Below are 57,671 nucleotides of genomic sequence, written 5' to 3'. Positions count from 1 at the left end.
TGGAGCTTCCCCGGAGAAGGACTCCACCTGGCGGTGGACGTCCCCTAGGGGGATCTCCGCACGAAGGCTCGGGGAGGGTTCGTACCCCTGGAGGAGGAACCGGCCCCCGGGTCGTCCTTAACCTGGCTTTACGCCGCCGGGGGGCGGTTGTCCGAACCGGCGGGGGTGGGGTTTTCCCCCGGGGAAGACGGGGCTTCGCACCAGCGCGCGGCACCCACACCACCCGCGAGACTCATCGCGTACCACTTCGACCGACCGGTGCGGCACCGAGCGCCGCTCATCTGTCAACCGACATAGGAGACTTACCGTGACATCGGCTGTGACCATTCCCAGGCACGGGGGCACTGGAGGGCCTACGGCCGTTGCCGCGCGGGCCCGGCAGGTCGTCAAGGCGTACGGGTCGGGGGAGACCCGTGTCGTCGCCCTCGACCACGTCGACGTGGACATCGCCCGCGGCCAGTTCACCGCGATCATGGGCCCCTCGGGGTCCGGCAAGTCCACCCTGATGCACTGCCTCGCCGGACTCGACACCGTGACGAGCGGCCAGATCTATCTGGACGAGACCGAGATCACCGGTCTGAAGGACAAGAAGCTCACACAGCTGCGCCGGGACCGGATCGGGTTCATCTTCCAGGCGTTCAACCTGCTGCCGACGCTGAACGCGCTGGAGAACATCACCCTGCCCATGGACATAGCCGGCCGCAAGCCGGACAAGGCCTGGCTGGACCGGGTCGTGGAGACGGTGGGCCTGGCCGAGCGGCTCAAGCACCGGCCGTCCCAGCTCTCCGGAGGCCAGCAGCAGCGCGTCGCCGTGGCCCGTGCCCTGGCCGCCCGCCCGGAGATCATCTTCGGTGACGAGCCGACCGGAAACCTCGACTCGCGCGCGGGCGCCGAGGTGCTGGGCTTCCTGCGCCGCTCGGTGGACGAGCTGGGCCAGACCATCGTGATGGTCACCCACGACCCGGTGGCCGCCTCCTACGCGGACCGGGTGCTGTACCTCGCCGACGGCCGGATCGTCGACGAGATGTTCCAGCCGACGGCCGACCAGGTCCTGGACCGCATGAAGGACTTCGACGCCCGGGGACGTACGTCATGACCGTCCTGAAGACCTCGATGCGCAACTTCTTCGCGCACAAGGGACGCATGGCGCTGTCGGCGATCGCGGTGCTGCTGTCGGTGGCGTTCGTGTGCGGCACGCTGGTGTTCACCGACACCATGAACACGACGTTCGACAAACTGTTCTCGGTGACCGCCTCCGACGTCACGGTCTCGCCCAAGGGCGCGTCGAACGACGAAACCCCGCAGAACGGCGTGCCGCTGTCGCTGCCCGCGTCCGCCGTGGCGAAGGCCAGGACGGCCGACGGCGTCAAGTCGGCCGAGGGCGCGGTCAGCTCCATGAACGTCACCGTCGTCAACAGCGACAACGACAACATGGGCTCCAGCACCGGCGCGCCCACCATCGCCGGCAACTGGACCAGGAACGACCTTCGGTCCATGGAGATCACCTCCGGGCACGCCCCGAGCGGGCCGACCGAGGTGATGGTCGACGCCGACACAGCCGACAAGCACCACCTCAAGATGGGCGACGAACTGCGCACCATCGCGCAGACCGGCGACTTCACGGCCCGGATCGTCGGCATCGCCACCTTCAAGGTGACCAACCCCGGTGCCGCCGTCGTCTACTTCGACACCGCCACCGCCCAGCGCGAACTGCTCGGCGCCACCGACCGGTTCACCCAGATCAACGTCACCGCCGCGGCCGGCGTCTCCGACGCGCGGCTCAAGCACAACGTCGCGCGGACGGTCGGCGCGGCGACGTACAAGTACCAGACCGCCAAGGAGAACGCCGACGAGAACCGCAAGGGCGTCGGCGAGTTCATGAACGTCATCAAGTACGCCATGCTCGGCTTCGCCGGCATCGCGTTCCTGGTGGGCATCTTCCTGATCATCAACACCTTCTCGATGCTGGTCGCCCAGCGCACCCGCGAGATCGGCCTGATGCGGGCGATCGGCTCCTCCCGCAAGCAGGTCAACCGGTCGGTGCTGGTCGAGGCGCTGCTGCTCGGCTTCGTCGGCTCGATCCTCGGTGTCGGCGCCGGTGTCGGCATCGCCGTCGGCCTGATGAAGCTCATGGGCTCGATGGGCATGGACCTGTCGACCCGGGACCTGACGATCAAGACGACCACCCCCGTGGTGGGCCTGATCCTCGGCGTGATCGTCACCGTCCTCGCCGCCTATCTGCCCGCCCGCCGCGCCGGCAAGGTCTCCCCGATGGCCGCGCTGCGCGACGCCGGCACGCCGGCGGACGCCAGGGCGGGATGGATCCGGGGCCTGATCGGCCTGGTCCTCACCGGCGCCGGCGCGGCCGCGCTGTTCGCCGCCGCCTCGGCGAAGAAGGCCGGCGACGGCTCGCTCGTCCTCGGCGCGGGCATCGTCCTGTCCCTGATCGGCTTCGTCGTCATCGGCCCGCTCCTCGCGGGCGGGGTGGTCCGGGTGATCAGCGCGGTGCTGCTGCGGGCCTTCGGCCCGGTCGGCCGGATGGCCGAGCGCAACGCCCTGCGCAACCCGCGCCGTACGGGGGCCACCGGCGCCGCCCTGATGATCGGCCTCGCACTGGTCGCCTGCCTGTCGGTGGTCGGCTCCTCCATGGTCGCCTCCGCCACCAGCGAGCTCGACAAGTCGGTCGGCGCGGACTTCATCGTCACCGGCCACCAGCGGATCGTCCCGCAGGCCCAGCGGGCGATGGAGCGGACGCCGGGCCTGGCCCATGTCACCAGCTACAAGGAGATCGAGGCCACGCTGACCTCGCCCGACGGCAAGACCGACGACAAGGGTGTGACGGCCGCGGACCCCTCGTACTCCGGTGACCTGCGCCGCACCACCACCGAGGGCACCCTGACGAACGCCTACGGCAAGGACGCCATGGCGGTCGGCTCCGACTACGCCAAGAAGCACGGCGTGCACGTCGGCGACACCATCACGGTCGCCTTCAAGCACGGTCGTACGGCCAGGCTCAAGGTCGCCGCCATCACGGACGACGACACCGCGCTCGACAAGGGCGCGCGCTACATGAGCATCGCGACCATGGCGAAGTACGTCCCGAAGAGCCAGATCCCGCCGAACGTGATGATGTTCGCCAAGGCCGGGGAAGGCCAGGAGAAGCAGGCGTACGCGGCCCTGAAGACGTCCCTGAAGAAGTGGCCGCAGTACGACGTCAGGGACCAGACCGACTACAAGAAGGAACTGAAGGACCAGGTCGGCCAGCTCCTGAACATGGTCTACGGCCTGCTCGCCCTGGCGATCATCGTCGCCGTCCTCGGTGTGGTGAACACCCTGGCGCTGTCGGTGGTCGAGCGGACGAGGGAGATCGGCCTGATGCGGGCCATCGGCCTCTCCCGCCGCCAGCTGCGCCGCATGATCCGCCTGGAGTCGGTGGTCATCGCCCTCTTCGGCGCCCTGCTCGGCCTCGGCCTGGGCATGGGCTGGGGAGCGACCGCCCAGAAGCTCCTCGCCCTGGAGGGTCTGAACGTCCTGGAGATCCCCTGGCCGACGATCATCGGAGTCTTCATCGGCTCGGCCTTCGTGGGCCTGTTCGCGGCACTGGTCCCGGCGTTCAGGGCGGGGCGGATGAACGTGCTGAACGCGATCGCGACGGACTAGCCGCGCAGGCGAAGCCGTCGCCACGACCACCGCACACGGGGGTTGCGGGGGAAGACCCGGTGCCGGGGAGTCTTGGGGGACTTCCCGGCACCGGGATTTTGTCGGTCCACTTCTCGGCCGACCGAGTCGGGTGGTGGGTAGGCGCAGGCCGGCCATGAGGCCGGGGTTGTCCACAGGCCCCCGCACCGGCGAGCGCGGCGTCGTACGCTGGAGACCCCCCGGCCGTCGGACGAGTCGGGTCCTTCGTGTTGCCCACCCTCGGACGGAAGCCCCTCCATGAGCCTGCACGGTCTGCTCGACGCCGTCGTCAAGGACGCCGCCCTCGCGGAAGCGATCAAGGCGGCCGAGGACGGCAACCGGATGCACATCGACCTGGTCGGCCCCTCGGCGGCCCGCCCCTTCGCCATCGCAGCCCTGGCCCGCGAGGCCGCCCGCCCGGTGCTGGCGGTGACCGCGACGGGACGCGAGGCCGAGGACCTGGCCGCCGCCCTGCGCTCCCTGCTGCCCCCCGAGGGCGTCGTCGAGTACCCCTCCTGGGAGACCCTCCCGCACGAGCGGCTCAGCCCCCGCAGCGACACCGTCGGCCGCCGCCTCGCCGTACTGCGCCGCCTCGCCCACCCGAGGCCCGACGACCCCGAGACCGGCCCGGTCTCCGTCGTCGTGGCGCCCGTACGCTCCGTGCTCCAGCCGCAGGTCAAGGGCCTGGGCGACCTGGAGCCGGTGGCCCTGAGGACCGGGCAGACCGCCGACCTGAACGAGATCGTCGAAGCCCTCGCCGCCGCCGCGTACTCCCGTGTCGAGCTGGTCGAGAAGCGCGGCGAGTTCGCCGTACGCGGCGGCATCCTCGACGTGTTCCCGCCCACCGAGGAACACCCCCTGCGCATCGAGTTCTGGGGCGACGACGTCGAGGAGATCCGCTACTTCAAGGTCGCCGACCAGCGCTCCCTGGAGGTCGCCGAGCACGGTCTGTGGGCGCCGCCCTGCCGTGAGCTCCTGCTGACGGAAGACGTCCGTACACGCGCGCGTGCCCTCGCCGAACAGCACCCGGAGCTGGGCGAACTGCTCGGCAGGATCGCCGAGGGCATCGCGGTCGAGGGCATGGAGTCGCTGGCCCCGGTCCTGGTCGACGACATGGAGCTGCTCCTGGACGTGCTGCCCAGGGGAGCGATGGCCGTGGTGTGCGACCCGGAGCGGGTACGCACGCGTGCCGCGGACCTGGTCGCGACGAGCCAGGAGTTCCTGCAGGCCTCCTGGGCGGCCACCGCCGGCGGCGGCGAGGCGCCCATCGACGTCGGCGCGGCCTCCCTGTGGTCCATCGCCGACGTCCGCGACCGCGCGCGCGAGCTGGACATGATGTGGTGGTCGGTGTCGCCGTTCGCCGCAGACGAGGAACTGACGGACACATATGCCGCTGACGCGGCGGGGGACACCCTCAAGCTCGGCATGCACGCGCCCGAGACCTACCGCGGCGACACCGCGCGTGCCCTCGCCGACACCAAGGGCTGGCTCGCCGACGGCTGGCGCACCGTCTTCGTGACCGAGGGCCACGGACCCGCGGCCCGTACGGTCGAGGTGCTCGGCGGCGAGGGCATCGCCGCCCGCCTCGACACGGACCTCGCCGAGCTCACCCCCTCGGTCGTCCACGTCTCCTGCGGCTCGATCGACTACGGCTTCGTCGACCCGGCGCTCGGACTCGCCGTTCTGACGGAGACCGACCTGACGGGCCAGAAGGCGGCCGGCCGGGACGGCGCCCGTATGCCCGCGCGCCGCCGCAAGACCATCGACCCGCTGACCCTGGAGCCGGGCGACTACATCGTCCACGAGCAGCACGGCGTCGGCCGCTACGTCGAGATGGTGCAGCGCACCGTCCAGGGCGCCACCCGCGAGTACCTCGTCGTCGAGTACGCCCCCGCCAAGCGCGGACAGCCCGGCGACCGCCTGTACATCCCCACCGACCAGCTGGAGCAGATCACCAAGTACGTCGGCGGCGAGGCACCCACCCTGCACCGCCTCGGCGGCGCGGACTGGACGAAGACCAAGGCGCGCGCGAAGAAGGCCGTCAAGGAGATCGCCGCCGACCTGATCAAGCTGTACAGCGCGCGGATGGCGGCCCCGGGACACGCCTTCGGCACGGACACCCCCTGGCAGCGGGAGCTGGAGGACGCCTTCCCGTACGCCGAGACCCCCGACCAGCTGACGACGATCGCCGAGGTCAAGGAGGACATGGAGAAGTCGGTCCCGATGGACCGGCTGATCTGCGGCGACGTCGGCTACGGCAAGACGGAGATCGCGGTGCGGGCCGCCTTCAAGGCGGTGCAGGACGGCAAGCAGGTCGCGGTCCTCGTCCCGACCACCCTGCTGGTGCAGCAGCACTTCGGGACGTTCAGCGAGCGGTACTCGCAGTTCCCGGTGAACGTGCGCGCGCTGTCCCGCTTCCAGACCGACACCGAGGCCAAGGCGGTCCTGGAGGGCCTACAGGACGGCGCCGTCGACATCGTCATCGGCACCCACCGCCTGTTCTCCTCGGAGACCAAGTTCAAGGACCTCGGCCTGGTCATCGTCGACGAGGAGCAGCGCTTCGGCGTCGAGCACAAGGAGCAGCTGAAGAAGCTCCGCGCGAACGTCGACGTCCTGACCATGTCCGCGACCCCGATCCCCAGGACCCTGGAGATGGCGGTCACCGGCATCCGCGAGATGTCGACGATCACCACCCCTCCGGAGGAGCGCCACCCGGTGCTCACCTTCGTCGGGCCGTACGAGGAGAAGCAGATCGGCGCGGCCCTGCGCCGCGAACTGCTGCGCGAGGGCCAGGTCTTCTACATCCACAACCGGGTCGAGTCGATCGACCGCGCGGCCGCCCGGCTGCGTGAGATCGTCCCCGAGGCGCGCATCGCCACCGCCCACGGCCAGATGTCGGAGTCCGCGCTGGAACAGGTCGTCGTCGACTTCTGGGAGAAGAAGTTCGACGTCCTGGTGTCGACCACGATCGTCGAGTCCGGCATCGACATCTCCAACGCCAACACCCTGATCGTCGAGCGCGGCGACACCTTCGGCCTCTCGCAGCTGCACCAGCTGCGCGGCCGCGTCGGCCGGGGCCGCGAGCGCGGCTACGCCTACTTCCTGTACCCGCCGGAGAAGCCCCTGACCGAGACCGCCCACGAGCGGCTCGCGACCATCGCCCAGCACACGGAGATGGGCGCGGGCATGTACGTGGCGATGAAGGACCTGGAGATCCGCGGAGCGGGCAACCTGCTCGGCGGCGAACAGTCCGGACACATCGCGGGCGTCGGCTTCGACCTGTACGTGCGCATGGTCGGCGAGGCGGTCGCGGACTACCGGCGGCAGCTGGAGACCGGCGAGATCGAGGAGGAGCCGCCGCTCGAAGTCAAGATCGAGCTGCCCGTCGACGCGCACGTCCCGCACGACTACGCCCCCGGCGAGCGGCTCCGCCTCCAGGCGTACCGGGCCATCGCCTCGGCCAACACCGAGGGGGACATCAAGGCCGTACGGGAGGAACTCGTCGACCGCTACGGCAAGTTGCCCGAGCCGGTGGAGAACCTGCTCCTGGTGGCGGGCCTGCGCATGCTCGCGCGCGCGTGCGGCGTCGGCGAGATCGTGCTGCAGGGCACCAACATCCGCTTCGCGCCCGTGGAGCTGCGGGAGTCGCAGGAACTGCGGGTCAAGCGCCTGTACCCGGGCACCGTCATCAAGCCGGCGGTGCACCAGGTGCTGGTACCGCGCCCGAAGACCGCGAAGGTCGGCGGAAAGCCGTTGGTCGGACGGGAGTTGCTGGGCTGGGTGGGGGAGTTCCTGGCATCGATCCTGGGTTCGTGACCGCGCCCCTCCCGCTCACCGCCGCACCGGGCCGCGTTTGCTGAGACCGGCCGTACGCCGACGTGCACCCAGCCCCCCTCGGGCTCCCGTCCACCCGCGACCTCCCGACGGCTACCGTGGGGAGGACCAGTCCGCCCGCGTGGAGGCGGTACAGGGGAGGCAAGGGGAGGGCGCGCAGTGATGCGTCTGAGGGGCGGGGCAGTCACCGCTGTCGTCATGATGTTCGCCGTGGCCGGCTGCACGGCAGAGCGGACCGAGGGGTCCTCCGGACCCGAACGGTCGGGAGGCGGGGGCGCTGCCCTGGCCGCCGCGGACTCGCTGACCGTCAAGGGACGCGCGCCGAAGACCGGTTACTCCCGCGCCAGGTTCGGCACGGCCTGGGCGGACACCGACTCCAACTCCTGCGACACCCGGGACGACATCCTCAAACGCGACCTGAAGGAGGTGAAGTTCACCGGCGGATCCTGCAAGGTCTCCTCCGGCCTGCTGGACCCCGACCCCTACTCCGGCAAGGGCGTCACCTACCGGCGCGGCCGCAGCCAGGTGGACATCGACCATGTCGTCGCCCTCTCGGACGCCTGGCAGAAGGGCGCCAAGTACTGGGACCCCAGCAAGCGCATAGCCCTGGCCAACGATCCGCTCAACCTCCTGGCCGTGGACGCGAGCACCAACCGCAGCAAGGGGGACGGCGACACGGCCACCTGGCTGCCGCCCAACCGGTCCTACCGCTGTGCCTATGTCGCCGCCCAGGTGGCAGTGAAGAAGAAGTACGACCTGTGGGTGACCGCCGCGGAGAAGACCGCGATGAAGAAGGTCCTCACGACCTGCCCGAACCAGAACCTCCCTTCGGGAGGCAACCCGACGAAGGCACCGGATCGCTTCCGGGCGCATTGATCTCCCGGTGCCGAGGACCGCGGCACCCATGCCGAGGACCGCGGCACCCATGTGGATGCGGCACCCGCTGTGAGGGGGCGCCGCATCGCGGTTCATCCCGGTTCAGCCGCCCAGCGCGTCCAGGTCGAGGATCTTGCCGGCGGGCTTCTTCGCCGGTACCGGCTGGTTGTAGTCGCCGAGGGTGAGGTGCACCGGGTCCTTGGCGGACGTGCTGTCGATCTTCAGCAGATACGGCTTGCCCTCGGTGGCGACGTACAGCGTGTACCGGTCCTTGCCGTCCTTCTCGTGCAGGACGATCGCCGGCGTGCCGTCAACGGTGGTCGTCTTGCCCCGGGTGGCGTCCGAGTTGACGTCCGCGGCGCCGCCGAGCACCGAGTCCAGGTCGCAGAAGCTCGCGATGTCCTTGGCGTCCTGGCCCTTCACGGCCATCTTGGTCCACTTCCCGGCCAGCATCGCCACGGCCGCGTCGGTGTCGGCCTTGGACTCGCCCTTGCTCTGGGCGCGTAGGAACGCCTCGTCGTACTTCATGTAGATGGTGTCGCCGGTCTTGATCAGGTCGGCCTTGCCCTGACCGCCCATGCTCATGGTGCCGGCGCATTCGCCCTTCTTGTCCAGGGCCATGTCGAGCTGGATGGTGCCGTTGCTCTCGTCGTCGGCGACATCGCCCTTGAGCCGTAGCGACGAGGCCCCGGTGGTGGCCTTCATCGCCCGGTCGGCGATCTCACCGCCGGTGAGCCCGGCGAACGGACCTTTCGGCTTGCTGTCCGCCTTGTCCTGCCCCGGCAGACAGCCGGTGAGCCCCGCGGCGGCCGCGGCGGCGAGACAGAGGGCGGCAAGTGCGGTGCGACGCATGGGAGTTCCTTGGTGAGTGTGGTGAGCGGTGTTGGGTGAGCGGTGTTGGGTGAGCGGTGTTGGGTGAGTGGGTGGTGTGCGTGGGTGGTGTGACTGGCCGGCCGGGTCAGGCCGTCTTCTTCCAGTCCCCGCATCCGGCGGTCTTGAAGTAGGCGTCGGAGGAGCTGATGGTGACGACGGCCGTACCGGTGACGTTGTTGTTCGCGATGATCGAGTCGAGGCCGTGCTCGGCGTCCTTGGTGCGCTCCCAGTAGCAGGAGTCGTCGGCGTTGCCGGTGGACTTGTAGGTGCCGGGGGCGATGTCGGCGCCGATCTTGAACATGCCGCCGTCGCCGTCCATCGTCGATGCGCGTGAACCCTTCGCCTTCGGGTCGACGGCCTCCCAGTCCTCGCAGCCGCTGGACTTGAACAGCTTGTCGGTGGGCTTGATGGTGACGTAACTGGTCCCGCTGACGTTGTCGTTGGCCAGCAGTGAGTCCATCTCGCCCGAGGCGTCCTTGGCACGCGCCCAGTAGCACATGTCGTCGGTGTTGCCGCTGGTGCGGTAGGTGCCGGGCTTGACGTCCGAACCGACCTGGAAGTCGCCGTCCCCGTCGAACGCGGCCTTCTTCTTCGTGGCCGCCTGGGATCTGCCCGAGTCCTTCTTGCCGCCGCTCTTGTGCTCGGCGGACGTCGAAGAGCCCTTGTCGCTGCTGTCGGATCCGCCGTCGCTTCCGCCGCCGGCGTTCGCCGACACGGCACCGATGACGACGATCCCCACGACGGCGCCCAGCGCGATCTTGCCCTTCATGCCCATGGCTGTCCCCTCCCCGAGACGGTGACTCACCCCCTCCGGCGGCCACTCGTTCGCTGGGTCAATAAGACCAGAGCCTGTGAACCGAGTCAACACGATTCACGCGACGAGTCCAGTACACGCGCGTGAAGGGGTGGATCACATGTTCGCCGGTATGCTCGTGTCACACATGGACGAGGGGAGCGGGGCGGGTGCAGGACAACGCAACAGAAGTGACCGCCGCGGAAATCGCACGGCTCGCCGGCGTCGGCCGCGCCGCCGTCAGCAACTGGCGCCGCCGGCACGCCGACTTCCCGAAACCGGTCGGCGGCACCGAGACCAGCCCGTCCTTCGCCCTCGCCGAGGTCGAGGCGTGGCTGCGCAAACAGGGCAAGCTCGCCGAGGTGCCCCTGCGTGAACGCGTCTGGCAGCAACTCGCCGGCCACCCGGAGGGTCCGGTCACCGCCCTGGTGCACGCGGGCTGCGCGCTGCTGCTCATCCATGAACGTCCGACCGACTGGCTGGAGATCAGTGCCGGCTCCGACGAGCGGCTGGCCGCGATGCTGCCCGCGGCGCTGGAGGCGGTGATCGCGCCACGGTTCGGGCTGGCGCGTGGTCGCCGTGTTCACAGCTGGCAGGCCGTCGGCGGGGCGGCGGCCGTGAACACTCCGACCGGTGTGAACAGGTCTGGGGCAGCTCACCACCCGGGGGCCGCTCACGGCCCGGGAGCTGTGAACACCCCTGCTGCAGCGGACACCCCACGCGCTGCGAACGCCGTGAACACCCCGGCCCGGGTTCACACTCCACCGCGCGGCAGCACGTCAGCCGCGTCAGCCGCGTCAGCCGCGGTTCACACCCCACCGGCCGTCACCGCTCCAGCCGATGTGAACACCGCCCCGGCCGTGAACGGCACCCCCGCTGTTCACACCCCCACCGCCCCACAACTCCTCCCCTCCGTCCCCCTCCTGCGCGGCGCCGCCGAGCTGGCGGCCGACACGGGAGCGCGGCAGACCTTCGAGTTCCTGCTGGGGCGGCACCTGGACGCCAACCCCCGCCAGTACACGCTCACCCCCGCCGAGCTCGCCCGGCTCATGGCCGACCTCGCCGGCCCCGCCCGCACCGTGCTCGACCCCGCCTGCGGCACCGGCGCCCTGCTGCGTGCCGTCGAGACCCGCCCCGGCCAGGAGCTCTACGCCCAGGACAGCGCGCCCGACCTCGCCGCGCTCACCGCGCTCCGGCTCGCGCTGCACGCGCGGGCCACCGTGCGCGGCGCCGCCGGCGACACCCTGCGCGGTGACGCGTACCCGGAGCTGCACGCCGACGCCGTGCTGTGCCACCCGCCGTTCAACGAGCGCAACTGGGGGCACGACGAACTCGCCTACGACCCCCGCTGGGAGTACGGCTTCCCGGCGCGCACCGAGTCCGAGCTCGCCTGGGTCCAGCACGCGCTCGCCCGGCTGAGGGACGGCGGCACCGCCGTGCTGCTCATGCCGCCCGCCGCCGCCTCCCGCCGCTCCGGCCGGCGTATCCGTGCCGACCTGCTGCGGCGCGGTGCGCTGCGGGCCGTCGTCGCGCTGCCGGTGGGCGCGGCGCCGCCGTACAACATCCCCCTGCACGTCTGGGTGCTGCGCCGCCCGGAGAAGGCGCCCGCGCAGCCCGAGGTGCTGCTCGCCGACACCGGGCAGTTCGCCGGCGAGGGGCGCGGCGGGCCGGACTGGCAGGCGGTGCGGGACGCCGTCCTCGACGCCTGGCGCGCCTTCGAACGTGCCGGGCGGCTGGACGAGCGCCCGGGGCTGGCCCGTTCGGTGCCCGTGATCGAGCTCCTCGACGACGACGTGGACCTCGCCCCCGCCCGTCATCTCCCGCCGCCCGCCGCGGCCGACGGCGCGGAGCAGCTCACGGCCGTGCGCGAGCGGCTCGGCGAGACCCTGCGCCTGACCAACGCCCTCACCCCGCCGCCCGCCGACTCCGCGCGGTCCGTGCGCTGGCCGCTCACCACCATCGGTGAACTCGCGCGCGGGGGCGCCCTGGTGATGCGTACCGGCGGCAACGGCGGCCACGCGCGCGTGCCCGTCCTCACCGACCACGACGTCCTCGCCGGAACCGTGCCCTCCGGGACGCTCCCCGAGAGCGACGAGGAGGCCGTGCTGACCGAGCCGGGCGATGTCGTCGTGCCGGTGCTCGGCGGCGGCTCGGTGGCGCGTGTGATCGACGAGGCGACGGGGGGCGCCGCCCTGGGGCGCAACCTCGTGCTCCTGCGCCCCGATCCCACGGCGCTCGACCCGTGGTTCCTCGCCGGCTTCCTGCGCGGTACCGCCAACAACCGTCAGGCCAGCAGCTACGCGTCCACCGCCACACGCCTCGATGTGCGCCGCCTCCAGCTGCCGCGGCTCCCGCTCGACGAACAGCGGCGCTACGGCGCGCGCTTCCGTGCCCTGGACGAGTTCGAGCGGGCGCTCCGGCACGCGGGCCGGCTCGGGGACCAGCTCGTGCGCGGGATGTACGACGGCCTGACCGACGGCACGGTGGCGCCTGAGTGACCCGCCGGGGGCGCCGCGTCCCGCGCTCCCGCCCGGAACGTCCGGCTCCGCGTGTCCCTGTCCGTACCTGCGGTGTCGTGGGAAGTGCTCGGCACGACAACGGTTCGGTACAACCCGGACCGCTTGTCCGTGTCGGGCCATATGCTCGAAGCGACAAGGGCATGACCGGTGTTGTCCGCGCAGCGGGCGGCGCCGGACCGACACGTGCGCATAATTCGGGCAACAGGAGCAACCATGCAGGGCCACGGCTACGCACAGCCGCTGAAGCGGCCGCCGGACACCGCGGTGCTGATCTTCCTGCGTGTGCTGTTCGTGGCGATCGGGTTCACCTGCATCGGCTTCGCGACCTGGGCGATGATGTTGCGCCTGGCCATCGTGACCCGCAAGTCGCTGGACTGGGGCCTGTTCGTGGCGGTCCTCGCGGCCGACGTCCTCAGCATCGTGCTGCTGGGCAGCGAGCCCGGCGACGAGATCCACACCACCGGCGGCTACGTGGGCATCACCCTGCTCCTGGGCACCCTCGTCGCGGCGACGGCGTACTACCTCGCGGCCGACATACGGCACTTCCAGCAGGTGCGGGACGCCTATCGCACGCAGCAGCCGATGGCCTCGCCGTACGGGTACGCGCAACCGGCGTCTCCGTACACGGCGACGACCGTGCCCAGCTCGCCGACCGCGCCGCAGTCCCCGCTCGGCCCGCACACCCCGCCCCCGATGGCCCACACGCCCCCGTCCCAGCCGCCGATACCGGCCCCGCCGCAGCGTCCGGCGCCCGCACGCATCGACCAGGTGCGCGCCGAGCTGGACGAGCTCAGTGATTACCTGCGCAAGCACGACGGGCATCACGAGGGCGACTACGAGGGCGGACGGTGAGCGTGGCGACAGGACGTGTCGTCGCCGGCCGCTACGAACTGTCCACGCTCATCGGGCAGGGCGGCATGGGCCAGGTCTGGACGGCGTACGACAAGCGGCTCGACCGGCGCGTGGCGGTGAAGCTGCTGCGCCCCGACAAGGTGGCGGGGCAGGAGGCCGACGAACTGCGCCGCCGGTTCGTGCGTGAGTGCAGGGTGACCGCACAGGTCGACCACCCCGGTCTGGTCACGGTGCACGACGCGGGCAGCGAGGGCGAGGAGCTGTTCCTCGTCATGCAGTACGTCGACGGCGCCGACCTCTCCGACCACCTCGCCGAGCACGATCCGTACCCCTGGCAGTGGGCGGTCGCGGTCGCCGCGCAGCTGTGCGCCGTGCTGAGTGCCGTGCACGCCGTGCCGATCGTCCACCGTGACCTCAAGCCGCGCAACGTGATGGTGAAGCAGGACGGCACGGTCACCGTCCTCGACCTCGGTGTCGCCTCCGTCATGGACACCGACACCACCCGTCTGACCCACACCGGCTCGCCCATCGGCTCGCCCGCCTACATGGCCCCCGAGCAGGCGATGGGCGGCGCGGTCGGCCCGTACACCGACCTGTATGCGCTGGGCGTGCTGATGCACGAACTGCTCAGTGGGGACGTGCCGTTCGCCGGCTCCACGGCGCTCGGGGTGCTGCACCGGCACCTGTACGAGCCGCCGCTGCCCGTGCGCCGGATCCGCCCCGAGGTGCCGGAGACGCTGGAGGCGCTCGTACTGCGTCTGCTCGCCAAGGACCCGCAGCACCGTCCCGCCTCCGCGCAGGAGGTGTACGAGAACCTGGCACCGCTCCTGCCCGCGCGCGGGATACCCACCGGGGCACCCCTGGACCCCACCCGCCCCTTCCTGCGCCCGCACGCCCCCTGGCCGGACCGCGCCCGCACCCCCGCGCCGCAGCCCGCCCCGGTGGCGCCCGTGCCCGACAAGCCCGATGTCGCCGCCGCCGTCGACGAGGTCAAGCGCCTCCTCGGGGAGGGCCGCATCACCCAGGCCGTCGACATCCTCGGCGCGATCCTGCCCACCGCGGCCCAGCAGCACGGCGAGCACTCCCCGGTCGTCCGCACCCTGCGCAAGCAGTACGCGGCCACGCTCATGGACGACGGCCAGTACCGGCGCGCGCTGCCCGAACTGCGCCGCCTCGCCGACGAACGCGCCTCCGAGGCGGGTCAGGCCGACCCGCAGTCCCTGCGGTTCCGCTACGAGGCCGCCCAGTGCCTGGAGCAGCTCGGCGAACCGGCGGCGGCGCTCGCGGAGTACCGCGCGCTGCTGCCGTACTACGAGAACCAGTACGTCTCCGGCGACCCGCAGCTCGCCCATGACGTCCGCCGCCGTATCGGCCTTCTGCTGCTGGCCCTCGGCGACCGGGCCTCCGCCCACGACACGCTCGCGCGACTGGTGCTGGACGTGGAGCGCCTGCACGGTCCCGGACACCCGCTGGCCGCGGAGGTCCGGCGGACGCTGCAGTGGCTGGGGCAGGTGCGCGGCTAGATTTTGCCGTTCCCTGGGGGAAGCTTGTGATCTTGCGGGGGCGCTGTTTCCCGAAGAATCACGCCGCACCCGATAGGTTGCCGTCCGTTTTAGCTGCACAGTGCACACACAGGGGTGGGGTTCCAGACATGTCCAGCCATCGGCAGTCGAAGAAGCGCAGGTACCTGACATGGGCGGTCGCCGGTTCCGCCGTCGTCGCCGGGGCCGGCATCGCCGCGCAGACGTCGATGGCCGCCACGACCTGGCCCGCGCAGCGGACGTACACCGGCCGTGCCTTCGACACCTGCGCCGCGCCCTCCCTGGCCGCCATGAAGGCCTGGCACACGAACGGCTTCTACGGCGCCGCCGCCGTCTACGTGGGCGGCAAGAACCGCGGCTGCGCCCAGCCCAACCTCACCGCCTCCTGGGTCAAGTCCGTCAGCGCGGTCGGCTGGAAGCTCATCCCGCTCTACGTCGGCGCCCAGCCGCCCTGCCAGAGCGGCGCCAACCCCGAGAAGCTCACCGCCACCAACGCGGCCTCCCTCGGCAGGACCGACGCGGACGACGCAGTGGCCAAGGCCTCCGCCCTGGGTATGAAGGCCGGCAGCCCGATCTACCTCGACATGGAGGCGTACGACACGACGAACACGTCGTGCAACAACGCCGTGCTCACCTATGTGCGTGCCTTCGACAAGGAACTGCGCGCGAAGACGTACCGCGCGGGCTACTACGGCTTCACCAGCTCCAGCGCCAAGGCCGTCGCCAACGCCACGGACAGGACCGATCTGCCGGGCAACCTCTGGTACGCGCTGTGGGACAAGCAGAACACCACGACCGCGGACTGGCCGTTCGGCGCGAGCCAGTACACCGGCCACAGCCGCGCCCACCAGTACATGGTCAACAGCAAGGAGACCCGCGGCGGCTACACGATCACCGTGGACCGGGACGCGTGGGACGCCCCGGTGGCCATCACCGGCTGACCTCCGCTCCCGGCGGAGACGCTGCGGTGCCCGAAGCGTGCGTGAATCGTTGGTCGAATGGGTTGGCCAGAGCTTGCCCACTGCCTACCATCGATCACCGCAAGACTTTGTGCACCGTCGCACAATCTCCTCAGGAGGTCTCCTTGCTCCGCCGCCGTCGCACCGCGCTCGTCCTGTCCGCCGCGATCGCCGCCGCGGCTCCTCTCCTCGCCGCCTGCGGAAACGATGCGCATCCAGGCGCGGCGGCCGTCGTCGGGGGCCAGCGGATCACCGTCGCCCAGCTGGAGAACCGGGTGGACGAGGTGCGCCGGGCGCAGCGGGCCGCGGTGCCGGACGATGCGCAGTACCAGCAGGTCCTCGCCTCCACCAGCAGCCTCACCCGCGACACCCTGCACAACATGGTCCTCGACCGGGTGCTGCACCGTGCCGCGCAGGACCAGGGCATCACGGTCACCCGCAAGGAGATCCAGCGGCTGCGCACCGGTCTGGAGCAGCAGTTCGGCGGCGCCGCGGCGCTGGAGACGGACTGGCTGCAGAAGTACGGCATCGCCCCCAAGCGGCTCGACGACAACCTGCGCCTCCAGGTCGAGGCCCAGAAACTCGCCCAGAAGCTCGGCACCAGCACCTCCGAGCCCGCGTTCTGGAAGGCGCTGTCCACCGCGTCCGGCGAACTGAACATCGACCTCAACCCGCGCTACGGCTCCTGGGACGTGCAGAACAGCAGCCGCGTCGACGCGAAGACGCCGTGGGTGCGAGAGGTCACGAAGACCGGGACGCAGCAGCAGTCGGCGTAGGCGCTGGGGCGCCGGGGCCTCGGGGGCCTCGGGTTTCCGGAGCTCCAGGCCCCGGGTCGTCGGGCCCCGGGTCTTCGGCCCCCGGGCTTCCGGGCCCTGGCTCCGGGCCCCCAGGCCTTCGGGCTTCCCAGCCCCGGGCTTCCGGGCCCCTGGACCCTGGCCCGGGCCCCACATGCCTTCGGGCTTCCGGGCCCCCGGGCTTCCGGGCCCCTGGACCCTGGCCCGGGCCCCACATGCCTTCGAGCTTCCCGGCCCCCGGACTTCCGGCCCGGGCCCCCAGGCCCTCAGGCTTCCCGGCTCCCGGCCCCGGCCCTGGCTCTCGGCCCCCGGGCCCCCGGGCCCCCAGGCCCTCAGGCTTCCCGGCTCCCGGCCCCGGCCCCGGCTCCCGGCCCCCCCGGCCCCCGGGCCCCCGGGCCCCCGGGCCCCCGGGCTCCCGGGCCTTCGGGCTCCCGGATTCCGGGTTCTCAGTTCCCTGGGTCGGGTCCCCAGGCCTCAGTCCCAGCCCCGGTCACCGCGTTGCGGTCATACGATCGCATCGCACCCCTCTGCCTGTGGACAACTCGCGAGGCCGTCGGCGGACGTGCGTTACGTTCGATGCGTGAACACCACCAGCCTCGAAGCCGCCCAGGAACCGGGCCCGGCCGCGGCCCCCGGCCGTGTCGTCCTGCTCACCACCAGTCACCGCGTCGCCCCCGGGCTGCTGTCCTGGCCCGCCTGGCAGGCGCTGCGCTCCGCCGACCGTGTGCTGTGCGCGGACGGTGCCCACCCACAGCTGCCCTATCTGCGCGAGGCCGGGATACGGGTGGAGGAGACGTCGCCCACCGCCCAGGAACTGGTCGACGCCTGCGTCGGCGGACACACCGTGGTGGTCGTGGCGACCGGCGAGGGCGAACCGGCGCTCACCGACGGCCTGGCCCGTCTCGCGGGCTCCGGCCGCGTGCGGATGCCCGAGCTGGAGCTGCTCCCCGCCTCCTACGACCTGCCGGGCGCCCGTCTCCTCGACCTCGTCCAGGTCATGGACCGCATCCGCGTCGAGTGCCCCTGGTCGTCCCGGCAGACCCACAAGGGCCTGGCGAAGTACGGCATCGAGGAGGCCTACGAACTCGTCGAGGCGATCGAGGCGGGCGACCGCGACGAGCTCAGGGAGGAACTGGGCGACGTGCTGCTCCAGGTCGTCTTCCACTCCCGCATCGCCGAGGAGGACCCCGAGGCGCCGTTCTCCGTCGACGACGTGGCCGGCGGCATAGTCGCCAAGCTGATCCACCGCCACCCGCATGTCTTCGGCGACGAGACGGCCCGGACCCCCGAGGAGGTCAAGGAGCACTGGCTGCGCACCAAGGCCGAGGAGAAGCGGCGCACCTCCGTGACCGAGGGCGTCCCGCTCGGCCAGCCCGGCCTCGCCCTCGCGGCGAAGCTCGCCTCCCGCGCACGCACGGCGGGACTGGAGGTGCCGCTGCCGCACGGCGAGGGCATCGGGTACGAGCTGCTCGCGCTCGCGATACGGGCCGAGGCGGACGGGGTGGACCCGGAGGCGGCACTGCGGGCGGCGGCAAGGGCGTACCGGGACGCGGTGCGGGCCGCCGAGGGAGTGGACGCAGGCAAGGCATAGAGGGCACGGGGCTTGCCCACGGGCGCGAGGCCGCGAGGGCGTGCGGGGAAAGAGAGTTGAAAGGGAGTTGGCGGAGTCACCGCTTCGGCGGCCGCTGCCCGCACCGCCCTCCGCGCGGCATCCGCCGGAAAGCCGGATACCGTCGAGGAGTGACCAACCAGCCCCACCCCCCGAACCCCACCCCCGCCGCCCCCGACCTGTTCAGCTGGGAGTTCGCCAGTAACCCCTACCCGGCCTACGCCTGGCTCCGGGAGCACGCCCCCGTGCACCGGACGAAACTCCCGAGCGGTGTCGAGGCCTGGCTGGTCACCCGGTACACCGATGCCAAGCAGGCGCTGGCCGACCAGCGGCTGTCGAAGAACCCCGCGCATCACGACGAGCCCGTGCACGCCAAGGGCAAGACCGGTATCCCCGGTGAGCGCAAGGCGGAGCTGATGACGCATCTGCTCAACATCGACCCGCCGGACCACACCCGGCTGCGCCGGCTGGTCAGCAAGGCGTTCACGCCCCGCCGGGTCGCCGAATTCGGCTCGCGCGTACAGGAACTGACGGACCGGCTCATCGACGGGTTCGCGGCCGAGGGGTCCGCCGACCTCATCCACGAGTTCGCCTTTCCGCTCCCCATCTACGCCATCTGCGACCTGCTCGGCGTTCCGCGCGAGGACCAGGACGACTTCCGGGACTGGGCGGGGATGATGATCCGGCACGGGGGAGGGCCGCGGGGCGGGGTCGCGCGGTCGGTCAAGAAGATGCGGGGCTATCTCGCCGAGCTCATCCACAAGAAGCGCGAGGCACTGCCCGACAGCCCCGCTCCCGGCGAGGACCTCATCTCCGGGCTCATCCGCGCCTCGGACCACGGCGAGCACCTCACCGAGAACGAGGCCGCCGCGATGGCCTTCATCCTGCTGTTCGCCGGGTTCGAGACGACCGTCAACCTCATCGGCAACGGCACCTACGCCCTGCTCACCCATCCCGAGCAGCGGCACCGTCTGCAGTCGTCCCTCGCCCGCCGGGAACGGGACCTCCTGGAGACCGGTGTCGAGGAACTCCTGCGCTACGACGGCCCGGTCGAACTGGCCACCTGGCGGTTCGCCACCGAGCCGCTCACCGTCGGCGGGCAGGACATCGCACCCGGCGACCCCGTCCTGGTGGTGCTCGCCGCCGCCGACCGGGACCCGGAGCGGTTCGCCGACCCGGACGTCCTCGATCTCGGCCGACGTGACAACCAACACCTTGGATACGGCCACGGCATCCACTACTGCCTGGGTGCCCCGCTCGCCCGGCTGGAGGGCCAGACCGCGCTCGCCACCCTCCTCACCCGCCTCCCGGACCTCCGACTCGCGGTGGATCCGGTCGATTTGCGGTGGCGTGGCGGGCTCATCATGCGTGGACTGCGTACTTTGCCCGTGGAGTTCACGCCTGTCCGGTAAGTGTGGGAAGCGCGGCCTGTCGCGCCCCAAACCTGATGAATGCTCAACTCTGTGATCTTCACGTGATCTACGCGGCATTAACTTGTGACAAGTGATCGTCAGTGGATACGTTCACCAGGCAGCGCGGTACGTGGGCTTTCTGTGCCGCGCCGGTCATCGCTGTCGCACGAAAGGCTTCCGCATGCTCTCCGGGAACGGTCGTCACCGTCGCCCCCGTCAGGCTCCGGCCCTCCTCGTCGCGGCCGGAGTGACCGGCTCCGCCATCGCCATCCCGCTCCTCGGGGCCGCGAGCGCCAACGCTGCCGACGGCACCACATGGGACAAGGTGGCCGAGTGCGAGAGCGGAGGCTCCTGGAGCGCCGACTCCGGCAACGGGTACTACGGCGGTCTGCAGATGTCGCAGGACGACTGGGACAAGTACGGCGGCCTCGCGTACGCATCCAGCCCGGACGAGGCCAGCCGTTCGCAGCAGATAGCCGTCGCGGAGAAGGTTCTCGCCGACCAGGGCACCAAGCCCTGGGCCACCTGTGCCCTGCTCTCCGGGCTCACGGCCAGCTCCGGGTCGGTCGATGTCGACACCGGCGTCTCGGCATCCGATTCGCCCGGCTCCTCCGATTCTTCTGACTCATCCGATTCGTCCAGCTCCTCCGGCCTGTCTGATTCGCAGTCCAAGTCGGACTCCTCGGGGAAGGCTTCCCCCTCGGCGAACACCGACGAGGAGAGCGGGGCGGAGGGTAAGGACAAGGGCAAGAGCGAGAGCAAGGGCGAAGATTCCGCAAACTCGGACAAGTCGGAATCTGGAGACTCGGGCAACCCGCAGGGGAGCGGTGGCACGCCCACGGAAGTCCCCAAAACCGACAACCCCGACAACTCGTGGCAAAGCGGGGGGTCTTGGAGTCTGGTCGACACCGGCGCCATCGGGGGTGGCCGTCATCGCGGGGGCAATGCGGACGAAAGCGCAGTAAACGGTCAGGAATCGGCCTCGTCGGGTCGTCACGCCTCGCGCACCTACACGGTTCGTGACGGCGACACCCTCGCGTCCATCGCCGACTCCCTTGACGTCGACGGCGGATGGCGTGCGCTCTATGCCGCCAACAAGGCCGCCATCGGTGCCGACCCGAACGACATCACTCCCGGTCAGACCCTGGACGTCGCTACCGAAACCGGCGGAAAGTAGCGGGAGTTGACGTCCCGCTTTCACGCCTAATGTCCGGTTTGGTGAAAGTGTGGGATGAGTCTCAGAAGCCCTGATCGTCTTTGGAATTCCCCGGATCGCGTGCTTACGGTCGAGTCCGCTCGTCACCACGAGCCCCGGCTGTCGCAACGCCGAGTCCTGCCAGCGGCCGCACGGGAACAGTCGTCGCGTCACGCGCCGTAGGCAGGAGCGGGGGACCCAAGGTAAGTGCCGCGCCGGACAGTTGAGCCGGAGCGGCTAGGGGTGGAGCCACGCCTCCCAGCGGAGGTGTGGCCGGGCAACTCAACCGGCCCGAACCCGACAGCTCACCTCGCAGGCGTCGGTGAGGGGATCCATCCATGCTGTTTTCCGCTCAGGGCAAGCACCGTCGTTCCTCGAAGGCCAAGGCCGCCCGTGTCATCGCGCTCGCCGGTGTCGCCGGTGCCGCCGTCGTCGCCCCGCTGATGGCCTCCGGCACCGCCTCGGCCGCCACCGCCTCCGAGTGGGACGCCGTCGCCAAGTGCGAGTCCGGCGGCAACTGGTCCATCAACACCGGCAACGGCTACTACGGCGGTCTGCAGTTCTCCGCCTCGACGTGGTCCGCCTACGGCGGCTCGAAGTACGCCGGCACCGCCGACAAGGCCACCAAGGCGCAGCAGATAGAGATCGCCGAGAAGGTCCTCGCCGCCCAGGGCAAGGGCGCCTGGCCGGTCTGCGGCACGGGCCTGTCCAGCACCCCCTACAGCGGCGCCGCGGCGAGCACCGCCCCCCGGACGACCGAGAAGCCGGCCGCCTCCCGCTCCGCCGAGCGCCCGGCCGCGGCCAAGACCGTCACCACCCCGACCGGCAAGAAGGTCAAGAAGGGCGACGGTGAGTACAAGGTCGTCAAGGGTGACACCCTCGGCTCGATCGCCCAGAAGCACAAGGTCAAGGGCGGCTGGCAGGAGCTGTTCAAGCTGAACAAGGACATCGTCCAGGACGCGGACCTCATCTACCCGGGCCAGCAGCTCCACCTGAAGTGACGCGCGGCCGGTAGCCCGGCTGCAGGAACCGCAGCCGCCCCGTCCCCACGGTCTCCCCGCCCCGGTGCGTATTCCCCCGTACGCGCCGGGGCGGGGCTTGTTCATGGGGCGCTGCGTTCGAGCCGTTCTCCACCCCGCCTTTGTTTCGAGCCGGAACAATGGGTACGGTCGGACCCTGTCCACGGGACGGTCGGTCGGTGGCCGATGCCCCGGGGACGGTTAGGCTCTAGTCGCAAGGCACCCAGCCCCGCACTTCCAGCGTCACATCCATGAAGGAGATGCTCGTGCCGTCCATCGACGTCGTCGTAGCCCGGGAAATCCTGGACTCCCGAGGCAACCCCACGGTCGAGGTCGAGGTCGGCCTCGACGACGGCAGCACGGGTCGTGCCGCCGTTCCGTCCGGCGCCTCCACCGGCGCCTTCGAGGCCATCGAGCTCCGCGACGGCGACCCGAACCGCTACCTGGGCAAGGGCGTCGAGAAGGCCGTCCTCGCCGTGATCGAGCAGATCGGCCCGGAGCTGGTCGGCTACGACGCCACCGAGCAGCGCCTGATCGACCAGGCGATGTTCGACCTGGACGCCACCGACAACAAGGGCTCGCTCGGCGCCAACGCCATCCTCGGTGTCTCCCTCGCCGTCGCCCACGCCGCCTCCGAGGCCAGCGACCTCCCCCTCTTCCGCTACCTGGGCGGCCCGAACGCGCACCTGCTGCCGGTGCCGATGATGAACATCCTGAACGGCGGCTCGCACGCCGACTCCAACGTGGACATCCAGGAGTTCATGATCGCCCCGATCGGCGCGGAGTCCTTCTCCGAGGCGCTGCGCTGGGGCGCCGAGGTCTACCACACCCTGAAGAAGGTCCTGAAGGGCAAGGGCCTGGCCACCGGCCTGGGCGACGAGGGCGGCTTCGCCCCGAACCTCGGCTCCAACCGCGAGGCCCTCGACCTCATCCTGGAGGCCATCAAGCAGGCCGGGTACGTCCCCGGCGAGCAGATCGCGCTCGCGCTCGACGTCGCCGCGTCCGAGTTCTACAAGGACGGCAAGTACGAGTTCGAGGGCAAGTCCCGCTCGGCCGCCGAGATGACGGAGTACTACGAGGAGCTCGTGGGGGCCTACCCGCTCGTCTCCATCGAGGACCCGCTGTTCGAGGACGACTGGGCCGGCTGGAAGGTCCTGACCGACAAGCTCGGCGACAAGGTCCAGATCGTCGGCGACGACCTGTTCGTCACCAACCCGGAGCGCCTGGCCCGCGGCATCGAGGAGGGCACCGCCAACGCCCTGCTCGTGAAGGTGAACCAGATCGGTTCGCTGACCGAGACCCTGGACGCTGTGGAGATGGCCCAGCGCAACGGCTTCAAGTGCATGATGTCCCACCGCTCCGGCGAGACCGAGGACGTCACCATCGCCGACCTGGCCGTCGCCACCAACTGCGGCCAGATCAAGACCGGCGCCCCGGCCCGCTCCGAGCGCGTCGCCAAGTACAACCAGCTGCTGCGCATCGAGGAGATCCTCGACGACGCGGCGGTGTACGCCGGCCGCAGCGCCTTCCCGCGCTTCAGGGGCGAGATCTCCAAGGGCTGAGCCCGGTAAGGGCAAGGCTTAGCCAGTCGTACGTACGTCCCCGTACCCGGTCCCGTACCGTGTCCGGGGACGTACGCACGTATGAGGGAGGCGGGGACATGGCCGCGAAGGACCGGGACCGGTTCTCCACCGCGACCAGACTGCGACTGCTCGGCGAGCAGACGGCGGCCCGGGTCTACCGCTCCCAGACCAAGCGGCAGGCCCGCCGCTCCCGGCTCACCGGCCGGGCCGCGCTGCTCGCCCTGGTGCTGTGCACGATGGTGGTGGCCCTGGCCTATCCGATGCGGCAGTACGTCTCCCAGCGCGCCGAGATCGCCAATCTGGAGCGGCAGCGGCAGCGGGCCCAGGAACGGGTCGAGCAACTGCGCGACCTCAAGGCGCGCTGGCAGGACGACTCCTTCGCCGAGCAGCAGATCCGCCGGCGGCTGCACTATGTGATGCCGGGGGAGACCGGTTACGTCGTGGTCGACCCCGGTGCGGCCAAGCAGGCGCACGCTTATCCGGGGGCGGCCGACCGCCCCTGGTACGCCAACGTCTGGGACGGGGTCGACAAGTCCGACGCCTCCGACCAGTGAGCCGGCGCCGCCCCGACGACGCCGGACAGTGAACCGACAGCCAGAGAAAGACAGCCTGAAGACAGTCATGGAAACGCCCCCGCCGCCCACTCCGCGCACCGAGCCCACCGACGCGGACGTCGAGGCCTTCAAGCAGCAGCTCGGGCGTCCGCCGCGCGGGCTGCGGGCGATCGCGCACCGGTGCCCCTGCGGTCAGCCGGACGTCGTGGAGACGGCTCCGCGCCTGCCCGACGGCACGCCCTTCCCCACGCTGTACTACCTGACGTGCCCGAAGGCCTCCTCGGCCATCGGCACCCTGGAGGCGAACGGCGTCATGAAGGAGATGACGGAGCGGCTGCAGACGGACCCGGAGCTGGCCGCGGCCTACCGTGCCGCGCACGAGGACTACATCCGGCGCCGGGACGAGATCGAGGTGCTGACGGGCTTCCCGAGCGCCGGCGGCATGCCGGACCGGGTGAAGTGCCTGCACGTGCTGGTCGCCCACTCGCTGGCCGCCGGGCCGGGGGTGAACCCCCTCGGCGACGAGGCGCTCGCGATGCTGCCCGAGTGGTGGATGAAGGGGGCCTGTGTGACGGTCCCGAAGGAGGAGGACCAGTGACCCGGGTCGCCGCGATCGACTGCGGTACGAACTCCATCCGTCTGCTGGTCGCCGACGCGGACCCAAAGACGGGTGAACTCCTCGACCTGGACCGCCGGATGACCATCGTGCGGCTCGGCCAGGGCGTCGACCGCACCGGACGGCTCGCTCCGGAGGCGCTGGAGCGGACCTTCGCCGCCTGCCGCGAGTACGCGGCGGTCATCAAGGAGCACGGCGCCGAGCGGCTGCGGTTCGTGGCCACCTCCGCCTCCCGGGACGCCGAGAACCGGGACGAGTTCGTCCGGGGCGTCCTCGACATCCTCGGAGTGGAGCCGGAGGTCATTACGGGTGACCAGGAGGCCGAGTTCTCCTTCACGGGCGCCACGAAGGAGCTCACCGGCCGCGACGACCTCACCAGGCCCTACCTGGTGGTGGACATCGGCGGCGGCTCCACCGAACTGGTCGTCGGCGACGACCACGTGAGGGCCGCGCGGTCCGTGGACGTGGGCTGTGTGCGGATGACCGAGCGTCACCTGCTGCACGAGGGCGTCGTCAGCGACCCGCCCACCGCGGAGCAGATCGCCGCCATGAGGGCCGACATCGAGGCCGCCCTCGACCTCGCCGAGGAGACGGTCCCGCTGCGCGAGGCGCACACGCTCGTCGGCCTCGCCGGCTCGGTCACGACGGTGTCGGCGATCGCGCAGGAGCTGCCGGAGTACGACTCCGCCCGCATCCACCACTCCCGCGTCTCCCACGACCGGGTCCGGGAGATCACCGAGTGGCTGCTGCGCTCCACCCATGCCGAGCGGGCCAGGATCCCGTCCATGCACCCGGGCCGGGTCGACGTGATCGGCGCCGGGGCCCTCGTGCTGCTGGCGATCATGGAGCGGATCGGCGCCGAGGAGGTCGTGGTGAGCGAGCACGACATCCTCGACGGCATCGCGTGGTCGGTGGCGTAGGCCCGTCCTCGCGGGGTGGTCCGGGCCTCTTTTGTACTGGTCAGTAGCTCTCTGCTGAGCAATTCGCACGGCGTATGAGCGCGTCCCGGAGGCGGTGACGCACCCCTTCCGGGCGCGCTCCCGAGAAAGTTCGTGAAGTTCTTCACAAGGAATTCGTCCCTGTCGAGGGGTCGAAGGTCCTTCATTGAGCCGCATGAGGGTCCAGCGGCCCTCGGAGCGCACTTGAAAGGGCGTCACGGAGGCGCTCGGCGACGGTGTCGCCGGAGGGTCGCGCAGGGGGCTCACAGACCCTCCGAACGGACGGAGAGGCAGCTCACGCGGCATTGACAACAGGTCGTCAGGCACAGTGATCCCGGCTTGTCGACATGACCTGTGTCACGCGGGCCGCGGAGTGTAGCACGCACCCTCAAGAAGCTTGTGAAGGGGCGCACGAGCGGCCCCCTAGGGGCAGGTGGATACTCGATGGCATGAGCACCACGGAGCGTCCCAGGATCCTCGTAGTAGGCGGTGGGTACGTAGGCCTGTACGCAGCTCGGCGCATTCTCAAGAAGATGCGCTACGGCGAGGCGACCGTCACGGTCGTCGACCCCCGGTCGTACATGACCTACCAGCCCTTCCTGCCCGAAGCCGCCGCCGGCAACATCTCCCCTCGCCACGTCGTCGTCCCGCTGCGACGCGTGCTGCCGAAGGCGGAGGTTCTCACCGGCCGGGTCACCACCATCGACCAGGACCGCAAGGTCGCGACGGTCGCACCCTTGGTCGGCGAGGCGTACGAACTGCCCTTCGACTACCTGGTGATCGCGCTCGGCGCGGTCTCCCGCACCTTCCCGATCCCCGGCCTTGCCGAGCAGGGCATCGGCATGAAGGGCATCGAGGAGTCCATCGGCCTGCGCAACCACGTCCTCGAGCAGCTCGACAAGGCCGACTCCACGACCGACGAGGAGATCCGCCGCAAGGCGCTCACCTTCGTCTTCATCGGCGGTGGCTTCGCCGGTGCGGAGACCATCGGTGAGGTCGAGGACATGGCCCGGGACGCGGCCAAGTACTACAAGAACGTGTCCCGTGAGGACATGCGCTTCATCCTCGTCGACGCCGCCGACAAGATCCTTCCCGAGGTCGGGCCGAAGCTCGGCCAGTACGGCAAGGAGCACCTGGAGAGCCGCGGTGTGGAGATCTACCTCTCCACCTCCATGGACTCCTGCGTCGACGGTCACGTGGTCCTGAAGAACGGCCTCGAGGTCGACTCCAACACGATCGTCTGGACGGCCGGCGTCAAGCCGAACCCGGCGCTCGCCCGCTTCGGTCTGCCGCTCGGTCCGCGCGGTCACGTCGACTGCGCGCCGACGCTCCAGGTCCAGGGCACGGACTACATCTGGGCCGCGGGCGACAACGCCCAGGTGCCCGACGTCGCCGCCCGCAAGGCCGGTGTCGAGAACGCCTGGTGCCCGCCCAACGCCCAGCACGCGCTGCGTCAGGCCAAGGTGCTCGGCGACAACGTGATCTCCGGTATGCGGGGCTTCCCGCAGAAGGACTACTCGCACGCCAACAAGGGCGCGGTGGCCGGTCTCGGTCTCCACAAGGGCGTTGCGATGATCGTCATGGGCAAGACGAAGATCAAGCTCAAGGGCCGGCTGGCCTGGTACATGCACCGTGGCTACCACGGTCTGGCCATGCCGACCTGGAACCGCAAGATCCGCATCTTCGCCGACTGGACCCTCGGCATGTTCCTCAAGCGCGAGGTCGTGTCGCTGGGCGCCATGCAGAACCCGCGCGAGGAGTTCTTCGAGGCCGCCAAGCCGGCGCCTCTCGCCGCCGCGAAGACCGGGGAGAAGGCCAAGGCCTCCTGACCCCAGGAGCCTCCTGACCCCAGGGCTCTCCTGCCCCAGGTCACCGAAGTGCCCGAAGGGGCCGCCCGCCATCCGTGGTGCGGGCGGCCCCTTCGGCATGCACGGCGGCGGACGACCCGTGCCGCGGCCCGCCGTGCCGCTCCGTGGCGTGGCGTCGGTGTGATGGTTCGGGGAGCATGTCGGCACAAGCCGGGTGAGGGGGAATGACGTCGGCGTGGGCGGTCGTTCACCGGGACACCGGATGGAGACCGGAACCGATGGGCCGATACCTTTCACGGAGGTGCGCCATGGCCGACGCCGCGTCGCGGCTGACGAGTCTCGCCGAGCAGCTGCTGGGAGAACCGTTCCCCCTACGGATCCGCGCCTGGGACGGCTCGCAGTCCGGCCCGCCGGGCGCCCCGACCCTGGTCGTCCGCAATCGCCGCGCCCTGCGCCGCCTGCTGTTCAAGCCGGGCGAACTGGGCCTGGCCCGGGCCTGGGTGGCAGGCGACCTGGAGATCGAGGGCGATCTCTACACCGCCCTCGACGCGATGTCCGCACTGGTGTGGGAGCGCGCGGAGGGCTCCAGGACCCTCCTGCAGGCGCTGCGCGACCCGGACGTCCGGGCGGCCGCCGTCCGGCTGCTGAGGCTCGCCGGCCCCCCGCTGCCGCCCGCCCCGCCCCGGGAGGAGGTCCGCCGCACCACCCGCCGTCTGCACACCCGGCGCAGCGACCGACGCGCCATCAGCCACCACTACGACGTCGGCAACGACTTCTACGAGCTCGTCCTCGGCCCCTCCATGGTGTACTCCTGCGCCTACTGGGAGGACGCCGGCACCCTTGAGTCCGCCCAGCGCGACAAGCTCGGACTCGTCTCCCGAAAGCTCGGCCTGGCGCCGGGCCAGCGGCTCCTCGACGTCGGCTGCGGCTGGGGCTCGATGGCCATGCACGCGGCCCGCGAGCACGGCGTGAGCGTCGTCGGCGTCACCCTGTCCCAGGAGCAGGCCGCGTACGCCCGCAAACGCGTCGCCGACCAGGGCCTCACCGACCGGGTCGAGATCCGGGTGCAGGACTACCGGGACGTCGCCGACGGCCCGTACGACGCGATCTCCTCCATCGGCATGGCCGAACACGTCGGCGCGGAGCGCTACTTCGAGTACGCCACCCATCTGTACGGCCTGCTGAAACCGGGCGGCCGGCTGCTCAACCACCAGATCGCCCGCCGCCCGCAGCGCGACGAGTCGTCGTACCACCCGGACGCCTTCATCGACGCCTATGTCTTCCCAGACGGCGAGCTCGCCCCGCTCGGCTCCACCGTCACCCAGTTGGAGCGCGCCGGGTTCGAGGTGCGCGACGTGGAGTCGATCCGCGAGCACTACGCCCTCACCCTCCGCCGCTGGGTCGCCGCTCTGGACGCCGGCTGGGACCGCGCGGTACGGCTCACCGGTCCTGGTCGTGCCCGTGTCTGGCGCCTGTACATGGCGGCCTGTGCCCTCGCCTTCGAAAACAATCGCATCGGCGTCAACCAGGTCCTGGCGGTGCGCACACCCGAGTCGGGGACGTCCGGGATGCCGCTGCGTGCCCGCACCTGGAACTGAACGCGCGAGGCCCCGTTCCCTTCGGGCGTGACCGGAAGGGAACGGGGCCTCGACGCCGTACCGCTACTCCGACTTGATGGCGGCCAGCATGTTCAGCCGGGCCGCCCGCCGGGCCGGCCACAGCGCGGCCAGGACGCCGACCGTCCCGGCCAGCAGGAGGAAGAAGCCCATCCGGGCCCACGGCAGGACCAGCTCGTACGTCGGCATCTTCGTGCCGAGCAGCTCACCGGCCGCCCAGCCGAAGAACACCCCGAGCCCGATGCCCAGCACCCCGCCGAACAGGGAGATGACCAGGGACTCCAGGCGCACCATCCGCTTGACGGCCTTGCGGTCCAGGCCGATCGCGCGGAGCATGCCGATCTCCTGGGAGCGTTCGAAGACCGACATGGCCAGGGTGTTGATGACGCCGAGGACCGCGACGATCACCGCCATGCCGAGCAGGCCGTAGACCATGTTCAGCATCAGCGTGAACATCTTCGCGATGTCGTTGGAGATGTCCTGCTTGTCCTGGACCTTGATCGCCGGGTTGGAGCCGAGCGCCTTCTCCAGCTCGTCCTTGGCCGTGCCGGTCGCGCCGTCCGCCGTCTTGACCCAGACCTGCATGTCGGCCGGGTCGCTCAGGTGGGGGGTGAGGAGCTTGTTGTCGAGGATGATCCCGTTGAGCATGTCGTTGCCCTCGTAGATCCCCGCGACGGTCAGCTTCTGCGCCTTGCCGTCCTCGTAGTGCACGGTGAAGTCCGAGCCGGCCTTCCAGCCGTGTTCTTTGGCCTTGTCCTTGTCCACCACGACCTGCGTGCCGCCCACGTCGAAGGTGCCGTCGTCCACCTTCAGGTCCATCAGCCGGGCGATGGCGGAGGCGTTCACGCCGGTCAGGAACTCGGTCCCGCCGTCGATACGGGATTCGCCGTTGCGCAGCGGGCTGCTGGCGGTGACGCCGTCCGCGGTGGCGATCTTCTTCGCCACGTCGGGGGAGAGCGGGCCGCGGTTGGCCATCGAGACGACGTAGTCCGCGCGGATGGCCGAACTGGCCATCTTGTCGATGGAGGTCTGCAGGCTGCCCGCCATCACCGTCATACCGGTGATCAGGGTCAGGCCGATCATCAGCGCGGACGCCGTGGCCGCCGTACGGCGCGGGTTGCGCACCGAGTTCTGGCGGGCCAGCTTGCCCGAGACACCGAAGACGCGCAGCACCGGGGCCGCGGCCGCGATCAGCGGGCGGGACAGCAGCGGGGTCAGGATGAACACGCCGATGATGAGCAGGACCGCGCCGATGCCCATCGGGCCCTGGGCGGCGTCGGCGTCCATGGAGGTGGCCGCGAGGACCACCGCGATGCCGGCCGCCGAGAACAGCGCGCCGAGCGTGTTGCGCAGCACCAGCGACTTGGTGGTCGCCTTGGCGTGCACGCTGCTCATCGCCGCCACCGGCGGGATCTTCGCCGCTCGGCGGCCCGGCAGCCAGGCGGCCAGCATGGTGATGACGATGCCGACGGCGAGGGCGGTCGTCACGGTGCCCGGCGTGATCACCAGCGGACCGTCGGGCACGCTCGCGCCGAAGGAGCCCAGCAGGCTCCGCAGCCCGGCGCCGATCCCGATGCCGGCGACCAGACCGGTCACACCGGCGACCGCGCCCACCACGAACGCCTCGATCAGCACCGAGCGGGTGACCTGCCGGCGGGAGGCGCCGACCGCGCGCAGCAGGGCCAGTTCCTTGGTGCGCTGGGCGACCAGCATGGTGAAGGTGTTGGCGATGATGAACGTCCCGACGAACAGCGCGATACCGGCGAACACCAGCAGACTCTGCTTCAGACCGCTCATCGAGGAGGAGATCATCTTCGCCTGGTCGTCGGCGAGTTGCTTGCCGGTGGTGGTCTCCACCAGGTGCGAGGGCAGCGCCTTGTCCAGCCCCGCCTTGAGCGCGCCCTGGCTGGTCCCCGCCGCAGCCTTCACATCGATCTCGTCGTACGTGCCCTTCTTGCCGAACAGCTTCTGCGCGGTCGGCGTGTCGAACAGGGCGAGGCTGCCGCCCGCGGCCACGTTGCCGTCGTCGGTGGTGAAGATGCCGCTGATGCGCGGGCTGAGGACCGGGCCGTCGACGGAGATGCGCACCGTGTCGCCGACCTTGTAGCCGGCGCGCTCGGCGGTCCTGGAGTCGATCAGCACCTCGCCCTTGCCGCTCGGGGCGTGGCCGCCGACCAGCGGGTAGCGGGCGTCCTTGGAGCCCCAGTAGTTCCCGCCCGCGGACTGCCAGCCGCTGCCGAGCAGCTTGCCGTCCTTGTCGGCGATCGCGGTGAAGCCGCTGACGACACCGGTCGCGGAGGCGGCCCCCGGGGTCTTCTCGGCCCGGTCGAGCAGGGCCTGGGTCAGCTCGGGGGTCTTGCCGACCTTGTCGCCCTTGGAGTCCTGGTACTTGGGCTGTACGGCGACGTCGACCTGGTCGAAGCCCTTGGCGGAGCTCTTCTGGTAGGCGTCCGAGATGGTGTTGGTGAAGACCAGGGTCCCCGAGACGAACGCGACGCCGAGCATCACGGCGAGCACGGTCATGAGGAGCCGGGCCTTGTGCGCGAATACGTTGCGCAAGGCGGTGCGGAACATGGGTTCTCTTCGGTCCGTGGTGTGGTCGGCGGTCAGCTCGTGCGGCCCTTGGCGTCGAACCGCTTCATGCGGTCGAGCACCGAGTCCGCGGTCGGTTCGTGCATCTCGTCGACGATCCGGCCGTCCGCGAGGAACACCACCCGGTCCGCGTAGGCCGCGGCCACCGGGTCGTGGGTCACCATCACCACCGTCTGGCCCAGCTCCCGGACGGAGTTGCGCAGGAAGCCCAGCACCTCGGCGCCGGAGCGCGAGTCGAGGTTTCCGGTCGGCTCGTCGCCGAAGATGATGTCGGGCTTGGCGGCCAGGGCACGGGCGACGGCGACGCGCTGCTGCTGGCCGCCGGACAGCTGGGACGGGCGGTGGCCGAGCCGGTCCGCCAGGCCGACCATGCGGATCACCTGGTCGAGCCACTGCTTGTCCGGCTTACGGCCCGCGATGTCCATCGGCAGGGTGATGTTCTCCGCGGCCGTCAGCGTCGGCAGCAGGTTGAACGCCTGGAAGATGAACCCGATCTTGTCCCGGCGCAACTTGGTCAGCTGCTTGTCCTTCAGCGAGCCGAGCTCGGTGTCGCCGATGCGCACGGACCCGGAGGAGAACGTGTCCAGACCGGCCACACAGTGCATCAGCGTCGACTTGCCGGACCCGGACGGCCCCATGATCGCGGTGAATTCGGCCTGGCGGAACTCGACGGAGACCCGGTCGAGGGCGACCACCTGGGTCTCGCCCTGTCCGTAGACCTTCGACAGATCCGTGGCGCGCGCGGCCACTGTGGTGGTCCGGTCGGCGATGGGTGTGGTGGTCACGGAAGGGCACTCCTGTCGGGACGGCGGTGTTCGTCGGTACTGATCCATCGTCCCGGCCGTCCACGGCCGAGTAGTCACCCGCTGTTCCCGTTCCAGAGACAGACTCCGGTCGGACCGGAGGGCGCCGCGTCATACCTGGGGATGACGCCGGACCCCGAGTCGGGGACAGCGAGACGTCGCAGGAGACGTCAAGAACGGGTGGAGCCCCCTCGTTCGGACGGTGAAATTCCGTCATTCCGTGTACGCGCACACCCACCGCACGTAACGCTATTGGCAAGTGCGGATGGCCCGTACCGCGGGCTGATGCCCCCTCAGACGTCAATAAAATAAGACAACATCGGGTCAGCCCTACCGCTGTTCGGGGGATGTATCCCGATAGGCTCGGGCCCTCGAAGCGGAGCCCATGGCCTGCCCGGATGGTGGAAAGCAGACACGGCGAGCTTAAACCTCGCTGCCCCTCGCGGGCGTACCGGTTCAAGTCCGGTTCCGGGCACTTCCCGCGCCTGCTGACGGCGCCACGGGATCACCGCCTCCCGGTCGCAGCCACCACACGTCGTCGTGGCCGCGGCCGAGGCGCACCGCCCGTCGCTCCCCCGAACCCGTCTCTCCCCTCTCCGCTCCCGAGGCCACCCGTTCGGCCGACTGGTTTCCGGTCGGTTCCGGGCAGGTCGCGGGTTGGTCATGGAATGGGGCCCTCCGTGGCCGGGAATGAGGCACCCGCGTAGCGTGTTGGCGTGCACGGCGAGGGAAAGATCCTCCCCAAGAACTAGGGTCAGTCCTTTGCCAACCTATTACTCTTGAGCCAAGGCCACGCAGGGTGGCCATGGAGGAGTGAAATGAGGAGCAGTAACCCGGTCTTCTCGCGACGGGGGTTCAGCCGCGACAACGGCTACGCGGGCTTCAACACCGCGCCGCAGGCCGGGTACGCACAGGGCAACCCCTATGCCCAGGGCAACCCGTACGCCCAGGGCGGCAACCCCTACGCGCAGAACCCCTACGCCCAGCAGGACCAGCAGTACGGCGCCCCGCCGCAGGCCCCGGTCACCACCGGCCGGATGACGATGGACGACGTCGTCATGCGCTCGGCCATGACGCTCGGCACGGTCGCCGTCGGCGCCGTCCTCGCGTGGGCGCTGCTGCCGGTCTCGGCGACCAGCTACGGCCTGGCGTTCGTCTCCGCCATCATCGCGATGGTGCTGGCGCTCGTGCAGAGCTTCAAGCGCACCCCCTCGCCCGCGCTGATCCTGGGATACGCCGCCTTCGAGGGCGTCTTCCTCGGCGTGATCAGCGAGATGTACAACAGCCAGTGGAGCGGTGCCCCGTTCCAGGCGGTGCTCGGCACCATGGCGGTCACGGCCGCGACCCTGCTGGTCTACAAGGCCGGCTGGATCCGCGTCACGGCGCGCTACGCCCGTATCGGCATGTCGATCGCCATCGCGTTCGTGCTGGTCATGGCGGTGAACCTGCTGCTGGTCGCGTTCGGTGTCGCCTCCGACGGCGGTCTGCGCAGCTTCGGCCCGCTGGGCGCGATCGTGGGCATCATCGCCATCCTGCTCGGCGCCTTCTTCCTGACCCTGGACTTCAAGCAGATCGAGGACGGCATCGCCTACGGCGCGCCGCGCCAGGAGGCCTGGCTGGCCGCGTTCGGCCTGACCCTGACCCTCGTGTGGATCTACGTGGAGATGCTGCGGCTGGTGGCCATCTTCAGCAGCAACGACTAGCGCGCGGCGCGGCGCCGAGGTGCCGCGGTGACAGGGAAGGGCCCCGGGTGCATCCGGGGCCCTTCGTCGTTTGTGTGGTGCGCGCCTAGAGCAGTTTGCGCGCGGCCCTCCTCAGGTCGTATTCGTGAACGATTGCCTTGGCGTGGCCGTACGCGAGGTTGTGCTCGTGGCGGAGCCAGCTGACCTTCTCCTCGAAGCGGAAGAGAGCGGGGCCTTCTTCGACGGCGCGAAGCCAGTCCGAGACTTCACGGCCGGTGCAATGGGGGATGCGGGCGAGCAGATTGCGATGGGTCTCCTCGGAGAAGACTTGGGACATCGGCGCCTCCGGACGCATTCGATGAAGCCGGTCCTTCACGTCACCGTGCCTGAGCGTTGGCGTATTGGCAACAGTCCAGGTGCGACGCGTAGTCTCGCGGCGTGGTTGACACGACACCTCTGACCCGAGCCGTGGATCACTTCGCCGACCGGCTGCGGGCCGCGCCACAGAGCCGTCTCCAGCGGAGTGCCGCCGCCGAAGCGCTGGCGCTGGCCAGGGAGTTGGCACTGCGTGCCCAGCGGATCGAGGATCCCTCGGGGGAGCCTCGAGAGATGCCGGACGCGGGCATGTTCGCGGTCGCCGACCAGATCACCGTGGCCGTACACGACTTGGCACTCGTGCTGAAAACCGACGCCGAGGTGGAGGAGGCGGTGACGTTGGTCGAGGAGGCACAGAAACGCGCCGGGGTCTGAACGACCTCCGGCGCGGGGGCGGCGAGCCGCCGTGACCGTCGACTACAGGGACGCGATGACCCGGTCGGCGAGGATGTAGACGTTGTCCTCGCCGCACGCGAACGTCAGCGTGTACGCGCCCGAGATCCCCGAGCCGCCGAGGAGGTAGGGGTTCTCGCCCGCGCGCAGGGCGGCCGCGAGGCGCTCCGCCGTCTCACGGTGGCCCGGCGTCATGCACAGGGTCGTGCCGTCGGCGAAGACATAGACGTCGAGGGTGCCCAGCGGGCCCGGGCGGACGTCGGTCAGCTCGACCCGGCACTCGGCCAGCTGCTCCAGGGCGATGACCGTGCGCTCGTGGTCGTTCACGACGGGCGACTGCACCGGTACGAAGTCGGGGTGCGAGGGGTGGCGGCGGCGTGCCGCGGCCAGCTCGGGGGAGTCGGTCGCGAACTCGTCGGCGTCGGTGGTCGGCTCGGTCACCGGCTCCAGCGGCTCCAGGCCCACGAAGTCGGCCTGCCGGGGCAGGAACAGCTCGGTGTCCGCCAGGGTGTCGGCCAGACCGAGCAGGGAGGGCGCGTCGGAGGCGTCACGGGACTCCTGTGCGGCCCAGAACGCACGCGCCTCGGCGAGCTCCCGCTCCCGCTCCTCGGCGAGGGCCTCGGCCACCGCGGCGCGTATCTCCTCGGTGTCGGCCGTGGTGCGGGCGGCGGGCAGCAGGGCGCGCGTCGCGGCCGCCTGGCTCTCGGCGAGCTGGGACTGCAGGGCCGCGACCTGGCGGCGCAGCACCAGCACGGTGCGCAGGACGGCGACGCCCACGGCACCGGTGGCGGCCGTGGTGAGCAGCAGGGCGAGGGGCATGGCGCTCACTGACGTACTCCCTGGTTCAAAGTCGACCCCCGACTTCCTACATCAGCTTGAAGGGTGGACTAACCAGCTGTCAGTGCGTAACGTCACGAATCGGACAGGGACTTGGTCCTGGATTTTGCCCGTACAGCAGCTCTGACCTGCGTTGATATCCCCACTGAGGGAGATAGGTCACATCCTGGGGGAGATTGGATCACAAATCGACCCGACGTTCGAATTTAGATCGAACGCCGGGCCGAGAGGTCACGCTGGGTCCCGCACAGGTCACCGTGCGGGACCCGACCGGATCAGCTGAGGCGCTCGATCACCATCGCCATGCCCTGGCCGCCGCCGACGCACATCGTCTCCAGACCGAACTGCTTGTCGTGGAACTGGAGGGAATTGATGAGCGTGCCGGTGATGCGGGCGCCGGTCATGCCGAAGGGGTGGCCGACGGCGATGGCGCCGCCGTTGACGTTCAGCTTGTCGAGGTCGATGCCGAGGTCCCGGTAGGAGGGGATCACCTGGGCGGCGAAGGCCTCGTTGATCTCGACCAGGTCGATGTCGTCGATGGTCAGGCCGGCGCGGCGCAGCGCCTGCTGGGAGGCCTCGACCGGGCCGAGGCCCATGATCTCGGGGGACAGACCGGAGACACCGGTCGACACGATGCGGGCGAGCGGGGTCAGGCCCAGCTCACGGGCCTTGGTGTCGCTCATGATGACGACCGCGGCGGCGCCGTCGTTCAGCGGGCAGCAGTTGGCGGCGGTGACCAGGCCGTCGGGGCGGAAGACCGGCTTGAGGCCGGCCACGCCCTCCAGGGTGACGCCGGCGCGCGGGCCGTCGTCCTTGCTGACCACCGTGCCGTCCGGGAGGGTCACCGGGGTGATCTCGCGCTCCCAGAAGCCGTTCTTGATGGCCTCTTCGGCGAGGTTCTGCGAGCGGACGCCGAACTCGTCCATGTCCTGGCGGGTGACGCCCTTCCAGCGGGCGAGGTTCTCCGCGGTCTGGCCCATGGCGATGTAGGCGTCGGGGACGAGGCCGTCCTCGCGCGGGTCGTGCCAGGTCGTGCCCTCCTGCTCGGCGACCGCGACGGTACGGGCCTCGGCCTCGGCGAAGAAGGGGTTGTGCGTGTCCGGCAGGCTGTCGGAGTTGCCCTTGACGAACCGCGAGACCGTCTCGACACCGGCCGAGATGAAGACGTCGCCCTCGCCTGCCTTGATGGCGTGCAGGGCCATGCGGGAGGTCTGCAGGGACGAGGAGCAGTAACGGGTGATGGTGCAGCCCGGCAGGTGGTCCATGCCCATCTGTACGGCGACCACGCGGCCGAGGTTGTTGCCCTGCTCGCCGCCGGGAAGGCCGCAGCCGAGCATCAGGTCGTCGATGTCCCGCGGGTCCAGCTCGGGAACCTTCGCGAGGGCCGCCTGGATGATCGTGGCGGTGAGGTCGTCCGGGCGCAGGTCCTTGAGGGAGCCCTTGAAAGCGCGGCCGATCGGGGAACGGGCGGTCGAGACGATGACGGCTTCGGGCATCACGGCTCCATTGACTTACGGGGGATTGGCGGCTGGTTGGGAAATTACCCGTACGTATGGTCGAGGTCACGTGTGAAGCGGTGTGACCCTGGCCGCAATTGTCTAAGCGCTTGCTTGGCACCCCGTCCGTCCCGGGGTGCCCACAGCGCTCACACTCCGCCTATACCCACCCGCTCCCGGACTCGGTCGGCTGGGACGCGGGTTCCTGGGGCGCGGGTGCTTGCTCGGCGCCTCGGGCCTCCCCGGGGGCGCCCACCGCCTCCGTCCCGGGGTGCCCACCGCGCTCACACTCCGCCTATACGCACCCGCTCCCCGACTCGGTCGGCTGGGACGCGGGTTCCTGGGAGGTGGAATCCGGCACGGAAGGCTCGGTCGGGGCGGGTGCCGTCTCCGGTACGCGCCGGCGCCTGCGGCGCTTGAGCAGTGCCCATGGGCCGCGGGGGCCGGTCGGCATGGCCGCCGTGACCTCCGTGCCCGCCTCCGAGGCGGCCTCGGCCGCGGCGCGGGCGACCGGCAGGAAGCCCTCGCGCCGGGAGACGTCCGGCCGCTCCTCCTCCGCCGGCCACAGGCCCAGGGTTGCGCAGACGGTCGGCAGTACCGCCATCGCCGCCGTGACGTAGCCCTCCGCGGAGGGGTGGTAGTTGTCGGGGCCGAAGAGCTCGCGCGGGTTCGCCGCGAACTCGGGGCCCAGCAGATCGCCGAGGGACACCGTGCGGCCCCCCTGTTCCACCACGCCGATCGTCTGGGCCGCCGCCAGCTGCCGCGAGGCCCGGCGGGCCAGCCAGCGCAGCGGCTGCTGCACCGGTTCGATCGTGCCCAGGTCCGGACAGGTGCCGACGACGACCTCGGCGCCGGCCGTGCGCAGCCGCCGTACCGCCGCCGACAGATGGCGCACGGAGCGGGTCGGCGGCATCCGGTGCGTCACGTCGTTCGCGCCGATCATGATCACGCAGACGTCCGGGACCGGAAAGGGCGAGGACAGCACCAGGGCCACCTGACGGTCCAGGTCGTCGGACTGGGCCCCGGGCAGGGCCACGTTGCGCAGGTCCACCGGCCGCTCCGCCACCGCCGCCAGCCCGTGGGCCAGCAGCGCGCCCGGCGTCTGGCCCGCCCGGTGCACGCCCTGGCCCGCCGCCGTGGAATCGCCGAGCAGCGTCAGCCGCAGCGGCGGTTCGCCGGGGATGTCATAGGAGTCGCCGTACAGGCCGTCGGCCACCGGCACATGGTTGCTCGTGCCGTTGCCCACCCGGCTCCTGGCCATCCGCACCTCGGCCAGCAGCAGACCGACGGCGGCCGCGCCGACCAGCCCGACCCCGCCGCCGCCGTACGCCGCACCGGCCGCGATCCGCCGGGCCACCCTCGCCCTCGACATGTTCGTCATGCGTCGCCGCCACCTCCTCGTAGCCGTACATCCACTCATTGCCCCGTACCGGCCGTCGGCCAATCTCAACAGGGAGTGAACGCCCTTCCCGGGCCGTAGGCTGGCGGAACAATCACGACCATTTTTTGAAAGCGACCGGAGACAACGGTGCGATTCCACGACTCGATGATCAGCCTCGTCGGCAACACCCCGCTGGTGAGGCTCAACAGCGTGACCAAGGGCATCCGGGCGACGGTCCTGGCCAAGGTCGAGTACTTCAACCCGGGCGGTTCCGTGAAGGACCGCATCGCCCTGCGCATGATCGAGGCCGCCGAGGAGAGCGGGGAGCTCAAGCCGGGTGGCACGATCGTGGAGCCGACCAGCGGAAACACCGGTGTCGGGCTGGCGATCGTGGCCCAGCAGAAGGGCTACAAGTGCATCTTCGTGTGCCCCGACAAGGTGAGCACCGACAAGATCAACGTCCTGCGCGCCTACGGCGCCGAGGTCGTCGTCTGCCCGACCGCCGTGGCCCCCGAGCACCCGGACTCGTACTACAACGTGTCGGACCGGCTGGTGCGCGAGACGCCCGGCGCCTGGAAGCCCGACCAGTACTCCAACCCCAACAACCCCCTTTCGCACTATCACTCGACCGGCCCCGAGCTGTGGGAGCAGACGGAGGGGAAGATCACCCACTTCGTGGCGGGCGTCGGCACCGGCGGCACCATCTCCGGCACCGGCCGCTATCTGAAGGACGCCAGCGACGGCCGGGTGCAGGTCGTCGGCGCCGACCCCGAGGGCTCCGTCTACTCCGGCGGCTCCGGGCGGCCGTACCTGGTCGAGGGCGTCGGTGAGGACTTCTGGCCGACGGCCTACGACCGGACCGTCGCGGACGAGATCGTCGCCGTGTCCGACAAGGACTCCTTCCAGATGACCCGGCGCCTGGCGAAGGAGGAGGGCCTGCTGGTCGGCGGCTCCTGCGGCATGGCCGTGGTCGCCGCCCTGCGCGTCGCCGAGCGGCTGGGCCCGGACGACGTCGTGGTCGTCCTGCTGCCCGACAGCGGCCGCGGCTACCTCAGCAAGATCTTCAACGACGAGTGGATGGCCGACTACGGCTTCCTGGAGGACGAGGGCCCCAGCGCCCGCGTCGCCGACGTCCTCAACGACAAGGAGGGCGGCTCCATCCCGTCCCTCGTCCACATGCACCCGGAGGAGACCGTCGGCCAGGCCATCGAGGTGCTGCGCGAGTACGGCGTCTCGCAGATGCCGGTCGTGAAGCCGGGCGCCGGTCACCCGGACGTGATGGCCGCCGAGGTCGTCGGGTCGGTCGTGGAGCGGGAGCTGCTCGACGCCCTGTTCAACAAGCGGGCCTCGCTCGACGACCCGCTGGAGAAGCACATGGGCGCCCCGCTGCCCCAGGTCGGCTCCGGTGAGCCGGTCGCGGACCTGATGTCCGTGCTCGGTGAGGCGGACGCGGCGATCGTCCTCGTCGAGGGCAAGCCGACCGGTGTGATCAGCCGGCAGGACCTGCTGGCCTTCCTCGCCAAGGGCCAGAAGCAGTAGCCGACGTCCGGTGAACTGCCCGTTGCGGCGCCGAACTTGCGGTGCCGCGTCCGGATGGTGGACTTCGCGGAAGTGGTACGAGCGCGTCACGTGCGCGCAGCACCCGCTTAACACGGGTCCGGCACATTAGTGGGTGTCGGCAGGGCGATGGGGGTACCTCCCAGGCGTTAAGCACTGGGGGAGGCTCCCCGCCCAGGCCGGCGCCGAACGGCGCCAAGGACCTCCGGAGCGGCTCCCGGACCTCCATGGACGCCACGGACGCGCAGCCCGGCCCTGACCCGGCCCGCGTCCCTCGCGGGGACCGCCGTCGTCCCGCCCCCCGGCAACGGGGGTGCGGCGGTCCCCGCCTACAACTCTTGTCCCGTCTTGTTCTGCCTTGTCCCGGCGGAACCGGGTTCGATTCCGGAGCCCGCCGCCGCGCCTCTAGAGCTCGCGGGACCGGTCCGACCGCCGCCCCGCGAAGAGTTCGGGGTTGACGCGCACGGCCTGGACCACGTTGACGCCGACGATGCCGATCCAGGCGGCGATGAGACCGGGCAGGTGCCCGATGCCGCCGCCGATCGCCGACAGCGGGATCGCCAGCACCAGCGAGACGATGGCGAAGCCGAAGCGCTCGCCCCATGAGTCCGTTCCCCTCGGGGACCTGGCCCCGCGGGCGACGTGCATCTGCTGCTCGGCGAGCTGCCTGCGCAGCCGGCGCTCGACCGCGGCGTCGATCCGCTGGTCGACCTTCTCCAGGAAGGAGTCGACCAGCGCCGGCTCGTACTCCTCGCCGAGTTCCTTGCGGGCCCGCAAAGTGGCGTCGAGTTCCTTCTTCAGGTCGGCGTCCTGCGCTTCCATTCCCGTCATACGGGCCACGTTAGGGAGCCGGGACCCGCGCCGCACTGGGGATATCCCCCCAGTCGGCGCGGGGGCTGTCAGGGCAGCAGCGAGACGAGCCCGGTGTCGAGGTCGAAGCGGGCGGCGTCGACCTGGGCCGGGGCGAACGCCGGGTCGGCACGGATGGCGTCCCGGACCCAGGCGGCGTGGGCCCGCATGGCGTGCTCGGCCCAGTCGCCGGGGACCGCGCGGGTGCGGCGCGCGGCGGGGGCGATCTCGGCCACCAGCAGCTCCAGATGTCCCGGCACGTGCGCCCCGGACCGCACATGGCCGAGCGTCGCCGCGATCGCCCCGCACCGCTCGTGCCCGAGGACCAGCACCAGCGGGATGCGCAGTTCCTCGACGCCGTACTGGATGGACCCGAGCACCGCCTCGTCGAGGACCTCGCCCGCGGTCCTGGTGCACAAAAGGTCACCGAGCCCCTGGTCGAAGACCAGCTCCGGCGGTACGCGCGAGTCGACACAGCCGACGACCACCGCGAACGGGTGCTGCCCGGCCGCGAGCGTCCGGCGCACCCCTGCGGACTCGTGGGGGTGCCGGGGGCGTCCGGAGGCGAAGCGCCGGTTGCCGGCGAGCAGCCGGTCGAGCGCCGCGCGGGCGGTGACCGGACGGTCGGTCACCGGGCGGGGGCGGGGGACGCCGGCCGTTGGCGGCGGGGCGGCGGCCAGCGCGCCGACGGCCGTGGCGGCCAGAAAGGTCCTGCGGGGGGAGGCCATGGCGCTTCCTCCGGTGTCGTGCCTGCAGCGCACCATCACCGTACGCACCCGAAGCATCACGGTGCGTGCTGTTTAACGACTCTTGGTGTCCCTTGCCCGGCTGCATAGCATCATGCAGAGTTCTTGTTGGGTGAATAGACCGGCTGAACAGAGAGGGGCATGGTGGACGCACCCGCATCCGTGCACTCCGGACTCGTGGTCCTCGACGGGATCGGCCTCGGCGTCGAGGACGTCGTGCGTCTCGCCGACGGCACCGTGCGGCCGGTTCCGGGCAGCGACGCGATGCGGCGCGCGGAGGAGTCCTGGAACGCCGCCCGGCAGATCGCGGCCACCGGACGCGTGTACGGCCGCTCCACCGGCGTGGGCGCCAACCGCAACGAGGACGTGCCGACCGAGGCCGCCGCCGGACACGGGCTGCGCCTGCTGCGCAGCCACGCCGGCGCCATCGGCGCTCAGCTGCCCGCCCGCCAGGTGCGGGCGATGCTCGCCGTCCGCGCCAACCAGCTGCTCGCCGGCGGCGCCGGACTGCGGCCCGGCGTGATCACGGCCCTGTGCGAGGCACTGGAGTCGGGCGCGTATCCGGTCGTCAACGAGTTCGGCTCGGTCGGCACCGGCGACATCGCGGCGCTGGCACAGGCCGGGCTCGCGCTGGTCGGGGAGCACCCGTGGCGGGGCGCCGAGCCGCCCGCGCCCCAGCCCCTGGACAACAACGACGCCCTCGCCCTGATCAGCAGCAACGCCCTCACGCTCGGCCAGTCCGCGCTCGCCCTGCACGAACTGCGCGGGCTCATCGAGGCCACCCAGGTCGTCGCCGCCCTCTCGCTGCTCGCCGTCGACGGCTCGCACGAGGCGTACGCCGCCCCCGTCCATGCCGCCCGACCGCACCGGGGCAGTGTCGAGGTGGCCCGGCGGATGCGGCGGCTGACCGGCGCGGCCGACCGGCCGGTACCCCCGCTCGGCCGGATCCAGGACCCCTACGGCTTCCGCTGCCTGCCCCAGATCCACGGCCCCGCCCATGACGCGGCGGACGCGCTGGGGCAGGTGCTGACCGTGGAGATCAACGCGGCCGCGGAGAACCCGCTCATCTCCCCCGAGGACCTGGCCGCCTATCACCACGGCGGTTTCTACCAGGCCCAACTCGCCCTCGCCCTGGACCACTTCAGACTCGCGGTCACCCAGGTGGCCCGCCTGTCGACCTCCCGCCTGTCCACCCTCAACGAGCCCGCCTACACCCGACTGCGCCCTTTTCTGGCCGACCACGAGCCCGCCTCGTCCGGCGTGATGATCCTGGAGTACGCCGCCGGAGCCGCCCTCGGCGATCTGCGGGCTTTTTCGGCCCCCGCGTCGCTCGGGCACGCTGTACTCTCCCGGGGCGTCGAGGAACAGGCCAGTTTCGCCTCGCTGGCCGCCCGCCAGACGCTGCGCGCCTGCGGTGCGTACCGTCTGGTGGTCGGCTGCGAACTCGTGGCCGCCGTACGGGCGCTGCGCCAGCGCGATCTGAAGCCCGGCCCGGAGATCCCGGCCGGGCGGGCGCTGGCGCTCGCCGAGTCGGTGCTCGACGAGGACCCGGCCGACCGCCCGCTCACGCACGACGTGACGTCGGCGGCCGCACTGCTTGACCGGTTCACGGACATCTGGAGGGGGAGCGGGACATGAGCGTCGACAGGAGTACGGGTGTGACGGACAGCCCTGCCACACGGCTGCAGACGCTGTTCGAGGGGCACCGGCTTACACCGACCCAGCGGCGCATCGCGCACAGCATGGTGCGGCGGGCCGCCGACGTGCCGTTCCTGTCCAGCGTGGAGCTGGCCGAACTGGCCGGGGTCAGCCAGCCGTCCGTGACCCGTTTCGCGGTCGCCCTCGGCTTCGACGGCTACCCGGCCCTGCGCAGGCATCTGCGCGAGGTCGTGCCCGCCGAACCCGCCGCGGGCCCGGGCTCGTACAACGAGTACCAGCAGGCCGTCGAGGCCGAGATCGAGAACCTGCGGCACCTGGCCGAGGTGCTGGCCGACCCGCGGCCGGTGCAGAAGGCCGGCCGGATCCTCGCCGCCTCCCGCCCGCTGCCCGTGCTCGGACTGCGGGCCGCGGCCTCCCAGGCCTACGGTTTCTCGTACTTCGCCGCCAAGGTCCACCCGGACGTCCGGCTGCTCGACCAGGGCGGCACGATGGTCCAGGACCGCATCGACGCGGCCGTACGCGCGGGCGCCTCGGCCCTGCTGTGCTTCGCGCTGCCGCGGCATCCCCGCGAGGTCGTCGACACCCTGGCGTACGCCAAGGAGTGCGGGCTGACGGTCGTCGCGGTCGCCGACTCGGCCTTCGCGCCGGTCGCCAAGCACTCCGACCTGCTGTTGCCGGCCGCCGTCGGCACCGGGCTCGCCTTCGACACCGCGTGCGCGCCCATGCTGCTGGGACGGGTGCTGCTGGAGGCCATGTGCGACGACCTGCCCGACGCGCAGGTCCGGCTGGAGGAGTTCGACGCGCGGGCGACGGCACGGGGGCTGTTCGTGGAGTGACCCGGCGCCTGCAGCCGCGCCGCTCTCAGACTCGTCTCACCTTCGCTCGCTAGCGTGCCCGCCCGACGGGACTGTGCCGCACAGGACCGTGCCGCGAGGACGAGGACGAGGACGAGGAGGCGGAGCGTGGCGCGCGGAGCACACGGAGGACGCGGAGGACAGGGACTGGCCCGGGTGGCCGTCGTCGTACGGGCCGGGGCGGCGCCGCTGTGGTGGTGCGGGGTGTTCGCGGCGGGCATCGGCGTCCTGCCGCCCGGGCTGACCGGGCGCCGGATCGGCGTCATGGCCGGGGCCGCACTCTTCCTTGTCGGTGCCGCCGTCGTGGCGTACGCGCGCCGTCGGCGCTACGCCGCCCTGGCCCGGGGCACGGCCCGTGCGGGCAAGCACGATGTGCTCCAGGACCGTGCGGTGACCGTGCGCAACTGGCGCCGGGGCCACCGCTGGTGGCTGCTGCTCGCCTGCGCCGTCGCGCTCGGCAGCTCCTTCGCCGTGCCCGCGGCGGGCGGCATGCTGCTGGCCGGGACCGGCGCCGGGCTGCGGCTGAAGGCCGCCTGGCTGGGCCGCCGCGAGCGGGCCGAGGACACACTGCTGTGGCTGCGCGTCGACTGGCTCGACGGGCGCGGCGGGCGTCCCGCGGGCAAGGCGGTCAAGGCCTACCGCGGGACCGGCATCGCGGCGGGCGACGCGGCCCCGGGCGGGGCCCGCCGCCGCACCGCGGCGCTCGTCTGACTCAGACCTCCAGCTCCTCCTCGATCCTCTTGAGCTGGTGCCGGGCCATCGCCAGGTTGGCCCGGGACTGGTCGAGGACCAGGTACAGGAACAGACCGTTGCCGCCGCGCCCCTTGAGCAGCCGGATCAGGTGGTACTGGTTGGTCAGCGTGATCAGGACGTCCTCGATGTCGCCCTTCAGGCCGAGGTGCTCCATGGTGCGCATCTTGGCGCGGATCACGTCCGTGTTGCCGGCGGCGGCCACGTTCAGGTCGAAGCTCTTGCTGCCTCCCATCGTGCCCAGCGCCATGCCGCTGGTGTAGTCGACGAGCGCGACTCCGGTGGCCCCTTCGATGGAGGTGAGGGCCTCTTTGAGCGAGGTCTCGGCGTTGGCCATGGTGCTGCCTCTTTTCCTTTGCTGCTTCTCAACTGTCGGTTGCGGTGCGCGCGTCGGTCGCCGGGCGCGCTTCGCCTGTGGTGGTTCGTGGTGTGCGGGTGGCTCTGGTGCGCACGGCGGGGGTCCTGGCCGCGGGGCCCGTCCGCACCGCCCGCCTGGCCGCGGCGGCCTCGGCCGCGGCAGCCTCGGCCGCGTCGACCAGCTCGCCGATCCGGGCGCCGGCCCGGCGGCCCTCCAGGTGCAGCCGGCCGACGTTGACCCGGTCCTGGGCGAGCAGGGTCAGTACGGCACTGCGGCCCGCCGCGTAGGTGGCGACATAGCCGTCCATGCCGCGGACCAGCAGTTCCCGGAAGTCGCCCTGCCCGGTGGCGTCCGCCATCCGCACGGCGACGCCGAGCGCGGCCGCGGTGAGCGCGGCCAGGCCCTCCGGGTCGACGCCGGGGGCGTCCTGGGCGACGACCAGGCCGTCCACACCGGCCGCCAGGGCGCCGGTGAGCTGGGGAACGCGGCTGCGCAGCCGGCGCAGTTCGTCCAGGATGTCGGACTCGGCCGCCATCAGATCTCTCCTCTCGGCGGGTCGTTGCCGTTCAAAGGGCCTCCAGCGCATTCCTGAGCCTCTTCAGCAGCGCGATGTCGGGGTCGGTGACCTGGGGAAGGGGCGGGGGTGCCGGTCCGGGCACCGTGGGACCCGGCGAGACGAGTCCCGCCGCCGCCAGCCGGCGTAAGTCCACCAGCGTGTGGAACGCCTTCCGGCCCAGCTCCCTGGCTATGTCCAGGGCCGTGCGGACGCCGTTCACCCGCTCCAGGACCGCTTGCTGGCGGGCCGAGACCGGCGGAGCGGCCACCGGGTCGGCCCGGATCAGCGGCCCGCTGTCGGTCGCCGGGTCCGGCCAGATGCGGTGCAGCAGGGCGCGGCGGCGCAGCGTCTCCCGCTCCAGGGCGATGACCGGCACCGGGCACAGGGTGGCCGGGCGGGCCGCGGCGCCGTACCGGAAGCGGCCCGGGGTGCTGCTGGGCGACAGGGCGAAGTACCCGGCGTCGTACAGCGCGCCCAGGTGGCACAGTTCCAGCGTGCCCGTGGTCAGCCGGCCGGTCTCCAGCAGCCGGCGGGCGGTGCCGGGCGCGCCGTCGGCCCGGCCCGCGGCCCGCAGCCAGTCCGTCGCGTCGAGCGTGCCGTGGGCCGTGAGGAGCACGTCGAGACCGGGGGCGAGGGGGCTCTCGGCGTGCACCACGCGACCCTCGGCGAGGTGCAGGCTGCCGTGCTCGCGGACGAGGACGCCGGTGGCCCGCTCGTCGGCGAGCCGGGTCAGCATCGGCGAGAGGCCGCCCTGGCCGCGCTCGTGTGCGCCGACCTTGTCCCGTACGGGCAGGGGCGGCGGCGTCCCGACCACGGTCATGCCAGTACCAGCCGATCCGCCATTTCGCCGAGCCGGATGCGGGCGAGCGCGAGGTTGCCGTCCGCCCTGGCCAGCCACAGATGCAGGAACACGGTGCTGTCGAAGGACGTGACCACGAACCGCAGCAGGTGGTAGCTGTCGTGGTTGCTGACGATCAGGTCCTCGACCGGTGGCCGCTCGCCGTCCGGGTCGCCGGACGCGAACGCCCCGTGCTCGGCGGCCAGCCGGGCCAGTTCGGCGGCCTCGGCCGCGGTCGTCTCGTGGTCACCGCCGGGAGCCTCCCCGACGGTGCCCAGGGCCAGTCCGCTCGTCCAGTCCACGAGCGCCGCGCCCCGGGCACCGGGCAGTCGCATCGCTTCCAGCAGGCACTCGTCGATTCCGGGCACCGCGGTTCCCCTCCCACCTGGAACTCCGGCTGAGTGACGGAGACACTACGCAACGTGTGCGGGAGGAGTGACTCTTCTGGCATTTTCCGGTGGAACATGCCTCCGTGGAGCTAGGGTGGGTCAACTTGCCTGCGTGTCACTCCAGTTGATCGCCGTAGCAGTCGGGGTGCGTCAACGGCTTCCGGCTGCCCGAAGGGTGGTGAGGGCGGACGCGTGCGCCCCTCCCGAATCGGCCACGATCTGATCGAGCGACTGCGGCTCGCGCACCGTCGCGAAGGCCACGCCCCCCGACCCGTCGGGCACGAAGCCGTGGATCCCGGGCCGGACGAGGGAGTTGTACGCGTAGTGGTGGGCGAAGTAGTACGCGCCCGTGTCCAGCGCCGCCGCGTAGTCGCCCGGCTCCAGCGGCGGCAGGGCGCGCCCCTCGGCGAGCAGGTCGCCCGAGAAACAGGCTGGACCGGCGACGTCCTGCACCACCTCGGGCCCCGGCTTGGGGCGCCCCTTCGCGTCGTACGCGGCGATCCTGAGCGGCCACGCCCCCGGTACGTACACCGTCCGCGTCGCCACCTGCACGCCCGCGTGCGTCACCGCGACCCGCCGTCCGCCGGCGCTCTTGGTGTACTCCACCCGCGCCACCACGGTCCCGTGCTTGGCCAGCAGCGAGCGGCCGAACTCGGTCACCAGCCCGTACCGCCCGTCGAACAGCCCCGGCACCGCCTCGCCCAGCAGCCGCGCGTACTGCGCGTACGTCGGTGTCGTCGCGTCCGACCCGAAGTTCACCGGCAGCCCGCCGCCGATGTCGAGCGTGTCGATCTGCCGCCGCCCCACGCGCGCGTTGATCTCTTCGGCGAGCGCGTACGTCTCCGCCACGCCCTGCGCCATGAGCGACAGCGGAATGCCCTGCGAGCCGGTGTGCGCATGCAGCCGGGTCAGCCACGGACGGTCCGCGTACGCCCGTACGAGCCACTCCCGGGCCCCCTCGTCGCGCAGCGCCACCCCGAACTTCGAGGTCGCCGTCGCCGTCGAGGTCGCCTCGATCGAACCACCGCCGACCTGCGGATTCACCCGGATTCCCAGCGGGGAGCGGCTGGGGGTCGACCGCATCAGCGCGTCGATGCGGTCCAGCTCCTGCGGGCTGTCCGCGTTGACGGCGATCCCCAGCGCCAGCGCCTCGCGCAGTTCGGCCAGGGTCTTGGCGGGCGAGTCGAGGACGGTGCGGGCCGGCGGGATCCCGGCCGCCCGCGCCAGCGCCAGCTCGCCCGGGCTGGCCACCTCCGCGCCCACGCCCTCCTGGTCCAGCAGCCGCAGCACCGGCACCAGCGGGGTCGCCTTCACCGCGAAGGCGTGCAGCACCGGCGTCCCCGGTGCCACCACCGCGTCGAACGCCGCCCGCAGCGCCGCCGCCGACTCCCGGATGCCGGTGACGTCCAGCAGCCCGGCGACGGGTGCCGAGAGCCCGACCAGCCCCTGCTCCACCGCGGCCCGCACCGCCTCGTCGCGCCGGGCGACCCGCTCCGCGTCGTCCCCGTACCCGCCGCCCTCGTACCCGGTGTCACCGCTGCCCACGACGCCTCCCGTCCTGCCGCTGTCCGCACCCATGCATCCAGCCAAACACCCGCGACGCGCGGATGCGTGCACGCCGATGTATTGACTAGTTCTATTCAGAGCGCCAGGATGTGAATAGACGCAGTAACAATCCACTGGGAGCAATCCGCTAGGAGGCAGACCATGTCAGGACCCCGCCCCGTACGAGCGCCGCGCGGTACGGAACTGAGCGCCCTGGGATGGCAGCAGGAGGCCGCCCTGCGGATGCTCCAGAACAACCTCGACCCCGAGGTCGCCGAACACCCCGACAAGCTCGTCGTCTACGGCGGCACCGGCAAGGCCGCCCGCGACTGGCGCTCCTTCGACGCCATGGTCCGCACGCTGCGCACCCTCAAGCAGGACGAGACCATGCTGGTCCAGTCCGGCCGCCCGGTCGGCGTCATGCAGACCCACGAATGGGCCCCGCGCGTCCTGATCGCCAACTCCAACCTGGTCGGCGACTGGGCCAACTGGGAGGAGTTCCGCCGGCTGGAGGCCCTCGGCCTGACCATGTACGGCCAGATGACCGCGGGCTCCTGGATCTACATCGGCACCCAGGGCATCCTCCAGGGCACCTATGAGACCTTCGCCGCCGTCGCCGCGAAGAAGTTCAACGGCACCCTCGCCGGCACGATCACCCTCACCGCCGGCCTCGGCGGCATGGGCGGCGCCCAGCCGCTCGCCGTGACGATGAACGACGGCGTCGCGATCTGCATCGACTGCGACCCGCGCGCCATCGAGCGGCGCATCGAGCACCGGTACCTGGACGTGCAGGCCGACAGCCTGGACCACGCCCTCCAGCTGGCCACCGAGGCCCGCGACGCCCGCCGCCCGCTGTCCATCGGCGTCCTCGGCAACGCGGCCGAACTGGTCCCGCAGCTGCTGGCCATGAACGCCCCCATCGACATCGTCACCGACCAGACCTCCGCCCACGACCCGCTGTCGTACCTCCCGGTGGGCGTGGAGTTCGAGGACATGGCCTCCGCCGCCGCCAAGGACCCGGCCGGCTTCACCACCCGCGCCCGTGAGTCGATGGCCAAGCACGTCGAGGCGATGGTCGGCTTCATGGACGCCGGCGCCGAGGTCTTCGACTACGGCAACTCCATCCGCGGCGAGGCCCAGCTGGCCGGCTACGACCGGGCGTTCGCCTTCCCCGGCTTCGTCCCCGCCTACATCCGCCCGCTGTTCTGCGAGGGCAAGGGCCCCTTCCGCTGGGCCGCCCTGTCCGGCGAGGCCTCGGACATCGCCAAGACCGACAAGGCGATCCTGGAGCTCTTCCCGGAGAACGAGTCCCTGCACCGCTGGATCAAGATGGCCGGCGAGCGCGTCCACTTCCAGGGCCTGCCCGCCCGTATCTGCTGGCTCGGCTACGGCGAGCGCGACAAGGCCGGCGAGCGCTTCAACGACATGGTCGCCTCCGGCGAACTGGCGGCCCCGCTCGCCATCGGCCGCGACCACCTCGACTGCGGCTCCGTCGCCTCCCCGTACCGCGAGACCGAGGCCATGCTCGACGGCTCCGACGCGATCGCCGACTGGCCGCTGCTCAACGCCATGGTCAACGTGGCCTCCGGCGCCTCCTGGGTCTCCATCCACCACGGCGGCGGCGTCGGCATGGGCCGCTCCATCCACGCCGGCCAGGTGACCGTCGCCGACGGCACCCCCCTCGCCGGCGAGAAGATCCGCCGTGTCCTCACCAACGACCCCGGCATGGGCGTCATCCGGCACGTGGACGCCGGGTACGACATCGCGGAGTCGGTGGCCGCCGAGCGCGGTGTGCGGGTGCCCATGCGCGAGGGTGACGAGGCGTGACGCACCGCGAAGGTGAGCCGAGCGGCAGCCGTCCGGTGGGGGCTGAGCTCTCGTCGCCGTCTGCCGCTTCGGCTGTGCCCACCCTCCCCCAGGCTCTCGGCTCCGCTCGAGCAGGGGGGACCCCCAACGCCCTGCGGAACGACTGCCCACAGCCTGTACGGCCTGCCGGTGCAGGCAGCTCCTTCCACGATATGTGGCGTGAGTTGCTGCCCATCGGCCGCCACCCCCAATCCGGCGGCTACCGCCGCTACGCCTGGACCGGTGCCGATGCCGAGTGCCGGGAGTGGTTCAAGGCGCAGGCCGAGGTGCGCGGGCTCGCCTACGAGGTCGACCGCAACGGCAACCAGTGGGCCTGGCTCGGCGACCCCGCCGCGGGCGACGCCGTCGTCACCGGGTCGCACCTGGACTCCGTACCGGACGGCGGGGCCTTCGACGGGCCCCTCGGCGTCGTCTCCTCCTTCGCCGCCCTCGACGAACTGCGGGGCAGGGGAACGGAGTTCAGCAGGCCCCTCGCCATCGTGAACTTCGGCGACGAGGAGGGCGCCCGCTTCGGGCTCGCCTGTGTCGGGTCGCGGCTCACCGCGGGACAGCTCACCGTCGGGCAGGCGCACCGGCTGACCGACGGCGACGGGATAAGCCTCCCGAAGGCCATGGAGGCCGCCGGGTACGACCCCGACGCCATCGGGCCGGACCCGGAGCGGCTCGCCCGGATCGGCGCCTTCGTCGAACTCCATGTCGAGCAGGGCCGGGCCCTGGACCTGAGCGGCGACCGGGTCGGCATCGCCAGCGCCATCTGGCCGCACGGCCGCTGGCGGTTCGACTTCCGCGGCGAGGCCAACCACGCCGGCACGACCCGGCTGGTGGACCGGCGCGACCCGATGCTGTCGTACGCCGAGACCGTGCTCGCCGCCCGCCGCGAGGCCCAGCTCGCCGGTGCCGTGGCCACCTTCGGCAAGATCGCCGTCGAGCCGAACGGCGTCAACGCCATCCCCTCCCTGGTGCGCGGCTGGCTCGACTCCCGGGCCGCCGACCAGGACACCCTCGACACCGTCGTGGGCGGCGTGGAGAAGGCAGCCCGCGAGTACGCCGCCGCGCACGGCGTCGACCTCGACGTCGTCCGCGAGTCCTTCACGCCGGTCGTCGAGTTCGACCACGCCCTGCGCGACGAACTCGCCCGCATCCTCGGCAACGACACCGACCTCACGGTGCCCGTCCTGGGGACCGGCGCCGGACACGACGCCGGAATCCTCTCCGGGAGCATTCCGACCGCCATGCTGTTCGTGCGCAATCCCTCCGGCGTCTCGCACTCCCCGGCCGAGTTCGCGGCCGAGGACGACTGTGTGGCCGGGGTGACCGCGCTCGCCGACGTACTGGAAGGGCTGGCTCGCAGGTGACCACACGGACCTATTGGCTGGAGTACGCCTGGCTCGACACCCATGTCGAGCCGGGCGTGGCCGTCACGGTGTCGATCGGCGGCGGTGCCGCCGGCGCCGACGGCCGCATCACCGCCGTCCACACCGGCGTGCCCATCCCGCCCCCCGGCGCCGAGATCCTGCGCGGCCTCACCCTCCCCGGGCTCGCCAACGCCCACAGCCACGCCTTCCACCGCGCCCTGCGCGGCACCGTCCAGGTCGGCTCCGGCACCTTCTGGACCTGGCGCGAGGTCATGTACTCCGTCGCCGACCGGCTGACCCCGGAGACCTACCACGCCCTCGCCCGCGCCGTGTACGCGGAGATGGCGCTCGCGGGTGTCACGGCGGTCGGCGAGTTCCACTACGTGCACCACGCCCCGGGCGGCACCCCGTACGCCGACCCCAACGCCATGGGCGAGGCACTCATCGCTGCCGCCGCCGAAGCCGGTATCCGCATCACCCTCCTCGACACCGCCTATCTGTCCTCCGGCTTCGGACAGCCGCCCAACACCCACCAGCTGCGCTTCTCCGACGGCAGCGCGGAGGCCTGGGCCGAACGCTGTTCAGTTCTCAAGGAACGGGATCACGCACGGATCGGGGCGGCCATCCACTCCGTACGGGCCGTGCCCGCGCGGGAGCTGGCGACGGTGGCGCGCTGGGCCGAGGAGCGGCGGGCCCCGCTCCATGTGCACCTGTCCGAGCAGACCGCCGAGAACGACGCCTGCCAGGAGGCGCACGGCTGCACCCCCACCCGGCTCCTCGCCGACCACGGCGTCCTCGGCCCGCGCACCACCGGCGTCCACAACACGCACCTGACCGACGAGGACATCGCCCTGCTCGGCGGCTCCGGCACCGGCACCTGCATGTGCCCGACGACGGAACGCGACCTGGCCGACGGCATCGGTCCCGCCGTGGCCCTCCAGCGCGCGGGCTCCCCCCTGTCCCTCGGCTCCGACAGCCACGCGGTCATCGACCTGCTCGAAGAGGCACGCGCGATGGAGCTGAACGAGCGGCTGCGCACCCGCTCCCGGGGTCACTGGACGGCCGCGGCACTGCTGCGCGCGGCCTCGCCGGACGGCCATGCGGCCCTGGGCTGGGACGAGGCCGGCACCATCGAGGCCGGTGCGCTCGCCGACCTGACGACGATCTCCCTCGACTCGGTCAGGACAGCGGGGCCGCTGCCGAGACTCGGCGCGGAGACAGCCGTATTCGCCGCCTCCGCGGCGGACGTGCGGCACACGCTGGTGGGCGGCCGCCATGTCGTACGCGACGGCGCCCACACCCTCGTACCGGATGTGCCGTCAGCGCTGGCCGCCGCCGTCGAAGCCCTGCGCGGCTGAATCCCACCGTCATCCCTGAGGACACCATGAGCAGCAGCACCGCCGTCACGAACATCGCCACGCTGGTCACCAACGACCCCTCCCTCGGTGACTGTTCTCCCCTCGGCCTGATCCAGGACGCGGCCGTCGTCATCGACGGCGACCGTGTCGTGTGGACCGGTGAATCCAGCAAAGCACCCGCCACTGACAACCGGGTCGACGCCGGAGGCCGGGCGGTGCTGCCGGGCTTCGTCGACTCCCACTCCCACCTGGTCTTCGCGGGCGACCGGACGCAGGAGTTCAACGCCCGTATGTCGGGGCGGGCCTACAGCGCGGGCGGCATCCGGACGACCGTCGCGGCCACCCGTGCCGCGACGGACGAGGAGCTGGAGGCGAACCTCACCCGCTACCTCGCCGAGGCGCTGCGCCAGGGCACGACCACGTTCGAGACGAAGTCCGGCTACGGCCTGACGGTCGCCGACGAGTCCCGCGCCCTGCGCATCGCCTCCGCGCACACTGACGAGGTCACCTACCTCGGCGCCCACATCGTCCCGCCCGACCACGCCGAGGACCCGGCCGCCTACGTCGCCCTGGTCACCGGCGAGATGCTCGACGCCTGCGCCCCGCACGCCCGCTGGATCGACGTCTTCTGCGAGAAGGGCGCCTTCGACGGCGACCAGGCGAGGACGATCCTCACCGCGGGCATGGCCAAGGGCCTCACGCCCCGCATCCACGCCAACCAGCTCTCCTACGGCCCGGGCGTCCAGTTGGCCGTCGAGCTGGACGCGGCCAGCGCCGACCACTGCACCCACCTCACGGACGCGGACGTCGACGCCCTGGCGAGCGGCCGCACGGTCGCCACGCTGCTCCCCGGCGCCGAGTTCTCCACCCGCGCCGAGTGGCCCGACGCCCGCCGCCTCCTGGACGCCGGTGTCACGGTGGCGCTCTCGACGGACTGCAACCCGGGCTCGTCCTTCACCTCCTCGGTGCCCTTCTGTATCGCGCTGGCGGTACGGGACATGAGGATGACCCCGGACGAGGCGGTGTGGTCGGCGACGGCGGGCGGGGCCGCGGCCCTGCGCCGGGACGACATCGGCCGCCTCACCCCGGGCGCGTACGCCGACCTGACCCTGCTGGACGCGCCGAGCCATGTGCACCTGGCCTACCGGCCGGGCGTGCCCCTCGTCAGCGGCGTGTGGCAGCGAGGCGTGCGCGTGGTCTGACCGAAGCGCGCGTGGCCTGACCGGAGAGAGGAGAACAGGTCCCCGCACACGAGGGTCTCAGCGGGCTCCGGCCCGCCACCGCTGATCCGTGTCTCCGCTCAGCCAGTCCAGTGACACCCCGTCACCCCTGTCCGGCGTGACCGCCGTATCGGTGTCGATCGCCGGGCGGATGACACCGTCGGAGTCCACGGTGAAGCGCAGGTTGTCGCCGTTGCGGCCGTAGACCGAGTCGCACCCCCAGATGCCGACGCCCCGGTCGACGTCACCTCGGCTGTCCAGGCAGAAGTCGGGGTCGCCGGCCGACTGGAGGACCTGGCGGTCGGTGTCGACGCGCCAGCGCTGCGAGGCGGTGCCGTCGCAGCGTGCCGTGACGACGTCCGTGCCGTTCTCGAAGTCGCCGTACCGGACGTCCAGACAGAGGCCGGTGGCGGCGTTCACCACCTCGGCGAAGGCGCTGCCCGGAGCCGACGGGGTGGGGGACGGAGCGGGCTTCGGCTTCGATTTGGGCGTCGGCTTCGGCTTCGGTGTGGCGGACGGGGTCTTCGGCGGGTGCGAAGTCTTCTTCGGCGAGGGGGACTCGCTGGTCGGTGACGGGGCCGGCACGGAGACCGTCGCCGTCACCGTGACCGGCGGGCTCGACGGCGGCAGCGCGGCCGCCGCCGGACGCCGGCCGTTCGAGCCGGACTGCGCCAGCGCGAAGACCAGCAACGGCGTCATGGCCACGCCCAGCGCGACCGAGGTGAGGACCACGCGCCGGGCCGGGGGCCAACTCCGCCTCTCCTGCGGCCGGTCCGCCTCCGCGGTCGGCGCGGCATGGCGCGCGTACGCCGTCCCGGCCCAGGGCAGCAGTCCCTCCGCCAGTGCCGCCCGCGGGGCGTCGCGCAGGGCGGTGAGGTCCTCGTACGCCGCCGTGCAGTGGGCGCAGTGCGCCATGTGGGTGTGCAGATCGGAGCTGTAGCGGGGAGTGTCCGGCCGTACCGACTCCTCGATCAGCCGCCGGAAGTCCCCGCACCGCGGGTCGTCGGAGGCGGCCAGCCGGTGCTTCAGACAGGCCTGGGCCATGGCCTGGAGCGCCTGCGGGATGCCGAACCGCACGTCCTCGCGGGTCAGGCCGAGCAGCGCGGCGGTGCTCTCCTCGGGTTCCTGTTCCACGATCCCGTACCAGATCAGGCCCTGGGTGCGGGAGGAGAGGGAGCGGAAGGGCGCCAGCAGGGGAGGGGTCGGGCCATCCGGGGCGGCGGTCGTGTTCAGGACCAGGAGCAGGCCGGGGTCCAGACCCGCCGAGCGCTCGTCACCGGCGAAGGAGGCGGCCGACCGGCAGGTCAGCAGCAGGAGCTGATGGCGCAGCGGCACCCGCGGCTCCACCCCGCGTGCGGTCTCGCGCGCCAGGGTGGTGAAGGTCTGCGCCGCCAGCTGCCGTGCCGACGACTCGCTCGACGCGCACAGCCGGGCGTAGCCGAGGACCGCGTCGTGGTGGCGCCGACGGATCTCCCGCAACGCCGGGTACGCGGCCGCGGTCCGGGCGCGCAGCAGCTCGGTCAGCCGAGCGTCCGGTACCCCCGCGTTCTCGTCCCGGTCGTCGGCCCGGTCCCCCTGAGCCATCCCTGCGCCTCCTAGCACCCGGTGCGGCCGAACACCCTGTCTTGACGTACCGGCCAGTTTGGGGGCCCATAGTGGTGGAGAGGGGGCCTGAGGGAAAGACGTTTCTCCGGGTAACCGGTGAGAGCTCTGTGAGTCCTCCCCTCAGCGCGGTCCGGTCGTCCACAAAGCGAAGCGGCCCGGCACCCGGCCGGACCGCTCGATGTGTGGGGGGTGGCTCACTCCTCCACCGTCAGTCCCCTGCGCAGCCGCACCAGCGTCCGCGAGAGCAGCCGTGACACATGCATCTGCGAGATGCCGAGTTCGTCGCCGATCTCCGACTGGGTCATGCCCGCGACGAAGCGCAGCGAGAGGATCTGCCGGTCCCGGGAGGGGAGTTCGGCGATCAGCGGCTTCAGCGACTCGACGTACTCGATGCCTTCGAGCCCGTGGTCCTCGTAGCCGATGCGGTCCGCGAGCGCGCCCTCGGAGTCGTCCTCCTCGGGCTGGGCGTCCAGCGAGGAGGCGGTGTAGGCGTTGGAGGCCGCCATGCCTTCGAGCACCTCGTCGTTCGACAGGCCCAGGCGCTCCGCGAGTTCCGCGACAGTCGGCGCGCGGTCCAGCCGCTGGGCCAGCTCGTCACCGGCCTTGGCCAGGTCGATCCGCAGTTCCTGCAGCCGACGCGGGACGCGCACGGACCACGAGGTGTCCCGGAAGAACCGCTTGATCTCGCCGATGATGGTCGGCATCGCGAAGGTCGGGAACTCGACGCCGCGGCACAGTTCGAAGCGGTCGATCGCCTTGATCAGGCCGATGGTGCCGACCTGGACGATGTCCTCCATCGGCTCGCTGCGGGAGCGGAAGCGGGAGGCGGCGAACTTGACGAGCGCGAGGTTGAGTTCGACCAGCGTGTTGCGGACGTACGCGTATTCGTGCGTGCCTTCCTCCAGCGATTCGAGTCGCTCGAAGAGGGTCTTGGACAGGGCCCGTGCGTCCACCGGTCCGACCTCGTCGTACGGGGGGATCTCGGGGAGCCCGTCGATGGGATCCAGCTGTTCCGGTGGGGGTGTCGACGTCGCGTTCACGGTGTGCGATGCGTCGAGCCGGGGTGACATGGGTGTCCTCCATCGTTCTCGGCATAAGGCTGCCGAAGCCATACGTGCACTGCGGTGTGCGGCGCCTCCAAAGCCGGCCGTGTCGGTTTCTTGTCCCTACTAGCCCTACCGGCTTCGGCGAGCCCATGGCAAGTGCGGTATGAGGTGATATGACCGATAATGAGAGGTTGTTCGGGTGTTGGAGTGCGCAGGGAAGGCGTAGTGTTCGAGGGCACCGGCCGGGTGCCGACAGGGCGCCGGCCGGGGTGCGGACAGCACAGCCGCAGGAAGTCAGACACCAGCCACGACCTCGGGAGACAGACGGCATGGACCGCGGGACGGTCGGCAGCGCACAGTCGGGCCGGCTACTGGTGGAGGTGCGGGAAGAGGGCTCCAGCGCCGTCGTGACGCCGGCGGGTGAGCTCGATCACCACACCGCCGATCTCTTGCGCGAGCCGCTCGACGGCCTGCTCGCCAAGGGCTTCTCCC

General features: G+C 71.3%; 47 protein-coding genes, 1 tRNA gene and 1 riboswitch (1 of these 49 running past the window's edge). Of the genes, 31 read left to right on the top strand and 17 right to left on the bottom strand.

Going from position 1 to position 57,671, the window contains the following annotated elements:
* The first annotated feature begins 307 nt into the window (after nucleotides 1-307).
* The 4 genes from AB0I54_RS34995 to AB0I54_RS34980 all read left to right on the top strand — a co-directional run bounded on the left by AB0I54_RS34995 (nucleotide 308) and on the right by AB0I54_RS34980 (nucleotide 8,388).
* The gene (locus AB0I54_RS34995) at nucleotides 308-1,096 is read left to right on the top strand and encodes an ABC transporter ATP-binding protein (protein WP_363300277.1); all 789 of its coding nucleotides are present in this window, start codon (nucleotides 308-310) and stop codon (nucleotides 1,094-1,096) included.
* Entirely contained in the window at nucleotides 1,093-3,660 is a 2,568-nt protein-coding gene (locus tag AB0I54_RS34990; RefSeq protein ID WP_363300276.1) for an FtsX-like permease family protein, read from the top strand. Before AB0I54_RS34995 ends, AB0I54_RS34990 begins: the two co-directional genes overlap by 4 nt.
* A gap of 276 nt (nucleotides 3,661-3,936) precedes the next feature.
* The gene (mfd, locus tag AB0I54_RS34985; RefSeq protein WP_363300275.1) at nucleotides 3,937-7,494 is read left to right on the top strand and encodes a transcription-repair coupling factor; all 3,558 of its coding nucleotides are present in this window, start codon (nucleotides 3,937-3,939) and stop codon (nucleotides 7,492-7,494) included.
* Between the two features lie 180 nt (nucleotides 7,495-7,674).
* The gene (locus tag AB0I54_RS34980) at nucleotides 7,675-8,388 is read left to right on the top strand and encodes an HNH endonuclease family protein (RefSeq protein ID WP_363300326.1); all 714 of its coding nucleotides are present in this window, start codon (nucleotides 7,675-7,677) and stop codon (nucleotides 8,386-8,388) included.
* A gap of 102 nt (nucleotides 8,389-8,490) precedes the next feature.
* Here AB0I54_RS34980 and AB0I54_RS34975 read toward each other — a convergent pair whose 3' ends face one another.
* Complete coding sequence (locus AB0I54_RS34975; protein WP_363300274.1) at nucleotides 8,491-9,240, bottom strand: hypothetical protein; 750 nt, start codon at nucleotides 9,238-9,240, stop codon at nucleotides 8,491-8,493.
* Nucleotides 9,241-9,346: 106 nt separating this feature from the next.
* Nucleotides 9,347-10,036 carry a hypothetical protein gene (locus AB0I54_RS34970; RefSeq protein WP_363300273.1) on the bottom strand — a complete coding sequence of 230 codons (690 nt, stop codon included), beginning with the start codon at nucleotides 10,034-10,036 and terminating at the stop codon, nucleotides 9,347-9,349.
* 188 nt (nucleotides 10,037-10,224) lie between these two features.
* On the opposite strand from AB0I54_RS34970, the gene AB0I54_RS34965 reads away from it, so the two are divergent.
* From AB0I54_RS34965 to AB0I54_RS34895, 15 genes are all read left to right on the top strand, one after another.
* A complete protein-coding gene (locus tag AB0I54_RS34965) occupies nucleotides 10,225-12,552 on the top strand; it encodes an N-6 DNA methylase (protein WP_363300272.1) in 2,328 nt (775 codons plus the stop codon).
* Between the two features lie 234 nt (nucleotides 12,553-12,786).
* Nucleotides 12,787-13,425 (top strand): hypothetical protein, encoded by a 639-nt coding sequence (locus AB0I54_RS34960; protein WP_363300271.1) that lies wholly within the window; start codon nucleotides 12,787-12,789, stop codon nucleotides 13,423-13,425.
* 38 nt (nucleotides 13,426-13,463) lie between these two features.
* A complete protein-coding gene (locus AB0I54_RS34955) occupies nucleotides 13,464-14,948 on the top strand; it encodes a protein kinase (protein WP_363300325.1) in 1,485 nt (494 codons plus the stop codon).
* A gap of 128 nt (nucleotides 14,949-15,076) precedes the next feature.
* Complete coding sequence (locus AB0I54_RS34950) at nucleotides 15,077-15,907, top strand: glycoside hydrolase domain-containing protein (RefSeq protein ID WP_363300270.1); 831 nt, start codon at nucleotides 15,077-15,079, stop codon at nucleotides 15,905-15,907.
* Nucleotides 15,908-16,050: 143 nt separating this feature from the next.
* Nucleotides 16,051-16,701, top strand: a complete 651-nt coding sequence (locus AB0I54_RS34945; protein ID WP_363300269.1) for a SurA N-terminal domain-containing protein — start codon at nucleotides 16,051-16,053, stop codon at nucleotides 16,699-16,701.
* A gap of 598 nt (nucleotides 16,702-17,299) precedes the next feature.
* Nucleotides 17,300-18,310 (top strand): nucleoside triphosphate pyrophosphohydrolase, encoded by a 1,011-nt coding sequence (locus AB0I54_RS34940; RefSeq protein WP_363300268.1) that lies wholly within the window; start codon nucleotides 17,300-17,302, stop codon nucleotides 18,308-18,310.
* A 149-nt stretch (nucleotides 18,311-18,459) separates the two neighbouring features.
* Nucleotides 18,460-19,740 carry a cytochrome P450 gene (locus tag AB0I54_RS34935; RefSeq protein WP_363300267.1) on the top strand — a complete coding sequence of 427 codons (1,281 nt, stop codon included), beginning with the start codon at nucleotides 18,460-18,462 and terminating at the stop codon, nucleotides 19,738-19,740.
* 181 nt (nucleotides 19,741-19,921) lie between these two features.
* Entirely contained in the window at nucleotides 19,922-20,917 is a 996-nt protein-coding gene (locus AB0I54_RS34930; protein WP_363300324.1) for a transglycosylase family protein, read from the top strand.
* A 183-nt stretch (nucleotides 20,918-21,100) separates the two neighbouring features.
* Nucleotides 21,101-21,269, top strand: a riboswitch (cyclic di-AMP (ydaO/yuaA leader).
* Between the two features lie 4 nt (nucleotides 21,270-21,273).
* A complete protein-coding gene (locus AB0I54_RS34925; protein WP_363300266.1) occupies nucleotides 21,274-21,936 on the top strand; it encodes a transglycosylase family protein in 663 nt (220 codons plus the stop codon).
* Between the two features lie 278 nt (nucleotides 21,937-22,214).
* On the top strand, nucleotides 22,215-23,516 hold the full coding sequence (eno, locus tag AB0I54_RS34920) for a phosphopyruvate hydratase (protein WP_363300323.1): 1,302 nt from the start codon (nucleotides 22,215-22,217) through the stop codon (nucleotides 23,514-23,516).
* Nucleotides 23,517-23,614: 98 nt separating this feature from the next.
* Nucleotides 23,615-24,091: a septum formation initiator family protein gene (locus tag AB0I54_RS34915; RefSeq protein ID WP_363300265.1), complete on the top strand. Its 477-nt coding sequence runs from the start codon at nucleotides 23,615-23,617 to the stop codon at nucleotides 24,089-24,091.
* A gap of 67 nt (nucleotides 24,092-24,158) precedes the next feature.
* Nucleotides 24,159-24,689 carry a DUF501 domain-containing protein gene (locus AB0I54_RS34910; protein ID WP_363300264.1) on the top strand — a complete coding sequence of 177 codons (531 nt, stop codon included), beginning with the start codon at nucleotides 24,159-24,161 and terminating at the stop codon, nucleotides 24,687-24,689.
* On the top strand, nucleotides 24,686-25,627 hold the full coding sequence (locus AB0I54_RS34905) for a Ppx/GppA phosphatase family protein (RefSeq protein WP_363300263.1): 942 nt from the start codon (nucleotides 24,686-24,688) through the stop codon (nucleotides 25,625-25,627). Before AB0I54_RS34910 ends, AB0I54_RS34905 begins: the two co-directional genes overlap by 4 nt.
* A gap of 467 nt (nucleotides 25,628-26,094) precedes the next feature.
* Entirely contained in the window at nucleotides 26,095-27,474 is a 1,380-nt protein-coding gene (locus AB0I54_RS34900; RefSeq protein ID WP_363300262.1) for an NAD(P)/FAD-dependent oxidoreductase, read from the top strand.
* A gap of 287 nt (nucleotides 27,475-27,761) precedes the next feature.
* Nucleotides 27,762-29,051 (top strand): cyclopropane-fatty-acyl-phospholipid synthase family protein, encoded by a 1,290-nt coding sequence (locus tag AB0I54_RS34895; RefSeq protein ID WP_363300261.1) that lies wholly within the window; start codon nucleotides 27,762-27,764, stop codon nucleotides 29,049-29,051.
* Between the two features lie 63 nt (nucleotides 29,052-29,114).
* Here the strand turns inward: AB0I54_RS34895 and AB0I54_RS34890 are convergent, their stop codons facing one another.
* Together AB0I54_RS34890 and AB0I54_RS34885 are read right to left on the bottom strand one after the other, a co-directional pair.
* Nucleotides 29,115-31,643, bottom strand: a complete 2,529-nt coding sequence (locus AB0I54_RS34890) for an FtsX-like permease family protein (protein WP_363300260.1) — start codon at nucleotides 31,641-31,643, stop codon at nucleotides 29,115-29,117.
* A 32-nt stretch (nucleotides 31,644-31,675) separates the two neighbouring features.
* Nucleotides 31,676-32,446 (bottom strand): ABC transporter ATP-binding protein, encoded by a 771-nt coding sequence (locus AB0I54_RS34885; protein WP_363300259.1) that lies wholly within the window; start codon nucleotides 32,444-32,446, stop codon nucleotides 31,676-31,678.
* A 410-nt stretch (nucleotides 32,447-32,856) separates the two neighbouring features.
* On the opposite strand from AB0I54_RS34885, the gene AB0I54_RS34880 reads away from it, so the two are divergent.
* Together AB0I54_RS34880 and AB0I54_RS34875 are read left to right on the top strand one after the other, a co-directional pair.
* A tRNA-Leu gene (locus tag AB0I54_RS34880) sits at nucleotides 32,857-32,939 on the top strand.
* A gap of 343 nt (nucleotides 32,940-33,282) precedes the next feature.
* The gene (locus AB0I54_RS34875; protein ID WP_363300258.1) at nucleotides 33,283-34,167 is read left to right on the top strand and encodes a Bax inhibitor-1/YccA family protein; all 885 of its coding nucleotides are present in this window, start codon (nucleotides 33,283-33,285) and stop codon (nucleotides 34,165-34,167) included.
* An 85-nt stretch (nucleotides 34,168-34,252) separates the two neighbouring features.
* Here AB0I54_RS34875 and AB0I54_RS34870 read toward each other — a convergent pair whose 3' ends face one another.
* A complete protein-coding gene (locus tag AB0I54_RS34870; protein ID WP_316748890.1) occupies nucleotides 34,253-34,483 on the bottom strand; it encodes a DUF4287 domain-containing protein in 231 nt (76 codons plus the stop codon).
* 101 nt (nucleotides 34,484-34,584) lie between these two features.
* On the opposite strand from AB0I54_RS34870, the gene AB0I54_RS34865 reads away from it, so the two are divergent.
* Nucleotides 34,585-34,896, top strand: a complete 312-nt coding sequence (locus AB0I54_RS34865; protein WP_363300257.1) for a hypothetical protein — start codon at nucleotides 34,585-34,587, stop codon at nucleotides 34,894-34,896.
* Nucleotides 34,897-34,938: 42 nt separating this feature from the next.
* On the opposite strand, the gene AB0I54_RS34860 is transcribed toward AB0I54_RS34865, so the two are convergent.
* From AB0I54_RS34860 to AB0I54_RS34850, 3 genes are all read right to left on the bottom strand, one after another.
* Nucleotides 34,939-35,733 (bottom strand): hypothetical protein, encoded by a 795-nt coding sequence (locus AB0I54_RS34860; protein WP_363300322.1) that lies wholly within the window; start codon nucleotides 35,731-35,733, stop codon nucleotides 34,939-34,941.
* Between the two features lie 293 nt (nucleotides 35,734-36,026).
* Nucleotides 36,027-37,247, bottom strand: coding sequence for an acetyl-CoA C-acetyltransferase (locus tag AB0I54_RS34855; RefSeq protein ID WP_363300256.1), 1,221 nt, complete (start codon nucleotides 37,245-37,247; stop codon nucleotides 36,027-36,029).
* Nucleotides 37,248-37,542: 295 nt separating this feature from the next.
* Nucleotides 37,543-38,628 (bottom strand): SGNH/GDSL hydrolase family protein, encoded by a 1,086-nt coding sequence (locus tag AB0I54_RS34850; RefSeq protein ID WP_363300255.1) that lies wholly within the window; start codon nucleotides 38,626-38,628, stop codon nucleotides 37,543-37,545.
* A gap of 147 nt (nucleotides 38,629-38,775) precedes the next feature.
* Between AB0I54_RS34850 and AB0I54_RS34845 the strand changes: the two genes are divergently transcribed.
* Nucleotides 38,776-40,167, top strand: coding sequence for a cystathionine beta-synthase (locus tag AB0I54_RS34845; RefSeq protein WP_363300254.1), 1,392 nt, complete (start codon nucleotides 38,776-38,778; stop codon nucleotides 40,165-40,167).
* Nucleotides 40,168-40,590: 423 nt separating this feature from the next.
* On the opposite strand, the gene AB0I54_RS34840 is transcribed toward AB0I54_RS34845, so the two are convergent.
* Nucleotides 40,591-41,016 (bottom strand): hypothetical protein, encoded by a 426-nt coding sequence (locus tag AB0I54_RS34840; RefSeq protein ID WP_363300253.1) that lies wholly within the window; start codon nucleotides 41,014-41,016, stop codon nucleotides 40,591-40,593.
* Nucleotides 41,017-41,084: 68 nt separating this feature from the next.
* A complete protein-coding gene (locus AB0I54_RS34835; RefSeq protein ID WP_363300252.1) occupies nucleotides 41,085-41,762 on the bottom strand; it encodes a carbonic anhydrase in 678 nt (225 codons plus the stop codon).
* A gap of 159 nt (nucleotides 41,763-41,921) precedes the next feature.
* Between AB0I54_RS34835 and AB0I54_RS34830 the strand changes: the two genes are divergently transcribed.
* The 3 genes from AB0I54_RS34830 (at nucleotide 41,922) to AB0I54_RS34820 (ending at nucleotide 45,004) form a co-directional block, all read left to right on the top strand.
* A complete protein-coding gene (locus tag AB0I54_RS34830) occupies nucleotides 41,922-43,418 on the top strand; it encodes an aromatic amino acid ammonia-lyase (protein WP_363300251.1) in 1,497 nt (498 codons plus the stop codon).
* A complete protein-coding gene (locus AB0I54_RS34825; protein ID WP_363300250.1) occupies nucleotides 43,415-44,275 on the top strand; it encodes a MurR/RpiR family transcriptional regulator in 861 nt (286 codons plus the stop codon). Before AB0I54_RS34830 ends, AB0I54_RS34825 begins: the two co-directional genes overlap by 4 nt.
* Nucleotides 44,276-44,401: 126 nt before the next feature.
* The gene (locus AB0I54_RS34820; protein ID WP_363300249.1) at nucleotides 44,402-45,004 is read left to right on the top strand and encodes a hypothetical protein; all 603 of its coding nucleotides are present in this window, start codon (nucleotides 44,402-44,404) and stop codon (nucleotides 45,002-45,004) included.
* A gap of 1 nt (nucleotide 45,005) precedes the next feature.
* On the opposite strand, the gene AB0I54_RS34815 is transcribed toward AB0I54_RS34820, so the two are convergent.
* The 5 genes from AB0I54_RS34815 to AB0I54_RS34795 all read right to left on the bottom strand — a co-directional run bounded on the left by AB0I54_RS34815 (nucleotide 45,006) and on the right by AB0I54_RS34795 (nucleotide 48,762).
* Nucleotides 45,006-45,380 carry a hypothetical protein gene (locus tag AB0I54_RS34815; RefSeq protein WP_363300248.1) on the bottom strand — a complete coding sequence of 125 codons (375 nt, stop codon included), beginning with the start codon at nucleotides 45,378-45,380 and terminating at the stop codon, nucleotides 45,006-45,008.
* Between the two features lie 28 nt (nucleotides 45,381-45,408).
* The gene (locus AB0I54_RS34810; RefSeq protein WP_363300247.1) at nucleotides 45,409-45,936 is read right to left on the bottom strand and encodes a roadblock/LC7 domain-containing protein; all 528 of its coding nucleotides are present in this window, start codon (nucleotides 45,934-45,936) and stop codon (nucleotides 45,409-45,411) included.
* Between the two features lie 31 nt (nucleotides 45,937-45,967).
* Nucleotides 45,968-46,777, bottom strand: coding sequence for a transcriptional regulator (locus AB0I54_RS34805; RefSeq protein ID WP_363300246.1), 810 nt, complete (start codon nucleotides 46,775-46,777; stop codon nucleotides 45,968-45,970).
* On the bottom strand, nucleotides 46,774-47,163 hold the full coding sequence (locus AB0I54_RS34800) for a hypothetical protein (RefSeq protein ID WP_263209533.1): 390 nt from the start codon (nucleotides 47,161-47,163) through the stop codon (nucleotides 46,774-46,776). The genes AB0I54_RS34805 and AB0I54_RS34800 overlap by 4 nt, the downstream gene beginning before the upstream one ends.
* Before the next feature lie 171 nt (nucleotides 47,164-47,334).
* Nucleotides 47,335-48,762, bottom strand: a complete 1,428-nt coding sequence (locus tag AB0I54_RS34795; protein ID WP_363300245.1) for a diaminopimelate decarboxylase — start codon at nucleotides 48,760-48,762, stop codon at nucleotides 47,335-47,337.
* Between the two features lie 129 nt (nucleotides 48,763-48,891).
* On the opposite strand from AB0I54_RS34795, the gene hutU reads away from it, so the two are divergent.
* The 4 genes from hutU to hutI all read left to right on the top strand — a co-directional run bounded on the left by hutU (nucleotide 48,892) and on the right by hutI (nucleotide 54,510).
* Nucleotides 48,892-50,556, top strand: coding sequence for a urocanate hydratase (hutU, locus tag AB0I54_RS34790; protein WP_363300244.1), 1,665 nt, complete (start codon nucleotides 48,892-48,894; stop codon nucleotides 50,554-50,556).
* A 131-nt stretch (nucleotides 50,557-50,687) separates the two neighbouring features.
* Nucleotides 50,688-51,950, top strand: coding sequence for an allantoate amidohydrolase (locus AB0I54_RS34785; RefSeq protein ID WP_363300321.1), 1,263 nt, complete (start codon nucleotides 50,688-50,690; stop codon nucleotides 51,948-51,950).
* Nucleotides 51,947-53,308 (top strand): formimidoylglutamate deiminase, encoded by a 1,362-nt coding sequence (locus AB0I54_RS34780; protein WP_363300243.1) that lies wholly within the window; start codon nucleotides 51,947-51,949, stop codon nucleotides 53,306-53,308. Before AB0I54_RS34785 ends, AB0I54_RS34780 begins: the two co-directional genes overlap by 4 nt.
* A 26-nt stretch (nucleotides 53,309-53,334) precedes the next feature.
* A complete protein-coding gene (gene hutI, locus AB0I54_RS34775) occupies nucleotides 53,335-54,510 on the top strand; it encodes an imidazolonepropionase (RefSeq protein WP_363300242.1) in 1,176 nt (391 codons plus the stop codon).
* A gap of 57 nt (nucleotides 54,511-54,567) precedes the next feature.
* Here the strand turns inward: hutI and AB0I54_RS34770 are convergent, their stop codons facing one another.
* Together AB0I54_RS34770 and AB0I54_RS34765 are read right to left on the bottom strand one after the other, a co-directional pair.
* Nucleotides 54,568-56,112, bottom strand: coding sequence for an RICIN domain-containing protein (locus AB0I54_RS34770; protein ID WP_363300241.1), 1,545 nt, complete (start codon nucleotides 56,110-56,112; stop codon nucleotides 54,568-54,570).
* A gap of 215 nt (nucleotides 56,113-56,327) precedes the next feature.
* Nucleotides 56,328-57,203, bottom strand: a complete 876-nt coding sequence (locus AB0I54_RS34765; protein WP_363300240.1) for an RNA polymerase sigma factor SigF — start codon at nucleotides 57,201-57,203, stop codon at nucleotides 56,328-56,330.
* A gap of 305 nt (nucleotides 57,204-57,508) precedes the next feature.
* Between AB0I54_RS34765 and AB0I54_RS34760 the strand changes: the two genes are divergently transcribed.
* Nucleotides 57,509-57,671 carry the start of an STAS domain-containing protein gene (locus tag AB0I54_RS34760; RefSeq protein ID WP_363300239.1) on the top strand. Its footprint extends 224 nt past the window's final position, so the window shows 163 of its 387 coding nt (coding positions 1-163); its start codon is at nucleotides 57,509-57,511; its stop codon lies off the right edge, out of view.

The organism is Streptomyces sp. NPDC050625 (genome assembly GCF_040654755.1).
Taxonomy (GTDB): Bacteria; Actinomycetota; Actinomycetes; order Streptomycetales; family Streptomycetaceae; genus Streptomyces.
This window is presented reverse-complemented; position numbering and strand designations above follow the sequence as displayed.

Bases quoted from the DNA above. Each gene is read 5' to 3' on its own strand.
- AB0I54_RS34990 (WP_363300276.1), top strand. From the start codon at position 1,093: ATGACCGTCCTGAAGACCTCGATGCGCAACTTCTTCGCGCACAAGGGA.
- mfd (WP_363300275.1), top strand. From the start codon at position 3,937: ATGAGCCTGCACGGTCTGCTCGACGCCGTCGTCAAGGACGCCGCCCTC.
- AB0I54_RS34980 (WP_363300326.1), top strand. From the start codon at position 7,675: ATGCGTCTGAGGGGCGGGGCAGTCACCGCTGTCGTCATGATGTTCGCC.
- AB0I54_RS34975 (WP_363300274.1), bottom strand. From the start codon at position 9,240: ATGCGTCGCACCGCACTTGCCGCCCTCTGTCTCGCCGCCGCGGCCGCC.
- AB0I54_RS34970 (WP_363300273.1), bottom strand. From the start codon at position 10,036: ATGGGCATGAAGGGCAAGATCGCGCTGGGCGCCGTCGTGGGGATCGTC.
- AB0I54_RS34960 (WP_363300271.1), top strand. From the start codon at position 12,787: ATGCAGGGCCACGGCTACGCACAGCCGCTGAAGCGGCCGCCGGACACC.
- AB0I54_RS34950 (WP_363300270.1), top strand. From the start codon at position 15,077: ATGTCCAGCCATCGGCAGTCGAAGAAGCGCAGGTACCTGACATGGGCG.
- AB0I54_RS34930 (WP_363300324.1), top strand. From the start codon at position 19,922: ATGCTCTCCGGGAACGGTCGTCACCGTCGCCCCCGTCAGGCTCCGGCC.
- AB0I54_RS34925 (WP_363300266.1), top strand. From the start codon at position 21,274: ATGCTGTTTTCCGCTCAGGGCAAGCACCGTCGTTCCTCGAAGGCCAAG.
- eno (WP_363300323.1), top strand. From the start codon at position 22,215: ATGCTCGTGCCGTCCATCGACGTCGTCGTAGCCCGGGAAATCCTGGAC.
- AB0I54_RS34915 (WP_363300265.1), top strand. From the start codon at position 23,615: ATGGCCGCGAAGGACCGGGACCGGTTCTCCACCGCGACCAGACTGCGA.
- AB0I54_RS34910 (WP_363300264.1), top strand. From the start codon at position 24,159: ATGGAAACGCCCCCGCCGCCCACTCCGCGCACCGAGCCCACCGACGCG.
- AB0I54_RS34900 (WP_363300262.1), top strand. From the start codon at position 26,095: ATGAGCACCACGGAGCGTCCCAGGATCCTCGTAGTAGGCGGTGGGTAC.
- AB0I54_RS34895 (WP_363300261.1), top strand. From the start codon at position 27,762: ATGGCCGACGCCGCGTCGCGGCTGACGAGTCTCGCCGAGCAGCTGCTG.
- AB0I54_RS34890 (WP_363300260.1), bottom strand. From the start codon at position 31,643: ATGTTCCGCACCGCCTTGCGCAACGTATTCGCGCACAAGGCCCGGCTC.
- AB0I54_RS34875 (WP_363300258.1), top strand. From the start codon at position 33,283: ATGAGGAGCAGTAACCCGGTCTTCTCGCGACGGGGGTTCAGCCGCGAC.
- AB0I54_RS34870 (WP_316748890.1), bottom strand. From the start codon at position 34,483: ATGTCCCAAGTCTTCTCCGAGGAGACCCATCGCAATCTGCTCGCCCGC.
- AB0I54_RS34860 (WP_363300322.1), bottom strand. From the start codon at position 35,733: ATGCCCCTCGCCCTGCTGCTCACCACGGCCGCCACCGGTGCCGTGGGC.
- AB0I54_RS34855 (WP_363300256.1), bottom strand. From the start codon at position 37,247: ATGCCCGAAGCCGTCATCGTCTCGACCGCCCGTTCCCCGATCGGCCGC.
- AB0I54_RS34850 (WP_363300255.1), bottom strand. From the start codon at position 38,628: ATGACGAACATGTCGAGGGCGAGGGTGGCCCGGCGGATCGCGGCCGGT.
- AB0I54_RS34840 (WP_363300253.1), bottom strand. From the start codon at position 41,016: ATGACGGGAATGGAAGCGCAGGACGCCGACCTGAAGAAGGAACTCGAC.
- AB0I54_RS34835 (WP_363300252.1), bottom strand. From the start codon at position 41,762: ATGGCCTCCCCCCGCAGGACCTTTCTGGCCGCCACGGCCGTCGGCGCG.
- AB0I54_RS34830 (WP_363300251.1), top strand. From the start codon at position 41,922: ATGGTGGACGCACCCGCATCCGTGCACTCCGGACTCGTGGTCCTCGAC.
- AB0I54_RS34825 (WP_363300250.1), top strand. From the start codon at position 43,415: ATGAGCGTCGACAGGAGTACGGGTGTGACGGACAGCCCTGCCACACGG.
- AB0I54_RS34815 (WP_363300248.1), bottom strand. From the start codon at position 45,380: ATGGCCAACGCCGAGACCTCGCTCAAAGAGGCCCTCACCTCCATCGAA.
- AB0I54_RS34810 (WP_363300247.1), bottom strand. From the start codon at position 45,936: ATGGCGGCCGAGTCCGACATCCTGGACGAACTGCGCCGGCTGCGCAGC.
- AB0I54_RS34805 (WP_363300246.1), bottom strand. From the start codon at position 46,777: ATGACCGTGGTCGGGACGCCGCCGCCCCTGCCCGTACGGGACAAGGTC.
- AB0I54_RS34795 (WP_363300245.1), bottom strand. From the start codon at position 48,762: ATGGGTGCGGACAGCGGCAGGACGGGAGGCGTCGTGGGCAGCGGTGAC.
- hutU (WP_363300244.1), top strand. From the start codon at position 48,892: ATGTCAGGACCCCGCCCCGTACGAGCGCCGCGCGGTACGGAACTGAGC.
- hutI (WP_363300242.1), top strand. From the start codon at position 53,335: ATGAGCAGCAGCACCGCCGTCACGAACATCGCCACGCTGGTCACCAAC.
- AB0I54_RS34770 (WP_363300241.1), bottom strand. From the start codon at position 56,112: ATGGCTCAGGGGGACCGGGCCGACGACCGGGACGAGAACGCGGGGGTA.
- AB0I54_RS34765 (WP_363300240.1), bottom strand. From the start codon at position 57,203: ATGTCACCCCGGCTCGACGCATCGCACACCGTGAACGCGACGTCGACA.